The sequence below is a fragment of the uncultured Succiniclasticum sp. genome (assembly GCF_902793885.1).
Taxonomy (GTDB): Bacteria; Bacillota; Negativicutes; order Acidaminococcales; family Acidaminococcaceae; genus Succiniclasticum.
Map to the genome: position 1 here is coordinate 57,672 of NZ_CADBFF010000008.1, position 55,321 is coordinate 112,992.

Genomic DNA, 55,321 nt, shown 5'->3' on the forward strand with positions numbered 1-55,321 from the left:
GTACTGAGGCGGATACTGACCGGCCGGGCCGTAGGCGTTACCCATGGCCATTCCGCCGGCCATGTTTGCCATCCCCATGCCGATGAACGCGCCCATGGGGCCCATACCGCCGCCTTCATTAGCGGATGCGTTACGAATTCCGTCAGCAGTCGCGTCGGTCAGGACGCCCATACGCATATCCGGATTGCTCATCATAGCGCCCATCTGTACTTTCTGGAGTTTCGCTTCGTCTTCTTCGTTGGCTTTGACACTGTTCACACCGAAGGAAACGATTTCAATGCCGCGGAGGTCACGCCACTTGGAAGACAGCACGTCATTCAGGGCGTCGGCCAGTTCCATGGTGCGCATCGGCAGTTCGGTATAGTCGATACGCTGTGCGGAAATTTTACCGAATGCAGGCTGCAGCGCAGTCAGCAATTCGGATTTCAGCTGGCTGTCCCACTGGCTCCGCAGGTATTGATCGGGAGCATTGCCGGCAATCGTGGAGTAGAACAGGATCGGATCCACGATTTTATAGCTGTATTCGCCGAAGCAGCGGATGCGAACCAGCAAGCCGCGGCCGGTATTTTCTTCAATTACTTTAAAGGGAATTTCCGCCGGGGTACCGTATTTGTTGCCGATAATTTCTTTCGTGTTGAAGTAATAAACACGCTGATCCTTACCGGTATCGCCGCCGAAGGTAAAACGTTTACCCATGCGCTGGAATACCTGGATTACGCTTTCTTTCAGGTCGCCTGTGAAAACAGAAGGCTCTGTGGATTTGTCATAGGTGTATTCGCCGGGTTCAGCGCAAAGGTCAACGACTTTGCCCTGTTCCACGATCATCATACACTGGCCTACGTTAACCGCGATCACGGAGCCGTTGGAAATGATGTTGTCTTCGGCGCTGGTGTTGGAGCTGCGGCCCTGGCTGCTGATCCGTTTCTGGCCTTTGCACATCAAAACGTCCGGGGTCATGCTGTCGCAGTAAAAGTACTCTTTCCACTGGTCGGCCAGTACGCCGCCAATGGCACCCATGCCTGCTTTAATTAATCCCATGTGTTGTTCCCTCCTTAAATATTATTATTTTTACTTACTGATTTTACTTTTTATCTTTGATTGTACTACTGTATATTTTACCACAAAAAACATTTTCTTTCACTGCATTTTTTAGGTATGCGGCGACAAAATGTTTCGGATTTTGCGACATTTAAAATCGGACGCATTTTTACAAATAATTATACATAACTGCTTAAAGAAAAACAATCCCGATTTAAGAGGCCTTGAAGCCGTTTTAAACCGGGATTAATTTTTTACCAGACAATAGCGTTTACGGTTTCGTTATCTTGCGCCCCTATCACGCGTTCCTTCAGCTCTCTATATTTAATATGAAGCAAATTGCTCCGTGCGCCTACTGCAGCAATAACGCCTCTCAGAGCTTGTGCTGTCATTGTCACGTCTGAATTATCTGCGGCAGTCCATTCAATATCTGGTTTTCCGCTTGTTTCTAATGTAATTATTGCATAATTAAGGCGGTCAAGACTATCCTTATCTGCATCAAACAAATGCCCCTGATATTCTATCGGGTCTAACTCTTTTTTATTTCGCACATCTTTTAACTCATCAATTTTCTTTTGCTGTGATTCCTGCAATGTAGGTACATATGGCGGTTTGACAATGTATCCGCCATTTTTGATATCTTTAACATATATTTGTCCATCATAGTTTCCTATGATTTTATTCCAGTTCGCACACGATACAATCTCATACCCGTCATTAATTAACTTTTGCGCCTGATCCGGCGTAATATCTTTATCGTATGGAATAGTGTTCAATCGATCCCCTGTAATTTCATCAAATTTAATCAAAAAATTTTCCGGCATAATTGATTCTCCTTTACAATAATTTAGGGTGATAAAAATGAGAAAACCTAATGGTTATGGGTCAATCAAAAAATTATCTGGAAAAAGGCGGCGGCCGTTTGTTTTTGTGGTTACGAAAAACGGGAAGCAGCGGCCTGTGGAATATTTTGAAACACAGATAGAAGCAGAAATATATCAGGCAGATTACAATAAAATCCATAAGCAGCACTCCCTTCCTGGTCACAAGGTCACATTTTCTGAAGCTTTCTTCCGCTGGTTACCAGCACACGTTGCAGATAAAGAACCAGCACCGACTACTATTTCCAATTATCGCAACGCGTATCAGCATTGTTTGCCAATCCATGACACGCCTATAACTGACCTAAAATTCGCTGATTACCAGCAAATTCTTGATATTATGAAAAAGAACCGCCTTTCTTATGCATCCATGAAAAAAGTGCGTTCTCTTATATCACTGATTTCAAAATTTGCAATTGAATATGAACTTGTAAATAAAAACTATGCATCACTTCTGAAAATCGGAAAAAACAAACCGGTTCGCTCTCATAAGCCTTTTACCCGTCAACAGATAAATCGACTATGGCAATGTGATGTTTCTGGAACCGATGCCGTTTTAATATTGCTTTATACGGGAATGCGCGTCGGCGAACTGCTGGCATTGGAAAAAAGAAACATTAACTTGCGTCAACGGTTCATCAAGATTACAAGGAGCAAAACTGCTTCCGGCATAAGAATCATACCAATACATAACCGGATCCTCCCGTTGATAGAATCTCTGACGCAAACTCCAGGGGATTACCTTCTGTCGGATCCGTCGGGAAAACCGTATAATTACAGTCGGTTCTGCACTTTGTGGTACAACCTCATGTCTGCCATCCGTACAAAACACACCACCCACGACTGCCGTCACACTGTTGCAACGTTACTGGATAATGCAGGCGCCAACGAAAATGCAAAGCGCCGCATCCTTGGTCATGCATCTGGAGATGTTACTGATCGGGTCTACACCCATAAGAACCTCCGTCAGCTGCGTAAGGCCATTCAGCTGCTTAAATAGTGTTACTTATACGATACTGTTAATATTTCTAACATCCACAGAAATGCACTGTTGAGGATAAAAAAAACGTTGTTACTATTGTTTCTTGCAAAACCATAAAAAACTATTGTTATTTTGTTTTTATTTTTCCCTACTTCCTGTTTCAATAATAACCATGCAGCAGAACTATCACATTTTCTGCCATCTGTTTCCATTATCTACAGTGGGGAAAACGCGCTTCTCCCTCTGCGGATACCACAGATTATGAGATAGCTTTTCCTATCGCCTTTACAAGTGCATGTTATACTGCAGTTATTTCTTACGGAACAGAAGTAGCATATGACAACTGGCTTTCTAACCTTAATTTTGGTATAAAATCCCTCACAACAACAAAAATAATTATGAGATTAGGATTGAAAATCCTTGGTCCGTATTATTGGATAGCAATAGGTAAGTAAACAGTGGGGAACTGTAACAGCAAGTGGTAGTTATAAATTTCCTATTGCATTTCCTACTGCTTGTTATTCCTGTGTAAAACAACTTGGTGGTTCTGGACAATATTTAGATTCTACTTATGCAGACTGGTATCAAGTTATGAATTTAACCAAAACAGGCTTTAATGTTCAGGGAATGAACGATTTTGTAAAACCTCATTATTTTATAGCTATTGGAAATTAGACAGTGGGGAAAAGATGCAGAACCCAGTGCCAATAATCCGTCTAAAGCTATAAAATTTCCAATAAGTTTTTCAACGGTATATACAGCATTGGCAGCAAACAGCCATTCTGGTAGTCCGGATTATTATGGATGCGGCGTTAACAGTCTTTCAACCACTGGATTTACATATAGTGCTGGTACATATGGAGGCAATGCTATATATTGGATAGCCATTGGTAAATAATTATTTTCCTATGGCTACCCAATAACATATAGGAGAATCAGGTATGTAACCACTTACGTCCTGAAGATGTGCTATAAAGTTGCTGTTTGTATATGACTTGATTTGGAAAAAATAGTCGTACTCAGCACTAGATCCTGAAGCAGTTGTGATTACCGTATAGCATGCTGATGTAAAATTAATATTAAATGAAATGGTTTTATCGCCTTGCGATTTAGAAACCGTATGATTTCCCCACTGTATAATTAGGCCTGAGTCTAATTTTACATATCCGTTTGCGGCAATAGATGAACTTGGTGAAACAATGCTCTTCACATACTCTTTCAAAATTTTAGCTTGCCACACACGGTTTGCAGTGTCAGTGCCAGCAGTTAGCAATGCAGCGGTCCCGGCAGAATACGTTGTGTTATTATCCGGCGGAACCTGCCATGTTCCATCTTCCCGCAGATATTTCGTAGTGCCTGCTGTCGTAGGCGGTGCAGGAACCAAACCGTTTTTTGCTCCGCTGCCAGATTTTACGAAATTGCTATAAGTCGTATTATTATCCGGCGGAACCTGCCACGTTCCATCTTCTCGCAGATATTTTGTAGTACCTGCTGTCGTAGGAGGTGCGGGAACCAAACCGTTTTTTGCTCCGCTGCCAGATTTTACGAAATTACTGTAAGTAGTATTCGCTGGTGTCTGCCACGTTCCGTCCCCGCGCAGAAATTTTCCCTGGTTCCCCGCCGCCGGTGCTGGAACTAGACCCGCCTTTCCTGCTGCACTTGCTGTCGCAGCGGTCATGTTGCTGTACGTTGTGTTATTATCCGGCGGAACCTGCCATGTTCCATCTTCCCGCAGGTATTTCGTAGTGCCTGCTGTCGTAGGCGGTGCAGGAACCAAACCGTTTTTTGCTCCGCTGCCAGATTTTACGAAATTGCTGTAGGTTGCATTCGGCGGAACCTGCCACGATCCATCTTCCCGTAAATATTTTGTAGTACCTGCTGTCGTTCCCGGTGAAGGAACTAAACCATTTTTCGCATTAGATCCTGATCCAACAAAATTGCTATAAGTTGTATTTGTCGGAACCTGCCACGTTCCGTCCCCACGAAGGAATGATGCCTGTTTACCAGCAGCAGGCGCAGGTACCAGTCCTGCTTTGCCTGCTGCGCTTGCGGTCGCAGCAGCCATGTTGCTGTACGTAGTGTTATTATCCGGCGGAACCTGCCATGTCCCGTCTTCCCGCAGGTATTTCGTAGTACCTGCTGTCGTTCCTGGTGAAGGAACCAACCCAGCTTTTGCCTCACTGCCAGACTTTACGAAATTACTGTTCGGCGCAAAAATTGCTTTTAACTTATTCAAGAAATATTTTGCACCAGCTGCCGATAAAACTTTCATTAGTGTGCCCTCCGCCTTTAATTAAAAATTGCATCAATTTCAGTCTCTGTCATTTCTGAAATTTCTTGCCACGTTCCGTCCCCGCGCAAAAAGCTTCCCTGTTTTCCTGCTCCCGGCGCCGGAACCAGCCCTGCTTTACCCGCTGTGTCTTCTGTCGCAGCAGTCATGTTGCTGTACGTCCCAGCATGATCTGCACGATACCAGCCATCCTTATCAGCAAGATATGTCAATAGAATAACCGACCCGGCTCCATAATGTGTGGTCAAACGACTTGAAGCTGTATAAAAGACTGGTTTAGGTCCCGTAGTCCCACCTCCGGAAAGCGACAGTTCCAGCGTCGCATTTCCGGAACTGGCAAACGGCAGATAATACGCAATCGTCTTCCCATCGTACAGCTTATCTTCTGCTGTTACGCCCGTAAACGCCCCTGTGGCAGTGGCTTGAGTACCAGCAATAAATTCCACGCCGTTTTCCCTTGGTGCGAATTTCTGTTTAATCCGTTTGTAAAAGTACGCTAAACCCGCTTTATTCATCCCTCAGGCTCCTGTTCCGGATCCTGTACTGGATCCTGATTCGTACCCGGTTCTGATTCTGTGCCTTGTCCCTGAGTTGAACCCGGGTCTGGATCTGAACCTTGTCCCTGATCTGCTTCATCGAAAATTGTTTCAATTTCTTCATTGGTCAAGATTGGCAGTTCTTGCCAGGTTCCATCGCCTCGCAAAAATTTCTCCTGATCTCCCTGCCCCGGTGCAGGCGCTAATCCCGCTTTACCTGCGAAATCATCAGTCGCAGCTGTCATTACTTCAACATTAATCAACCCGGAATCGTTGCTGATGTTCTCCCCGGTCCGCACACCTCCCAAAGTCTCAGACGTTGCTTCCGGTAAAGAATAGTTGTTTGCGTTTTCCGCAATTCCATTCAATTTTGCTTTGTCCGTTGCACCCATCAGCCCATCTGCACTGACCGTAGCAACATCCTTGGTTGCAAATTTTTCAGTAAAAATATTTTTCATTCTCTGATAAAAATAATTAAGACCTGCTAATGTTGCGAATTTTGCCATTTTCTATTCCCCCTCGAAAATTGTAGAAATTTCACTAACGCCTAATGCTTCACAGCCATCGCCACTCGCCTGTCCCGCATCAGGCTCAACATATGTCCCTTCAAAAATAGCGTCAATCTCTGCGTTGGTTAACTCATTAACGCCAGCATGCCCTTTCACAGTTTCTTTCAACTCATCCACGTCTTCTTTCAGCCTCCTATCGTTTGAAAACAGCTGGTCAAGCGGTATGTTGAAGGTTTCTGCAATGTTCAGCATACGCCGCGTCAGCCGGTTAATCACAGTGCTGAACGGAAGGTCTGTCCTAAACTTCTCGTCCGTCATGGTGGCCACCTCCCTTAAAATTCACACTGCCAGTGAAACCGCAGCAGCACATTTTCCTGCTTGGTAATCGTCTTGAAACTCTGGATTCCCACAAAGTCGCCCTCTTCATCCACCGCGCCAAACTCAGACAGTGGTACGTCATTGTAATCCGCGCCGGTAATTTCAATAATAATATCCGCCTTATACGGCTCCGGATACTCAATTGTTTCCACGGGGATCCGGAACACTTCATGCTGCAATGCATTCGCATCAGCTTCCGGCATTATAGGATTTCCAGCTCCATCTACACCACCCGTGCCAAATGCGATATGCGTAATTTTTGGCACCCTTCCTGTCTGGGTCAGGCCACGAATTAACTTTTCCCTTACCTTATCGGTAGTTACAATATTAAATTTGGCATTGGATGCCGCAGTTTCTACCGTTCCGGTCTGAATTAAATCACCCATAACATCCTCCTTCATTCCTCAATTGTTTCCACATATGCTGACATTTGCAGCTGCAGCCCCTGCTTGGAATTCATTTTCGTTTCTATAGACGTACGGTTCAAAACGTTATCATGCCAACGCCAGTCATCGTACAATCTGGTACAGCCATCCAACAGGCTGCTGCCATCCAACGCCACACACCCGTCCAGGTACACTGCGTCAAACCAGCCTTCCCCCAAAGTGATTGACCCGTTCAGCCATACGCAGCCATCCAGCCGGTACAGTTTTTTCCATGGCAGCCATATCTTCCAGGGACAGAACACCTCGCCCACGATCTGACGGTTATGGTACAGATGGATTTCCTGCGGTTTAGATGTCAGCTCCATCACAAATTCCGGCAATGTATGCGCAGACTTCATCAGCCAGACCATAGCCCGCAGCCGCCGGTACTCTTCCGGCGTAAAGCCGTCCATAATTTCCAACGGTATCGACAGAGTGAAATGCGCCCATGTGGTCGTCCGTTCCTGGATATCCGGATTATAACCCAACATCTGCAATGATCGGATCATACCAGGGAGTGTTCCGCCATAAGCGTATATTTCATAGGCTCCCTGCACCCGGTTCCGGTAGATTTCCAGCGGTTCATCATCGTACCGGTAGATTCCCCGCTGTTCCCCTAACAGCCGGAGCGCTTTCTCCCCGGCTGTCTGGACAAGCCATTGCCGCCGCAACCGGAACAAACTTTCCTTTGTGTCGTCCAGTATAGAGCCAATAATCAGCGTATAAGCTTTTACCACCACGCTGTTGTCTTTCCTGAAAGGCCGGGTCAGCAGTTCCCACATATATTCCCTGAATGCGGTCATGTCTCCGTCGCCCTTTCTATCTTCAGATCCAGCGTGCCTCTGGATGCAAGTTCATGGACTGCTACAGTGATATCCGCAGAAGGTGATGTTAAAACCACATTAAAAACATCTTGAATCTCCATTAAATGCCGGATCAGCCGCGCCCTGACAAAGTCGTCTCCTATCTTCTGCGCATCCACATCCGTTTCCTCGTCGGTCATGGTAAAGAACTTCTGCAGTATCTGTTCCGCCTCTGTTCTGGTATCTGCCAGAGAACCGCGTTCAGGATACAGCAACAATGTTATATCCAAATCCACCGGTTTCAGCGTCGGTCCCATAACTACGACATCGCTGCACAAAGGCCGCCGCGTATCTATGTACGACTTGACTTCCCGCTTCAGTGCGTCTGTGGGCGAACCTGCAGGACTGGCAATAATTACATCCACCGTGCCCGGCCCGCGCGGATGGTTGTCATCTATGGCCACATCCATAACCCCCGGCACTTGATAGGCCCAGGACTGGTATGCCAGCGCTGTCGATCCGGTAGACAATTCATGCCAACGCAGCTTGTACCTTTTCCGCAACGCTTCATCCGATTCTACATCCACGCCTTCCTCTGCAATCCATTCCGCGACGTTTGTTATGGCATCAATGCCGGGGATATGTGTAACCAGTACGCGGATATAACCTTCCCCTACGTTGTACGCTGCGCCCTCAAATTCCGCCTGTACAGAAACATTCAGACTGGCCTCCCCTGCAGGCAGAATTACGTTTTCCGTGGTAAAGTACCGCAGTTCCTGCCCATTATCCTGCATCTCCGTTTTAACGATGCTCCCGGAAGGAATCTTCACGGCCCTGCCCAGGTTACCGGTACGGGAAAAAATGACCATGCCTTTTGCCCGTTTCGCTTGCCGCCGCACCAGCCCCACTTCCGCAACCTTCAGGTCAAGCCACCTACCGGTAGCGTGTTCTATAAAGCCCATGGGCACAACTTTTTCCATCAGGCTATATAGCTGGCTGACACACCAGCAAGCCGTTTCCACCAACGTCCGGAACACGCCGCCGATGGTCCAGTTTGTGATTTTAGAATTACTGGTTCCCAACTTCCTGCGACTTTCCGTCACCAGTTCCGAAAACGTTTTTGAGCCAATCATATCGCCCCAGTTTACACTCATGTTGTCACCTCCCCTTCCACCGAATAGGCCCCATAGCCTAATACCAAATTCAGCGGGTGCGTATCGTTGATTGGCAACGCCGAAACTTTGAACCGGATCAGCCGCAGGTTCCAGGTTAAAACCTCCACCCTAGTATGTCCTGGTTGAACACGGGGATCCGCTTCCACTGTAGTTTTCACTTCCTGGACAAATTGCAGCCGGTTAATAGCAGAATTTTCTTTTTTGACATATTTGTAAATGTCAAAACCATACTCCGGATGCCACAACAGCGAGCCTTTTGGCGTCATCAGGGCATTCAGGATATCCTGGGCAAGACAGGCGCGACCGGAAACCAGTTTTACATCCCCGGTTGCAGAGACTTTCAGGTCCTGCGCTTCCATAGCCATGTCACAGCCTAAAAATTCTTCCATCGGTTTGCCTCCCTATCCGCAAGTCGCCTTACGGCTTCCGCCGGTAATCCTTCCCGTACCATGAGGGCATTCAATCGCATCTCCTACCCGCGCAATAGCAGGTCCACCGCCGCATAACTGTATATTGCCTTCCCCGTCTACAGACATTGCCCCGCCGTTGATGCCGATGTGCTGTGCCTTCATGGCAATCGTGGGCGATTCCACGGAAATCCCGGAGCTTGTCAGCGTGATCTTGCTGGGAGAAGATTCTATTTCCACATTCCCGTTCGGCTTCATCACAACCTTCACCCCGTTGCTTTGTTGCAGAACCAGGCTGTCCAGCGGATGGGCCGGAACATTGTACCCGTCGCCCAACACGGCATCCACATAAGGCAGCGCCGCGTCCCAGTAATAGAACCCGACCCGGACGACAGCCCCGACTTTCGGCAGGCAGAACAGCCCGCGATCCGGACCGGCCCACAGCACCGGGATGGCCACATCCGGGATGACCGGTTTCGTTTTATCTTCCGTCCCGTCCCGTGCCAGCGGCTGCACGTCCACCGAGTAGCGTTTATCGTAATCGGAAACCGTCCCACCGCCTTCATGGACCTTCACCACTTTTGCGCGGATTGGATACTGGTACCCGTTATTGAGTTCCGGAAATATAGCCCGGACGATTTTGCTTAACAGTTCTTTTAACTCTCCCGTGTTTTCCATTCCATCCTCATTTCTGCTGCGCCGTTTTCGTAGATGTATTCCACCTTTGTAATCAGCGCCAGCATATCGCTGGCCCAGTACCGGACATCCCGGATCCGTATCACATTCAGCGGGCGCAGGAACGGAAGCAGGAATGTTGTCACAGTACCGGCAGTTTCTTCCGCCGGTTTCAGGTCCAGGATATTCCTTCCGTATTCCAGCAGCAGCATCGGTTCCCCGCCATCATACCGGCTGGTCTCTTCCACCGGCTGCCAAACCACTTTCCCTTCCGGTTCCCGGAAAAACATCCAGTCCAAATCCCACGCCTTGTTCAATAGCCGCTGCGCCTGTATCACGCTCTGGTTCGACAGGATAAAATTATGTTTCACCGGTTGTGACTGCCTGCTGATCAGGAAGTCAGGCACCCCGGCTTTTTGCAGCATAAACTTCATGATCACCGCAGGTTCTGCATCCGTGAAAGCCTGCACAATCTTCGTGCTGCGCAGCACTTCCATCAGGTCCTTGCACCGGATCACGATGCTGCGCCCCCAGGAAACATCTTTCACCAACCCGCTGAACACCAGCCATATACCGGTGTCGTAATACCCCATATAAATCTTTACCGGCAGATCCTTGACAATCGCGTCCACTTCCACATTCTCACAGGGAATTTCTATCGTCGCCAGGTCTATGGGGTTCTGGCAGCTGGACGTAACTGTCATCTTGTTGATTTTATTGACCTGGTAATCTCCGATATAGACCAGGAACTGCAAGTGCCTAAATTCCATCGTCATCCACTGCCGGTGATGCCGGCATCTCCACTTTCGCCGTTTCCACTGACGGGGTCGAAAGCTTATCCAGGGACTGGTCCGCCAGCTGGAACTTTGTCAGCTGTTCTTTCACCGCCGCATTTGCATCGCCACGGTCTTTAATCTTGCCGCGCACTGCCCGCTCTTCTACTTTTACGACCGCCGGTTCCCATTCCACAAAATCCAGTTCCGCCACCAGGTAATCCCACTTGTTGTCGTCTTTTACCCGGACGCCCTCGAACAAGACCTTCCCGATACCATAAGCCGCGCACAGCCGGTTGGTAATCTGGTAGATTTGCGGTTTCGCTTCCTTGTCCATGGAACGGAACAACGCCACCAGCTGCTCTAACCGGTCATAGGGCTCAGTCTCTTCATCATTCTGCAAGATTACCGTCACCCGTACTACGGAATCCTCAAACCCCTGAACCTGTTTCTTTTTCCCCGAGCTTCCGGAGACCTGCTTTTCATCGTACTTGACCTTCTGTTCCACCTCTACGCCCTGGACGATGCCGGGCAGCAGTGTATCATCCAGCTTGATCATGTTGTCTTCATCTACCAGTTCAATCCGCATCGCCGTCACCCTCCGAGTCCGCGATCACCCGCAACGCTTCCAGGAAATCTGTGGCGTTGTTCATCTGCTGGGCCTGGATATGGATATCGCCGTAGATGATAATCTTCCGGCCTTCCTTTTGGATCTGCACCGCCTGCTGCGGCTGTTGTTCACGTCGCGGCTGGATCAGTTCCAAAGGATCCTGCATATTCCAGTCCGGTTTTTCCGGCATAAAATCCGTTCCCTGCATCCACGCCGGAACCATTCCCCATTGCGCCATATCCGGCACCTTTGCCAGCAGGTCCTGCATATCCCAATCCGGTTTTTCCGGCATGAAATCAGCGCCCCGTACCTCCGTTGGGGCCATTCCCCGTTGCGTCATATCCGGCATCTTTGCCAGCGGGTCAATATACCAGTACGCTTCCATCGGTACCTTCGGGACAGAAGGCAGCTCAGCAAGGCCTTGGCCAGCATCCAGCTGTACCGGCATTATGGATTGCAATGCGTCCATATTGAGAGCCGGTTCCATCATTACGTCCGGGATAGAAGGTACGCCGTCCAGGCCCCAATCAGGTTTAACCGGCAGTTCTGGAGACAGGTCAATCCCTTCAAACCCCGTCGCTACCGCAGCCTGCAATTTCCCATAACTTCCCGGCACGCCTTCCGCGATGGTTGACAACACGGCGCGCCCGCTTCTGGTCAGCTGGGAGAGCGGACCTTCCTTCGCGTCAGAGAACGGCAACAGGTTACGGACCATCTGCAGTCCTTCCTGTACCAGTTCCGCCGGTTTGGACAAAACGGAACGGATCCCGTTACAAAACGCATCCCATAACGCCGCACCGGATGTTTCAAAGGTAGATTGCATACTGTCAATAAAACTGGCCAGGCCCGGAAATGTTTCTGCAAATGTATTCCAAAGGCTTTGACCAAACTGCACCGCAGACGCAATCATTCCGTCGATAATTCCGTTGAAAGAATTCCACGCATTCCCCGCCGCTTCCGACAGGTAATTCCATGCTGCGATACCGGCTGCCTTCAGGTCGTCCCAGTAATAGATCAGCAGAGCGACCGCCGCCACGATGGCCAGCACGATCCAGGTGACCGGGTTTGTCAGAAGGGCCACCGTCCATTGCCAGGTAGCGGCAATCAATTTCGGCAGCGCAGTAGCTGCCGCGCTCCATGCCTGCTTTGCAAAAGCCATGACGCCTTTTGCAGCGCTTTTTAATCCGGTCGCCGCTGCAATAGCTGCCTTTTTCCCGGCTTCCCAAATCTTAAGGCCGAAATCTTTGGCCGCACCGGCTGCTTTCTTCAGGTTATCCGCTAACTGTACGGCAGAATTTTTTGCCGCCTTCAGCATGTCCACCGCCAGATCCCTTGCCGCTTTTGCCGCATTCGTCAGGTGATCCCATGCTGCTCTTCCGGCATCCGCTACTTTTTTCCCGAAATCCTTGGCTGCATTACCGGCTCGGACAAAATAGTCTTTAGTCCGATTCAAAGCGTTTCCAGCAGTATCAGTTATTCGATTAAAGCTATTTCTCAATCCACCATCGGCAACATAAAGCCGAAACTCTTGCACTGCTTTAAAGGCTCTACCAAATCCGCTAACACACGTCCCAGCAAATGAGACAACTGCAGCGCTCACCATCAGAAACGGCGCAGCCAATGTCATTACGGCAGCTCCGCCCACCAACAGCACAGCAATCGTGGCAGCTATTTCCGGATGTGCATTCATAAAACCGGCTGCCATATCGGCAATTTTTTCCACCAACTGTCCCATTTTCGGGATAATTTCTTTTATAACCGCATCGGACTTCATCAGGCGTTCCGCAAAATTGATTTTAATGGCCTGCAGCCGGTTCGCAGCAATTTCCAGTTTTGCCGCTTCGCTGCTTTCCAGCGTCTTTTGCGATGTTTCGGCGGTACCCTTGGAGTTCTGGACTGCTTTCAACTTTTCTCTCATGTCTGCCGTCTTGCTGGCCAGCAGGGAAATGGTTCGCAGCCCTTCGTCACCGAAAGCCTGCTTGAATTTTTCCTGAACTTCCGGTGCCATGCTTTTAAAATCGCCGTATTTTTGATTAATATTTTCCAGCGTCCCTATAAAATCAATGCCGCCCTGTGAGTTACGCGCTAATGTTATGCCCAAATCTTTGCTGGCTTTATTCATTTGTCGCATAGCCGCTGCATATGCTGTACCAGCCACGCTACCTGTGACACCGGCATTATTCAATACGCCAATCGCTACATTGAGTTCTTCAAAACTCTGACCGAACTGAAGTGCTGAAGGAACTGCATTCTTCAAACCTTCCGACAGCTGGTTCAGATTCTTGATCTGGAACAGCTGCTGGGTCTTGGAAATTACGTCGCCAAACTTTCCAATCTCGCTGGCCGCATCCTTGGTTTTATCGCCCATATTGTTATAGGCTACCGCAATCAGCGCCGCCGCATCCGCCGAATCGCCCATGGTGGCCCGGGCCGTCCGCATAGCCGTCTCCGTGGCCGCAATCGCCTGCACATCGTTCAGACCGGCAGACGCCATCTGGTAGGCCGTCTGGATGTACTGGTTCGCGCTTTCCCGGTGCGCCTTGGACCAGGCAATCGCTTTCTGCTTTGTCATCTCCATGGACTTGTCCATGCCGCCCATGGTGGTCGTGGTAACCGTGGAAAGGGCCAGCAGGGACTCTTCCACTTCCATATACGGCTCTTTCATGCTGCTGATGAAATTATTTGCCGATACGGCCGCGCTGCCGATCACTGCAGAGGTAAGCCCCAACCTCTGGCCAAACGCCTGCATCTTCTGCCCTTTTTCAATTATCTTTTCGCATTTCATAAAGGTGTCTTGAATTTTTTTGATTTTTTCTGAGGCGTTATCCTTAGCAGAAAACTCGACGCCTACTTCATACTCTTTAGCCATTGCAATAAACCTTTCTTTGCGATATAATAATTAAAAAGAATTTGGAAAAACAGGAGGTGCGATACATGGAATTTATGGTCGGCATATGCTCAGTAGCCTTCGTTTTTGGTGCTGTCATCGGCGTTCTGTATGCCTGTATCTTTTACGGCATCCCTCTACTTTTTGAAATTTTAAAAACCATAATTGAATTGATTATGGAAATACCCGAACTTTATAAAGCAGGTGTCGCAGGTTTCAAAAGAGGATGGAACCGACATTCTTCTGAACAACAGAATTAATCTGCTCCCTTTCAATCTCGACTAACAGGCTGGCAGTGGCAGCACACCGGATGAATTCTTCATCATCCATGGCGTCCACTTCCTGCGGTCTCAAACCCAACTCCCGGATGATCAACCCTCTGGCAATCGCCAGAGGGTTTTCTTTTTGCGCCTGCCGTTCTTCTACAATTCGGTCGTGGTAAAATTTGCGGTAATACCAACAAGGTCACCGATTTCCCCGGCTAACGCCGTGGGCAGGCCGGGCTTGTCTTCGAAGATCTTCACCAGGGTATCCTGCGACGGATACAGCAGCAGGTCAAAAACAAACTGCTGGGCCGCTGCGCTAACCGACTTTTTGGAAACGCCGGACTGGAACCTTGAGATTGCCGCCCTGGTCGGTTTCTTAATGTACACCTCAAGCGTCATGTCTTCTTCATCGGCAGCAAGCTTGTACACTTTTCCGAAACAGGTCTTCCAGTCCCGGATCATTTCGTCCGTCACTTCGTTCAGTACTTCATCTTTCATAACTTCATCCATCGTTTAATCCCCCTTTACCACTGTTCTACGCCGTTCAATTTGATGCCACCCAGGATCGTAAAGTCCAGTTCAATCTTCGTGCCGCTGTCCCCCTGTTCGTGGGAATTGCTGCGTTTCGTCCAGATACACTGCTCCAACGTATCCACGATAGTCGGCTTCCCTTCGTTCGCATAGTTAAGGATGATCGGGAAGGGCTTCATCTTGTAGATACTTCCGCCAGCTGCGGACTGCATCAGCTCGTACTCTTCCCTTTCAATCGTCAACTTCCCGGATCCTTTCCGGTTGCCCCGGCCATACCCGATGGGCGTGCTGCCTTTGCCATAGATGGCTTCCGTCTCATGTTCATCTTCATAGTTGATGGACTGGATGCCCACCAGGATGCCATGATCCATGGCGACGGTCAGGCTTTCCCAGTCATACTTGATTCCGTTGATCATTTATTTTCCCTCCATCATGCCGCCAGTAAGAACGGGTTTTCCAGGCCGATATCAATCTCAATTTCCCGCATGATTGGCACCGGAACGATGCGGATCTTGACGCGCAGCCGGGATGTTGCGTACACATCCTGCCCTTCTGGAATCACAACCGTACCGGAAACGATCTCCTTGTCGCCAATCTGTACGGCCAGCGCATGTGACAAGAATGCTTCCAGCACCTTCTGCCCGTCTTCCGTTGCTTCTGCTTTTACTTTTTTCAGCGCCTGGGAACGTACCAGCTCGCAGGAATGATCCATGACGCGCCGGTTTTCTTCCTGTTCATAATCACTGCCATTTTCTGCCATCATGCGGCCATTGGTCACGTAGGTCCCGTTCATCCCGATAAATTTCCGGACAGTGGTGAAGCCTGCGTTATCCAGCGCCAGGACGTGCGCATTATTCAGCCCTTCCGGCTGGATGTTCACCACGCCGGGCAAGCTGCCCAGTTCCACAGCGCCGGGAGACTGTTGCCGCTTCAGGCCGCAGACATATCCGCGGATAATACCGCCCAGGTTCCGGACGGCCTGTTTACCTGTCAGCATGTCGGTCACTGTACCGAAAGCTGCGTGAACCTGTACACGGGTGCTGGCAAAATTGGCCCGCATGGCAATAATCCGCTGTACCCATTCGTCCACCGTTTCACCGGCGTTCATGTACGGCGCGTCACAACAACAATAACTGTAACGGAAATCTGACTCCGCCTGCTGCATCAGCACATCCATGGCGGTCCACAACGCCTGGTCGCTTTCCCCGCATACATGGACGCATTCAAAGGCCAGCGCAGAATCCAGCAGCACCTTCACCGCTGCAATGATGCTGGCCATGCTGGCTTGCGGCGCGGTCGTGGCAAACGTAAATACCGTACCCGCAACATAAGTTCCGGTAAAGGACAGGCTCAGGCCAGTATCTTCCAGCGCATACGTACCGGAAGCCGGGACCGTGATTACTCCGCTGTAATTGGAGCCGCCATCCAGCGCATACCGGAAGGTCGCTTCGTTCTTCTCGCCGCCGGATACAATTTCCGCTTTCACGTTGTAGGCATCCAGCGGCTTGCCGGTAACCGTCACGGTCCCGGTGTCGCTTTCGCTGGCAGCGGCCTTAACAACCGCTCCCACCGTCCCGTCAATATCACCGGCAGCCCGCACTGCATAAACCTGTTTGCTGCCGCCGGAAAAGCTGTCGCCCAGGCTGTCTACCAAAATGCCGGAACCGAATGTCTCAACAATCTGGTCGGAATCCGTCAACATGGCTATTTGGTTCACCCTGCCCTTGGACGATACGCCCACTTTCGCAGTGATCCCGGCGGACCCGCCCGGCAGGATGACCAGGCCAAAATCAGTAATACTGAGATACGCGTCAGGCAATCTATTTGCTGTCATCTTGTTACTCTCCTTTCATGGAGCCATGCAGCAGCCTGTCCACCGCCGCCACATACTCTTCCCGTGTCATCGCCTTGCCGGTGGCCCACCGGTTCCGTACTTTCAGCGCTGCGAACACATAATCCGGTGTTTTTTCATTCTGGGCGTGTTCTTCAATCGTCAGCAATTCTTTCATATCTTCATTCATCGTCTAACTCTCCTTGTTTTACAAACTTGCCTTCGGGCACAACCTGCTGGATCAGCGGAACCACTTTCCGGATCCAGACGCCGCCCACGGCGACCAGCCCGATCTGTACCAGGTTCTTGTCTGCCACCTCGTTGTCTTCATCCTGTGTCACGCTCTGGTCCAGGGACAGCTTGATGGCAAACCCTTGGCTGTCAGGAATGTATCTGGGAACCTGCGCCAGGAATTCGTCTGCCAGTTGCTGGCTGCGTTCCGGCGTGGCTGCCGTAATCTTTACTAAAACGGTAGCCGTCACGATGGCTTTCCGTTTTGTCCAGGTGCGCTCCGTTTCCGAATCTGTGTACGTAAATTTTTCATTACGGTGTTCGTACCGGTCCTCTTCCGGAAAGGTCACGCTGGCCCATTCCGACGGTTTTGCCACATTAGCATCCCTGGCGCTTGTCAGCACCTTTTTTGCGCCAACTTCCTGCAGCAGCCGTTCCAGGTATTTCTTCACGTCGTAGCTGATCATTTCAAGGCCTCTTCAATCGTCTTTTCACAAATTTCTTGAATATCCGCGACATCATCCTCGCCGATCCCGATGAACGGGCGAGCCGGGATTTTCACTTTCTTTTTCATGGCCCAGCGGTTCCCGACCTTGAAACGCAGCCATTTCTTCCGCTTCGGCTTAATGGTTCCGCCGTACTGGTGGATAGCCGCATAGCGAACGTTTGTCCCTACTTCCACGTGGTCGGTATGCACCTTCTTAGTGATGGAGTTGCGCAGCCGCCGGGTATCTACCAACGTCTGGCCGCGCTTCTGGCTTTTCTTCCAGCTTTTCCCGTCCGGATCCTTCCCGTCCCGGAACCGCTGCTGCGTGTTGGCAATCATCGCTTCCCCGGCCTGCTCATGCAGCTTACGGTAGTCGATGTTCGCCAGCTTGTGCAGGCATTTCCGGAATTTTTCCCAGTCCCCTGTCAGCTGCGCCATATCAGTACCCCTTCATCTTTTCCCTGCTGAATAGCCGTTCATTGGAGCGGATCCGCAGGTTCCCCGTGCCTTCCACGCCTTCGCCATACCCGCCAGCGGTGCTGTTTCCGGAAGAGACCGGAAGATCCACCTTGCCGGAAGCCACCTGCTTCAGGAAGTCAATGGCCATCTTATACCGCAGGTAGATGATATAATCCTCGGATTCTTCTGTGAACCGGAAACCCTGGCGGCTGAAGATGTGGAACAGCGCCATGTCCACGCAGTATTTTTTCAGGACTTCAGGGACGGTCGCAAAGGGAAGCGAGTACCGGCTGCAGTAGGCGTCGATCTCAGCCGATGCCTGTTCAATCCCGTAGTCGATCACGTCCGGCAGCAGGTTCCCATCTTCGTCACCGGCGACCCGTTCCAGCACATCCTGGTTGACCTGCTTCTGCAGGTCATCTACCGTGCAGTACATCATGCGCCCGTTCCGGTGCTGCCGTAGGCCAGCTGCCACAGGGTATAGCCTGCATTGCCGCGGGCGTCTACGCCATAGACGAATTTCTTCTCCATGAATACCTTGTCGTTATCCGGGTTGGTGTGCGCCACAAATTCCGGTTTACGGCGTTCCTGGAATACAAACGGTTTGACCGCTTTGCTGACATCCAGCAGGAACCAGTAGTCCGGCTTATCAGCCAGACGCGGGGAAACCAGCAGTTCCGCCGTGTCCTTGTACGGGTTGGATTCCGTAATGTAAGAGCCGTCTGCCTGTTTTACTGCAATCAGTTCGCTTTTCAGGATCCGGCGTGCAGTCTCTTCCAGTGCCGGGGAAATGATCAGCAGGTTCGGCACAAGTCCCAGAGGCTTGCCTTCGTCATCGCACACGCTCATAATGGTGGTACGGCCTTCTTTGTAGCTTTCCAGGCTCAATTTAGCCGTAGTCTTATTGCTGACTTTTTTCTTTTTACCTACCGGATGTTCTTCATCGAAGAATGCCTTCCCGTCATAGCAGTTTTTCTCGAATCCATCTTTCAGGCATTCAAAGACCAGCTCTTCCGGCCACAGAGTGGCTGCCTGCCCCATGCCCTGTACCAGCGGGGCATATACGCCGTAAGCATCATCTTCAATGTCGTCCCTGTCCACTTCCACCGTGTCTTCGTAGCTTTCGTTCTTCAGGGTGTAGCCGTTGGCCGCCAGCTGTTTCACGGCGCGTTCGCCGATCCACTTCTTCATTTTCGGCATCGCGCCCAGCCAGGCATAATTTTCATACTTGGAAGAGCTGGGCACCTTCATGGCGAACTTTTCCCATACCGGCTGCGCCAATCCCACGCCCTTGTTGAACAGCGTGTTGAAGCTTTCCTGAATGGCCGTTAAAGCCTTGCTGTTGATGATCATTCGTAAATACCTCCCATTTCAACCCATACACAACCGTCTTCAAAGCCCAGCACCCGGCCTGCTTTAGAAGACCCTTCCGCAGTCTTGCCTACCGTTTCGCTGTCCACTACATAGCAGTCGCCCAGGATATCCGGCTGTTCCAGCAGGTCGTCTTCCGCGTTCGCCAGCAGGAAGCAGCCGCGCCGCACCGTAATTTCACCGGTTTCCAGCGGACCGGTGGTCACGCTTTCTTCTGCCAGACCCGCTACTTTCAGGTTTTCCGCCTTGGATGCCTGCACTGCGCACCCGGACGCATTCACCGCCACCATGTGGCCCGCTTCGATCGTGGTATTTTTCGCCACCGGCAGCACCAGATATTTTCCAGTGCGGTATGTCTTTTTGTTTTCCATTATTTACCCGCCTTTCCGTATTTCTTCACATCTTCTGCACTCAGGCCCAGCGCCTTGTTGACCTGCAGTTCCATATCATCTTCTGCCGCCGGTTTTTCCGGTTTGCCGCCTGCCAGCTCCCCTGCCGGAACCGCTGCGCCCTTCGCCGTCATAGCGACAAACTGTTTGAAACTTTCCGGCGCGGTACGGGCGTATTCCATCGCCCATTCTTTCTGGGCCGGGGTGATCTTCCCGTCCTTCAGGGCCAGTTCCACCAGGTCGGTGGTCTCTTTGTCCGCCAGCTGCTTTTTCAGCGCTTCATAATCTTCCGCTTTCACGAAGCCCGCCGGGTTCTTCAGGGCCATGATCTTGCCCTTCACGTCATCCAGTGAGGCATCGTCCGCCGCGCCCAGCAGGGTCAGCACATCCTTGTGCGCCACCACCGTCACCGGTTTCATCAGGGCCGTGCATTTTTCCAGCACTGCGTCTTCCGTAGCATCATCGGCCAGGCCCAGCGCTTTTGCCAGTTTCTTTAAAAATTCGTTCATGTCGTCCTCCTTATTTTTATTTCCCGCCTTGTTGGCGATGGGTACCATCCCATCAATGGCCGGGTCGTTGGTCAGGGCCGCGCTGTGCAGCTCTATCGCCCGGTTGTCGCTCTTCCGCACCCGGAGCACCGGGGAAAGATAGCGATATTCTTTATTTTTTACATACTCCGCGCCCCTGGGCGTCCAGTCTACGTCCGCCCACAGTCCCTGAACCGGGTCATAGGACAGCGCCTTGATCCATCCGGCTGCCGGGGCTTCCGCGCCAGTCAGGGTCTGGTGCTCATAGTCAATCACCAGGTCGTTCTTCCGCTGGTTGAACTTTTCCACCAGCTCCTGCGCCGCTTTGTCGTCGAACACGAAGTCACCGTGTGCGCTTTTTACTTTCCCGCCCGGCGGCAGGATCTGGATCCGGCCCGGCGGCCCGGTCCCGTTCAACGTGTTCCGGATTATCAGCACGCCCGGCAGTTTTACATTTCCGTCGCCCATGTGTGTTTACCGTCCTTTCCTAAATGCGTTTAAAAGCCGTTTAATCGCGTTCAATTTTGTTTTAAATCCACAGGGCAGGGGTTTCCCCGTCCCTGACAGTTGCAAGCGCCTTACAGGCAAATTACAGGGGATCCCGGTAAGCGGCTTCCACCGCGTCCCGGACATCCGGGTCATATTTGCTCAAATCGGGCTTGAAGTCCGTGGTAGCCGGGTTCGTCCGGAAGCCTTCATCCGGCTGCCAGTACGTGCGTTCCCCGGTAGTCCTGTCCACCGTCGCTTCCACTAACCCTTCCCCGATGGTCAGCCCCCGGCGCTTCACCGCCGATTCCGACAGGCTGATCACCCCGCACCGGCAGCCGAACCCGTTGGGCGGGTACCACTGGTCCCAGAATTCATCGTCGTACCGGCGGACAACGCCGTCCATCTTCTTGTGCAATGGGCGGGTCCGGTCGTCGTCCACCGCGTCATACATCCAGTAGGGCCGCATCTCCACGGCGGCTTCCGTTGTCATCTGTACATAGCGTCCCACCTGGTAGGCTGTCTGTACGTTTTGCCGGAAGACCAGGTCGATCTTCTGGGGAAGCTTCCCTTCCCAGCCTTTGGCCTCCAGCTTTTCCGTCAGCTGCTCCTTGAACTCCTGCAGCGTGTTGCCGTTCTTCACGGCATCGTGCAGTTCGTCCAGGATCGCCTGCAGGTGCCCCATGTTGGTCACCTTGCTCACGGTGAAGGCCAGTGTCCGGAGCCGCTCTTTGATCTGCTTGAACTCTTCCGGCGTCACCAGCCGTTTTTTCTTCAGGTAATCTTCCGCCTCCAGAAACTCCAGCGGCTTCAGCATCTCCGTCTGCGTCCCCTGGACCAGCACGCTTTCCATGCCGAACACCTCGGCGCTCATGAGAAGCTTCTGCAGCAGCTTTTCCATCTGCCGCTTGTTGACGGTCCGGAATGTTTTCAGCAGCCGGTCCCGCAGGTCTTTCAGGCTTTCGGCCTTCCGGATCGCCTGGGTCACCTTTTTGAAATCATCCGCGTGCGCTTCCGCTCCGGCAGCGACCAACCCGTCAACGAATTCATCGATCACTGCCTGGGCTTTTTTTCCGGCGTTGTTCACCTGCAGCACCGCGCCGCTTTTGAACGGCAGCCCGCCAAAGCCGTCCCCTTTCGGTTCCAGGATTTCCTCCCCGTCCTGGGGGATCGGGATCCCGAACCGTTCGTACACATAGCTCCGGCTCACCGGCAGCCCCATGGACACCAGCTCTTTCAGCGTGCCCACTGCCTGCTTCGTGTCTTCCGGTTCTTCCGTCTTGAACTTCAGTTTCGGGCAGGGCACGTCCGCCCCGAAATTAAACAGCACCAGCGGACGGATCAGGTCGCGGTTCAGAGTCTTTGCCAGGTTCTTTGCGTCGGAGACCATCAGATCCCGGCGAACTTCGTTCTGGGTCTCGCCCAGCGCCCGGCTGCCACCGCCTGCACCCACTTCCGTGGTCAGCGTTTGTCCCAGGATCGCCTTGGATATTTCCGCATTGCAGAACTTTGCCAGGTTTTCGTACAGCTCGCCCTCGCCGCGGGTGGCTTCCACGAACTCCACTTCCGTCTCCTTGTTGATGACGCCCGCCGCGTCGCTCCCCATGGAAAGGATGGCCCGCATCAGGGCTTCCTTGTCTTCCTCGGAAGCAGAGGTGTCATACTTGCCCAGCCGGATCGGCATGCCGTACACTTCCGAAAACGCCAGCCAGTCCTTCACGGTGTAGTTCTTGAAGAGGGTCATCCAGGATACCACCCACATGATCCCCGCCCGGTTGGGCCTGCCGCTGCGGGCCTTGTACCGGTGCACCACGAACTTGTTGGGCGGCAGCAGGATCCCCGCTGCCATGTCGTCTTCGTTCAGGAGCCGCAGCTCCTGGTAATCTCCGAACCGGAATTTCTTCGGCTCACGCCACACCAGGTCAGGATAGGCGCGCCCGTCTTCCACGTTCCACAGGATCTCCATGACGCTGAACCCTTTTTCCAACGCGTCCAGAAGGTCCAGCATGATGTCTTCCATATCCAGACGCCCGTACAGGACGTCTTCCACAAATTCGGCCACCTCCAGGTCTTTCTTCTCCTGGCTGGCCGCCATGATCTCCCACTCCACGCCGATGACGGCGTTCTTCCTTGTCTGGAACTGGCTGAACAGGTGGGTGTCCTTTCCTTCCAGTTCCTCAAACAATTCCATCAGCCGGTAGATGTCCCCGGTATCGCTTTCCCGGAAGATCCGGGCCAGCTTCACCGGCGAAAGGTTGTTGGACGGATAGCTGCTGTACCGGTCATAGATCATGACCGGGGCGAACTCCCGGCGCTCCGGTTTGTTCTTTTTCACCACATACGGCCTGCCGTCCGGCCCCAAGATCGTCATATCAGTATCCCTCCCCGTACCGGCTTACCCGTTTCTTGCTGACGGATTCGTATTTCACCGGCCCTGCAAAATCGTGCCGCCCTGCGTGCAATCCCAGTGCGGATGCCCAGAACCGGTCCGCGTGGCCCAGTTCGTCACGGCTGGCGTCGTACCGCGTGTTCCCTGCGCTGGTGGTCAGCTTTTTCACCGCGTGCAGGTCGCTCCGGACCTTCCGGTCCGCCGGTACCCGCACCTTCCTATCCTCAAAGCACTGCTTCTGCCACAGCGCCAGGTCTTCTTTCGTGCTGTTGGTGAAGGTCACTTCCTCCACCCTGCTGCCGAACTTTTCCTTCGCCTCTTCCGCCAGCTGCGCCCCGATCCCGGTGGCGTCGATGCACGCCCGGCGGACCATGGGCAGGTATTCGTACAAAACCTTCCGCTGCTGGGAAAACTTCATCTTTTTCAGTTCCAGCACCATCCGGGTCCAGAACACATCCCCGACCTCTTCATAGATCCAGATCATGCTGCGGTCTTTTTTCCGCCCGATGTCCATGCCCAGGTACAAATTGTTAATAGTAGAAAACTTTTTCGGAAGTTCCACCGTGGCCCCGTCCGATTCGCAGGCCGCGATATCTTCATAGGTCAGCATGGCATTGGCTTCGTCCAGGAACGCGCAGTTGAATTCCTGTTCAAAATCCTCTTCCGAATCGCAGCCTTCCCGCAGCTCTTCAATGTTTACGTCCAGCCCCTCTTCCTTCGCCCGGAAGATGCTCACCTCATGGTGGGACCAGGCCTGGTTGTTCCACAGCTCATAGAACTTGCCGCTCTTCCCGTTAGGGGTGGAGATCACCCGGATCGAATACCCGCGGGTGATGGTCGGGAAAAGCGCTTTCCAAATGGCCCGGCTGTCCTGGTGGAACGCGAATTCGTCCAGGATCGTATTGGCGGAAAAACCGCGGGCCGTGTCCGGATTGGCAGGCAGGCCGATGATCCGGCTGCCATTCGGGAAGGAAACCTCCAGCAGCTTGTAGTCCCGGTCGTTCATGGTGAAGGTGGATTCCAGCACCTCTGCCGCCAGGCCGATCGCCCTGGCGTGCATCTTCACCTTTTCCATGAATTCCTTGCTCTGCCGTTCCCCGGCGCTCAGGATGACCCACTTGGTCTTATGTTCCACCGCGTCCAGCACCGCTTCCAAACTGCTGCAGAAGGAAAAGCCCGTCTGCCGTCCCTTGTTGCAGATCTTGAACCGGCTCTTGTCGTTGATCCATTCCTGCTGGTATGGCAGCAGCTGCACCGGCGCTTTACTGTAAGATGCCATAGATTTCTTCCTTTATCTTCCGGAGTGTCTCCGGGTCGATGCCCTTGCTGGCGGCCACATCTTCGATGTTCTTCACCGCCGTTTCCGCCTTTCTCCGGCTCTCCAGCTTCAGCTTCTCGCGGGCTACCGTGCTCTTTTCCAGCATGGATAGCGCCTGGATCAGCCGATCGGGTCGTACGCTTTCCAGGTCTATCTGGTTTTCCACCAGATGTTCCAGGATCAGCTGCTGCGTAAGGCTGCTGGCTGCTTCGATCAGCTCGGTGGCCGGTTTGTCCCCACCCTCTTCCACGATGGTACGGGCCTGCTCCCTGGCCAGCCGCAATTTTTCCAGCTTTGTCAGGTAATTTTTTCCGTAGCTTCCTACCGCGCTTTTGCTGATGGGATGCCCGGCGCTGGTGATCCACTCGCTGATCTCCTGGTAGGTGTACCCTTCCGTAATCTTTTTATGGATCTGTTCCCGCAGATCGTCCGGAAGGTCCGCGATCTTGGGATGCGTCCGCCGGTTAGTCATGGATCTTCACGCCCGGATCCGCCGGGATGTTTCCTTCCGTCAGGTCGATGCCCTTAGGCGTCAGCTTCACCAGCAGCCGCTGCACGCCATAGGCCTCCACCTTCTCAATCTGCACGTACCCTTTTTCTTCCATATAAGTCAGGTAGCCGCTGATCACCGCCGGGCTGACCCCGTACTGCATATCCAGCAAGATATCCGTGATCAGCTTGTCGCCGGTCTGGTACGGATAGTTCCTCTTCAGGATCTTGACGATCTCGCCCCGGATCTCTTTGGCTTCCGCGTTCACAAATTCCATCATTTCACCTCAGTCTTTGTCTCGAAAATTTTGTCCAGCTTTTTATTCACTGCGTCAAAATTGCGCTCTATTTTATTTTCCAAATTGCTCAGCGTGCGGATATAGTCATCCCGGAGCACAAACTTTTCCGGAAGTTCCGCCCGGAGTTCTTCCAGGTCGGCCCGCAGTACTTTAATTTCTTCCTGGTTGCTTTTCTGCTGTTCCCGGATACTGGACCGGATGTCTTTCAAAAAATAGCCGATGATCCCCAGGATGGCCCCGGCCCCGATGGAAAAGATCATGTCATGGTTCATGGCTGCACCCCGTCAAAAATAGAATTCTACGCCCGCGCCACAGGACCGCAGCCCCTTGCCGTGACCGGTCACATGCTTGAAAACATCGCCCTCGCCCCGCACATACACGCCCCACCGGTCACCAAACCGGTGGCGCAGGGTCAGTTCCTCTTCATGGCGGCTGTTGTAGCCGTAGCCGATGGCGTTGCGCTTCGTCTTGTCTACCGTCTGGACAGGGATCTTCAGGTTCAGGTCCACCCCGGACGTCTGTTCCACCAGTAGTTTTCCCCGCTCGAATTTGTATTTTTCGTCCGGCAGCGGGGAAAAATCATACTTCTTGTCATTTACCTTCACACGGATGGCGGGCGTCCCGGTTTTGATGTCCACGTCCGTATCTTCCTTCTGTCCGGTCCCGGGCTCGCTTTCCTTCGGCACATAACTCACAACACTCTCACGCCGTACTTCTGCCGCCACCTGCACAGGCACTTCCACCCGTTCCGTTTTTGTGACCTCCACCGTCCGGATCCGGGGGAAGCACGCCCACGTCACAAGGCAGCCCAGGAGGAACGCGGCCAGGATCGCTGCAATTTTCCGAATCTTTTCACTGAAAAACTGCATCATCCCGGATCCCGCCCTTCCGTCTCCCTGGGAGACCTGTTAAATTTTGAATTGATAAACTTGTTCCCGACCTGTCCCAGCAGGCCGCCCCCGCCCGCGATGCCGGCGAAGGTATCGTAATGCTCCCAGCTGTGCCCGGCGAACACCAGGTACAGGGTCACCACCGTAAACAGGAACACGGCGAAGACCGTCAGCACCCTGGTCAGGCTGGGGCCTTCCGCTTCCCACATGATCCCTTTCAAAAACTGCTTCACCGTCATATGCACGCTTTCCGTGTTGCGCATCTTACTCTGTCTCCTTTACAAAAAAAGTCCTGGTACGTGGCTGTGCCCCATACCAGGATTATCCCAAATCTGCTGTTAAGTTTACATAGAAAGCACTTTAAGAAACTACTTTAAGAAAACTCCTTTTCAAGCGTAATCTTCCGGGTCGAACAGCCGCATCTGCCGCTTTTTCCAGTTTTCCCGGTTGATAACCTGGCGCACCCAGTTTTCTGTGATATCGTACTTTTTCGCCAGCTCCGCATAGTTCCCGCCGTTGAACTCCCTGGCCAGCAGCCTGTCGCGGGCCGGGCTGACGATACGGTCCAGCTTGGGAATATACAGCGTGGTACCGCTCATATAAAAGCACAGCTCCACAAAATTTTCCAGGCCCGTCAGCCGCAGCACTTCCTGCAACTGTTCCGGCAGGTCCTTCAGGTCTTCCGGCTTCACCTCAAGCATCAGCTGCTTTTTCGTATCTTCCGTCACTGCGCTCACCTGCCTTAAACCCACGCGCCGCCATCTTCTTCAATGCCTCTATCACCTTGTTGGCTTCGTACTTCATCACCGGCGCGGGCTTTTTCAGCATCCGGCGGATGAAGGCTTCCTGCTTTTGCAGCTCCGGCATCCCGATCCGGCGGAACAGGGCGTCCATGTAAGACAACTGGGCGGCAGAAGGCGGCATCGTCCCGTCGTTGTTGTTGGTCCGCAGCGGAACGGGTTTCTTCGGCAGATCAAAGCCCAGCTCCTCGAACCGGGCCAGCACTCGCTTGAAACTTTCCTGCTTCAGCTCTTTGGAGGAGGCCACGCCGCCGTATGATTCCAGCAGCAGCCGGTAATCTTCCTCCTCCATCTCCAACGTCGCTTTCGCCACATGCAGCATGGCAATCTGTTTCGGGGTCACCGGGTCGTTCCGGCGTCTCTGCTGTCTCATACACCCTCCTTACTGCTCCAGCTTTTCGTAGTCCGGCTCGTACCAGAATACATCGTCCACTTTCTTCACGCAGCCCACGGCGGCAATTTTATCGTCCGAATACTGCCGCAACGCCTCCTTATTTACCGTTTCTTTCACGTTGATGCAGTCGTCCATGCCGTAGGCCCTGAGGGCTACCAGCACCGCCTTCGCCTTTTTCACGATGATGCTGGTAGACTTGCGGAAGCCCAGGCTGCCGAAAGTCAAGCTCTTCGTCTTGCCGTCCAGGTCCATGCGGTTCGTTTCCGCGTAGTCCTTGATCAGCAGCTCCAGCTGCTTCTTTTCTTCCAGGTACAGCTTCGATTTGTCGTCCGCCTTTGCCTTGGCCCTGGTAATCTCATCATTCATGTCCGCTTCGATCTTCTTCAGCTTATTGTCGATTTCGCCAATCTTCTTCAGGCAGCTGTCCACCGCTTCCCAGCTGGCCAGCATTTCGTTCTTAATGCGTGTCCTTGCCATTTCGTTTCCCTCCTTTATCTGAAAGCCAGTGCCTTCAAAACATCTTTAATCAATGCGATGCCGCTATCCATTTCCACGTTGATGATCCGTCTGCCGTGTTTAAAGGTAGCTGTCACGGTTTCAAAATTGAAGTGATCCGGATCCTCTTTCCGGTATTCCAGCGACTTCAGGCCATGCAGCGCATGGGTTTCCTGCAATGCTGTCAGCAATGCGTCACAGATTTTCTGCTTATCTTCCGTATCTTTCACAGGTCTCACACCCCCGCCAGCGCAAACCCCAGCGCACCTGCTGCCGTAATGACAGCCAGCTTCAGCGCAACTTCCAGCACCGCTTCCATGCGCTCCTTCCGCCTGCGCCGCTTCTGAAAGACCCGCAGGTATTCCGTATCCAGTTCCATGCCGACGATCATACTTTTTTCTTCCATATTTAACACCTCCCGAAACCCCGTTAAACGCGGATTAAATAGTTTTCCGCCGCTTTGATCATGTCCAGGTTCATCGCCTCGCCGGAGTTGTTGGAAATCTCCCAGCTCATGACGAACAGCTTGATGGCGCTCCTGAGTCCGCCCGCCTTATTGGCTACCCCGTGCAGGTACTGCAGGCACTCTTCCGGCAGGTCGATGTCCTGGCAGAACACCTGCCGGATGTCGTCCATGCCAATCTGGTACCGCGGCTGCACGAAGCCCCGGCAAATCCCCACCCTGCTGAACAGCTGGGCGAACGGTGCTTTCTGCTTGCCCAGCATCTTGTTGTAGACGTTCTCATTGCCCACCAGCAGCACGCCGCAGTGGCACAGGTCGTAGATGATGCCCCGTACCGCTTCCAACGTAGGCAGCTTCAGGTGCTGGGCTTCGTCGATGATGATCATGCGGTTGGTGTCCCGCAGCTCCTTCACCAGCTGGCGTTTCGCCTGGCTCCGGTTCCCCGCAGTGCTCTTGCAGCCCAGACCGGCCAGGATATCTTCCAGCAGGGTCTTCACCGTGCTGGTCACGTCCGCGGTAATCAGGACGCTCATGGGGTTCTTTTTGGCGTATTCCTCAATGGTCATGGTCTTGCCGATCCCGGCATCGCCGTAGATCACGCCGATGTCCCGGTGCGTGTGCGCGTAATCCGCCACCGTAATGATGTCGCTGGCGATGGCCGTCATGGTGAAGTCCGGCGTCCGGACCGCGATGCTCTGCTTCTGGTTCAGCTCCAGCAGGTTCCAGGCCGCCGCCGCGATCTGCTCATTATCGCCGGTATAAGTCCCTTTCAAAAACATGCTCAGCGTCGCCGCGCTGATGCCCAGGCTCTTCGCAACCTTCGCCTGGCTGTGTCCTTTGGCCTGCATCCATTTGGCCAGTTTATCCCTTACCACCTCTGTCAATTTCTGCATAACGTCAACCTTCTTTCTTATTCAGGTATTTCAAAACGTCGTCATACTTGTTCTTCTTTTTCCCGCGCACCGGCACGAGCGGCATCTCCACCTGGCCCACCGCCACCGGCAGGATTACGTCCGGGCGTTCCGGCTGCAGGGTGGTCCCCGCCGCTTTCTTCTTCGCGATGATCTCCGCGATGTCGTAGACCTTCGTCTCCTTCGCCGTCTTCAGGCGCGGGTCGCTGTACAATATCTTCCTGGCTTTCGCCTTCCGCCGCTGTTCGGCCTGCAGCGCTTCCTTGTCCGCTCCCACGCCGGGGAGGGCTTCCGGCTTCACCGCGTCGCACAGCCAGCAGTCATCCAAATCGTAAATGCTGACACGGGACAAATCATTTTCGTTATATCTCACGTACACTTTCTCACCGTACCGTTTCACCAGTTCCTGATGGTAATACGCGCTGCCGCGGAAAACCACCTGGGCGTTCCGGATTTTCAGCGGCTGGCTGTGGCGCATCAGCAGCACCCGCATCTGGTCTGCCGGGGCGATGCGCAGGGGCATCCGGTTTTTGTTGAACGTCTCATTCGGCGTCTCGCCCTTCCGGCCCTTGCCGCTGCTGACAGTTTCGTTCTTCACGTGGGTGAACCAGTCGCCGATGATGTCCGCGGCCTCTTCCAGCGTGATGTTCATACAGGGCAGGTCCTTCTTCAGCAGCTGCTGCAGATCCTCGGGCCGGTCGCCGGGTTTGCTGGCGCACCATGTCGGGAACTCCTTGCAGATCTCTTCCGCCACCGTCCGGAATTCCCGTTCGATGACCTTCGCCCTGCCGTTCTCCGGGATGGCGAAATGGACTTTTACGTCCAGGCTGTCCAGCATGGTCTTCACTTCCCGCTCATCGAGGAGCGCCTTTTTCCGGTGGCCACGCCCGGCGAACTCCTTGGAACAGTAGTCGCGCCCGTTGTCGATGTAGATCTCCAGGGGCAGGCCGATAGCCGGGTCCAGGGCGATGCGGGCAAAGCTGTCGATGATGGTGCCGGTGGACGGCGTCTTGCATACCGTCCAGCCCATGAACCGGCGGCTCCGCATATCCAGCCAGGCGGTGATCCAGGGCCGGATCCATTTGCCGTGGTCCTTCACAAAGAAGTCGCAGCGGAAGTGGTCGCCCACCCACACCTGGTTGCTCAGGATCTTGCCGGTGTCCCGGTCTGTATAGGGCAGGCACTTGTCATAGACCGTCTTGCCATGCTCCCGCGCCGCCATGCGGACCGATTCCGGCAGCTCCTTGATGATGCGCTGCACGCTCCGCAGGCTGGGGATCCGCCAGCCCTTGTCCCTGGCCGCCTCTTTCAGCAGCATGTAGCAGTAGGCCACCGTCCGCTTGCGGTTGTTCAGGTACAGGGCCAGCAGGTAATCATAGGCCTCCGGGTCCATCTTGTAGCTGCCGCGCTTGCCGTAGCGGGTCTCTGCCGGGAGCAGCCCGTTGAGGCCGTTATCCCGGAAGTCCGCCTCCCATTTGTACAGGGTGCTCCGGCTGATGCCGTACCGTTTGCAGAAGGCCGGAAGCAGGTCCTGCTTGTCCACGCCGGGCCACTGTTCCTGCTCCAGCTCCCAGGCTTTCACCACCCGCAGCCGTTCCATGGCGACCTTGCGCTCCGTCTCCGATACCTTGTGATAGCTTTCCGGCGCGGCCTGCTCCGTCTCCGTACAGCCAGCCGCGATGGCCTGCTGTGCCCGGTACACCGCCTGCAGCGTTTCCGGCAGGCAGGACAGAGCGATCTGGACGATCTTGCCGCCGCCACCCTTACCTTCAACATAACGAATTGCATTATAAAACCCATTTTCAATACGCTTATGCAATCCGCCAGATGATAATCCAGTTAAGTTTTTTATTGTCTCCGTGTTCAGCCATTGCTCAGCTGTGGCTGCCGGGGACATTTGCGCCAACCTCCGGACCAAAAGAAACGTCAATTTCAACAAACTTCATAGGTTTCCTTGGACGAATCATTTCCATTTGTGCCTTTATAAACTCTCCGAAATCTGCTTTATATTTGACAAGCTTCCCCTTCTCAATCTTTCCCACAAATATAATCCGTTTCATAACTTCCCTCCGTACAGTTTCTCATACCGGCGGCGCAGTTCCCCTTCCTGCTGGGACAGCGCCCGCTTCATCTGGCTGATCTGTCCCATGCGCAGCAGGAACGCGTCTTTGCTCTGTACCACCATGCACCCGCAGGCGAAGGCGGTCATCTCGATCAGGGTGTAGTCCCCGGTGACCTGGCAGAAGGCCGGGACCAGTTCCAGCGGAAAGCGGTGGTTCTCTTTAGACTCTGCCGTCCAGGCATTCAACATGCTTTCCGTAATCTCCACGCCGCACAGTTCACTCATGCGGCCCGCCACTTCCCAGCGCTTGCAGTCCATCCGTTTCAGCGCCTCGCTGACCACTTCCCGGACACGCTGGCTCATGGGCTTGGTGTTCAGCTGGTAGTTGGGCTGGTCTACTTTGGCGATGGTCACTTCCTCCACCATCTCGAACAGGTTCGCCATCCCTGCCCCGGTTTTGTCTATTCTTTTTGATTTTCTTGCCATTGAAACCTCCGGTTTCACTTGCTACAATGTAAACAGTTAATGTAAATACATTTACTCAGTTTTGTGATATAATAAGGTAATAGTGTACGTGTAAACCTACACTGTTAAAGGCTTTGACTGCTGTTCAACTTCTTGCCGGATGTCTCTCAGCAAATCAAGCCTTGTGGGTGGCATCCGGTCACGTGGCCGCCTGCCCCCACACTTTGTGGTACGGTTTCCCCAACGCGCGGCAGACCGCATATTCTACCTTGCTGTTGCGCTTATGGCCGTTCACCACATTGCTCACAAACTGCTTGCTGACGTTTTCTTCCCTGGCAATATCGGTCAGGTACTTGTTCTTCAACAGCAGCGCTGCCCGGATCTCCTTGCCTGTCATCTGGTTGGCCTCCTTTCTTAGCTTAACACCATTTAAAAACGTATATGCAGAGGAACACCGGCAGACAGACTAACAGAATTGCTGCTGCCGCCACTCCCAAAACGAAACCTGCCAGGATGAACGTTTCCAAAACTTTCACGCTTATCCCTCCCAGCGGTATTCGTTCGGGCTGTTGCCGTTGTCCCGTACATCCACGTGGACGAACTGCATCCCGTAATAGCGACCGATACCGTCGAAGCCATGCTTCACACAGTAGGCCGCCAGCCTGTCCACCGTAAGGCCGCGGCAATAGATGTCCGCCGCGTTCCCTTTCACGTGCTGGCTGTTGCTGACGCCGCCCACGTTATAGTTGTGGCGCGGGCAACGGTAGCCGCTGGTCACGATGATGGGCATGCCGATCTCCTCGCGCATGTCGTCCAGCTTCTGCAAGAGAACCGGGTTCATGCCGCCGGGCGGCAGCTGCCCGCAACAACGGCAGGCAAACTCGCACAGGTTAAAGTGCCGTAACGTCATGGTCTCTCCTCCTCTCTTAGTAATTTCAATTCAAAGTGATGTCGCGTTTGCAAAGCCTTAATTAGGTCATAAGATAAACCTTTGGCAATTAATCTAAAAGTATTGGCAATAGATTGAAGCAGCTTGCGCAAATTTTCAAGAAGTTTTGTTTTAAACGATGCTTTATCATCTAATTCACATCTCAAAACCTGTCTGGGCGCTCTTCGCCATTTACGTTTGCGTTTTATCATAGTTCGTCTCGCTTTCCGGAAGCTCCCACTCATCCGGTTTTGCTACGTGCAGCATGCAGTAGCCTTCCGGGCTTTTCAGGAACGGGCAGCTCCGGCATTCGCCAGTGATTTTCCATTCACAGTATAGTTTAAGGAACTGTGCCGCATGGATGGCGACCGCCCTGGACAACCGGATCTTCATATCCTTGTCCTTTGCGTACCAGAGCGGGACCGCATTGTCGATAATCTTTCGTAAAACTCGTTTCATGGTTGGCGTACCACCTTCTTTCTTTTTGCCTTCTTTTGGTTTACAGGTAATCTGCCACGGTCTAAAAAAAATCGGCAGACTGCCTTCACGTAACCAGAAGTTCCTCTGCTCCTGCCTCTCCTGTTCAGTCATCCCATAACCTGGAAGGGTTTGCGGCGGGAGGAAATCTGATTACAATAACATTATAAGTCACCCATAGGAAACTTGTCAATAATAAAAGTTTCCTTTTGGGGTCGTGGGGTGTATTATGTCTTTTGATTTTGTCAGTATCGGCAAACGTTTAAAAGAAGCCCGTTTGAAACAAAATTTAAAACAGCAACAATTAGCTGATCTTTTAGGGATCTCTGTTTCGTATGTAAAAAATGTGGAACGCGGGAAGAAACCAAGTTTATCATATTTGAAATCTGTTGTTGAGCATTGTCATGTTTCATATGATTGGTTGCTAACCGGTTGTAAGACCCCTTATAGTGACCAAAAAGACCCTTTTGCTTATGATTTTCCTATTGATAGGGCATTAGTTGCAAGCGAAGATAGTGTGGATGATGACAGAATTAAAATATTAAAAATGATAAATCAATTATTGACCGACAGTGATCCAGATATTCGCAGTTGGGCAAAAATACAAATTAAACGCGCTTTCCCTGAATATTTCAAAGACGAAAATATATAATCCCTGATTTTTTTAACCCAAACCGAAAGGAGCCGCGCCGATGAAACGCATACTCGCACTGACCGCCGTCCTGATCCTGATCTGCTCCACCGCCCTCGCCTACGTCGGAAATCGAAACACCCGCAAATTTCACCACGACTCCTGCAGCTCCGTGTCCCAGATGAAGCCAAGCAACCGCGTCTACATCGAAACACGCGACGAAGCCATCAACAGCGGCTACGTACCCTGCCAGCGCTGCAGGCCGTAAAATTTCACATATTCTTATTGTGTTTTAAGTAAAAAAGTGATATATTTTAATGTACAAAATGATTATCTCTCATCTTTTTAAGTCGTTTGATAGGAAAGGAGGCCTATTATTTATGGCAAGTAAAACCTTTAGACTCTTTAGAGCGTTACCTTGCTTTTTGTTAGGCGTTGCAACTATCATGGACATGGGTGCTACAATGAATATCTATAACTATGACGCAACGCCTTCTCAAGCTGATGCTAACGCAATAGCTTCTGATTGGGAAATGGTCGGTGCAGATATTAATGTCGCAATAAACAAACACAAGCTTCAGGTTCAGTAATATGGCAAAAAGAAGATCTTTAGTAAATAAACCAAATACTACTGTAGGCAATGTTCAAATGCCTACTCCCGGAATGCCCTCCATTCCGTCCGATACAAATGGCATTTTAGTGGCGCAACAGCAATATCGTAGCGCCCCATTGCCTGATCCCGAAGAGTTAATTCGTTATAACGACGCCGTTCCTGATGCAGCTAATCGCATCATCACAATGGCGGAAAATCAATCTGCACACAGACAATCTTTAGAAAAATCTGTTGTGGATGCGCAAAACAGAAACAGCTTTTGGGGAATAATTATAGGCGCTTTTTTAAGCTTAGTAATTGTCTTAGCCGGAGTATACTGTATTTTAAGTGGCCACGATTGGGCCGGTGCAATCTTAGTATCTGTTGATATCGTTGGACTGTGTGCCGTTTTTGTGTACGGAACCAAAATTAACAAGAAAAATTAAAAAAACTGGCTACCGTTTTGGTAACCAGTTTTTTTATGCCCGTTTTTTTCTATTTTTAAAGTGCTTTAATAAACTGCTATCTCTGTAAACTTACCCATTCAGCCTTCATAATACCGGTATAGAGCAAAGCTCTATACCGATTTTTTTATTGGAAGGAAGTGGAAAACATGTCAAAGCTGTATGAATTCATCGAACGCCGCAAGGCGGAACTGGGCCTGACCACCACCGCATTGATGGAAGCCGGTATCAGTTCCAGTACGCTGCACAACATCCGTCACGAAAAATGCTATTCCCTCAAAGAAAGCACCATGCAAAAACTGGCAATGGTACTGCAATGTTCCATGGGCGAAATCCAGGCCGCCCTGGCTGCAACGGATCAGGTCACAGAGTTCGGGGAAATCGTAAAAAAAGGACTGCCCGAAAACGAAACGGCAGCGGATGCTGTCACCGATTTGCCGGAAGAAGAGCCATCGGCAGCGATCCGGGAAGACGAACCGGCGGAACAGCCAGCCTGTGAACCTAAACAAACACCGGTCGGACAAAAATGGTATGTGGACAAACCGAAACAGGCCGAACCCACCAGCAGCAATGCGGACAAATGGGACAGAACCCAAAGCAAGCAGCTGCAGTATGTTTTCCATAAAGAAGGCCGGTTCACGATCCAGATTACTATTAACTCCACATTAACAGGTCCGGAACTGGCAGACATTGTTTACGACGCTGCCCTTGACGTTGCGGCAGACATTGATACGGCCAACAGTTGATATAACGAGGTGACTCAAATGAATGAACACAGAAAAGCTATTGAAGCATATAAGCAAATTCTACGTTACTGCAGAAAGCGTGACTGCGGCAACTGTGTCTTTAGTTCTGCAGAGAATACCGGATCATACTGCTGTCTTAATGAAGAGTATGAACTGATAGAACTTGAAGACCGCGCAAATGAACTGGAACGGGATATGCGCGGCGGATCACCTGCCCTTCGGCACAAAGGTCACGCTGCCGGACGGTCGCGTCCTGATCGTGGCGGACCGCTTCGGCGGCTGATATAAAGACCGCCTGGACATCTTCCTGGAGACAGAAGCCGAATGCTGGCAGTTTGGCCGCCAGTGGCTCAAGTGCCTGATTGAAACCCCGGATCTGAAGGCCCGTGTGATAAAGGAGATTCGTTGATGATTATATTGCCAAAAATTCTACAGCCACACACTGAAAAGGAGAACCGCTCCATTGAAGTGCAGCTGAACGAAGCGAAGAAGCTCACTATAATCTTAATATCAGTATTCTGTTCTGCAAGTATTTTAACTATAGTAGTCTTCTTACTGGCTACTTATTATGGATTAGATGTAATAAGGGAAATTTCTAATATTCTCAATTCGTTACAGATGATGATTCTTTTCATTTACCTCTTCGCAAGCCTTATCCATAGCGGCAAAAAGGCAACGGAAGACGCAATAAGCCATAAGTAACTTACTGCAAACAGCTTCAAAAATTTTAAGTTTTTCAACATCGCTTGCCACCACCATTTGAACCAGCAGGGACATAATAATTTCATTAAGAAATATTAATGTTTCAGGCTTATCAGGCATTTTTTCCCACAGCCTTAAGCGTTGTATTGGATATACTCTTTCAAACCAATCCGTTACATGATGTGGAATGTCTTGTTCAAGGATATCTGTAGCAGCTTGAACATAATTGTCAACAGCAGCTGCCCTGCTTTCATCATTATGTATTGACTCAATATCCAGTCTTGGTAACGGTATAACATCCGCAGGTTCATCTGTTACTTCAATGGATTCTGCTAAATCAGAAGCAATACGAACATGTTCCGGGTTCAAGAGTGGTTGCAGTCGCTGTAGTTTGGCAGCAAAATCCATTTGCCGTTGAGATACCGACTGGCCTAAAAGCCCAGCAAAACGGTTAACTGATGAAAAATATCTATCATGGATAAGACCTGCCATCGTGAAAGACGGGTGCACGATAACACCTGCCCGCAAAAGAGCCTTGGCTGTATTTGTTCCTGGCTGATTCAAAAGCGCATCAGCAAATTTGCTTCTAAAGTTAATATATTTATCTGGGTGATACGGATTAATTTGTGCGGGAAACCTCAAAGAATGCAGCATCGCAGAGCGGAATGAATCTTTAGGAATATTCGTCATCAGACTCATTTTATTTAAGTTTTCAATAACTCTTATAAATGGCGTATATGAATTGATAATTATAGTACTCACTCTCCCCTCGTGATGATGTTGTCGCAAACAAATTATATCACGCCAGGGGAAGTAATAAAAGTTAAGCCTGAAGCCCACACACGCCCAGGCTTACTTTTGCTGTTTAAATTATACAGCATTTATGCAGGATTTTGATAGGTTTATACAAAAAGTGAATGTAGGAGTGAATTAGTCCTGTTTTTTGCAACATTTCAAAAAAACGCATCGTTACGGCATTTTATGGTGAATAAGTAAAAAGCATAAGTGAATTAGTCCGTCCACCCCAGAAACACACCGCACTTTTCTTTCCATGTCTTTAATAAGCGTTTAACAACGAATTGAAGCACCTTTGAACGGTCTTTAATATTTTTCTTCAAAAATTTCCATTTCTCGCAATTTGTCCACGGCCTTCCCAAAAGTCCGAAATTAAATGTCGCTCACTTTCCTCGAAAAAGGAAAAAGAAAAACTCCGGAATCCTTCGTTATAAAAGGGTTTCCAGAGTTTTCCAGTCTTTTCCGGGGTTGTCCTTCAAAGTCCAGTAATAAATGTCGTGTTATATTAGGCAAACATACTGTAAGGCAAAAATGTGTCTTTTTCGTGTTTATTTGATTGTAATACGTCCTGCGCCATAGGGATTTTCGTACCCCTCTTTGACCTTGGCGTTCAGATGATTCTGAACATATTCCATAATGGCGTCCACGTCCGTCATGATGCCGTCTTTCAGCAGCTTGCACTGCTTGAACATCACCAGACCGTTGCCGCCGTCCTTCAGCACATAGGTGGTACCGCCCACCGTATACTTCGCATTCAGGTCAATCGGCTTGCCGTTAATCCGGATGTCTTTCACCCGGCGCTCGCCTTTCACGCCTGCAAAGTTGCCCTTGGCGTCCAGAATCAGCCCGGAAGGAACCTTGGGATCGATAGCGTAGGTCATGCCGGAAACCTGCATGAAGGCCCCATGCTCACCGGGATATTCGGAAACGCCCACTTCCAGGGCGTCTGCGATCTGCTGACCGGTGGCTTCAATGACTGTGCACATATTGCCGAAGGGGAATGCCTCCAGCAAATTATTATAGGTAAACACGCCCTTCTTAATGGTATTGCGGACGGAGCCGCCGTTTACCATACTAATGTCCGTATCCAGCACGCTCCGGTAAGTATCCGCTACAAAGTCTCCCAGGTTGGTTTCCCCATTGCGCACCAGGCGTTTCCCGGTCTTAGGGTCATTGGCAGTGAGCTCTACAAAGGCTTCACCTACAGGCTGGTTCAATATTTTTTCAAACCGTTTATTCTCTTTGGCCACCAGTTTAGTAACCTTGGGATCCGCTGCTTTCAGGCCTTTCACCAGTTCGGAGGTGATGGTGCCATCTTCTTTGATAACCATCTGCCCCAGGCTCTGAAGCTTGGTTCCGGTTTGGGCTACCAGCACTGTCTTCCCCGCCTTGTTAATGATCTTATGCGGGGGAATGTACTGTTCGTGGGAGTGTCCGTCAATGATAGCGTCAATATTGTAAGTGTTGGCCGCCACCGCACCGCTGGACCAGTGGGGGATGGAGCTCTCAGTGCCCAGGTGCCCTACCAGGAAAACGTAGTCCGCTCCTTCTTTGCGGACGTTGTTGACGGCACGCTGTACCGCCTGGTAGACTTTTTCGCCGGTCTGGTCTTCGCAGAAACCGTAGATGAATTTCCCATCCTTATCCTGGAAATATACAGGAGTTGATGTAATCAGGGTTTCCGGAGTGGTAACGCCTACAAACCCAATCTTTTTACCGCCCAGATTGAGAATCTTATAGGGTTTCAGAATGGGTTTCCGAGTTTTGACATCCACAAAATTGCAGGAATAGTACCCGCATTTTTGCCTGGACGCCAGCTGCAGGAAGCGCGCCATACCGTAATCGAATTCATGGTTGCCGGGAATGACGAAATCATAGCCCACGGCATTCATGATCTTTATGATGGATTCGCCGGTAGACAGCTTGCCGAGAGGCGCGCCCTGAATTGCGTCGCCGGCATCTACCAAAGCCACGGGATGTCCCTGTTTCTTCAGATCTTTTTTGTACTGGGATACTTTATCAATCCCCAGATTGTCGGTAACTCCGCAGTGAATATCATTAGTGTGCAGGATGATGATTTCCTTGCCTGCCGCTATGACAACCACCGGGATCATCAGTGTTGCCAGCGACACAAGGATTGAGACGTACAGTTTCCTGATACGGTTACCCATGTTATTTTCCTCCGTTTTTTCAATTATCTTACGCCTGATTCATTTTTATTTAATGACAATGCGCCCTGCGCCATAGGGATTTTCGTATCCCTCTTTGATCTTGGCGTTCAGGTGGTTTTGCACATATTCCATGATAGCGTCCACATCCATCATGACACCGTCTTTCAACAACCTGCTCTGTTTGAACATCACCAGGCCGTTCCCGCCGTCTTTCAGGATGTAATTGCTGCCGCAGACCGTATATTTCCCGTTCAGGTCAATGGGCTTGCCGCCGACCATAACGTCCTTCACACGGCGTTCGCCTTTCACTTCCACAAAATTGCCCTTGGCATCCACCACCACGCCGGACGGAACCCTGGAATCAATGGCATAGGTCATGCCGGAAACCTGCATGAAGGCCCCGTGCTCGCCGGGGTAATTGGAAACGCCGACTTCCAGAGCGTCTACGATTTGCTGGCCGGTAGCTTCAATGACCGTACACATATTGCCGAAGGGGAAAGACTGCAACAAATCGTTGTAAGTGAACACGCCTTTCTTAATGGTGTTGCGGATAGAACCGCCGTTTTCCATGGCAATATCCGTATCCAGCACAGACCTGTAAACATCGGAAATAAAATCGCCCAAATTGGTTTCGGAGCAGCGCACCCGGCGTTTGCCGGTTTTGGGATCGTCAATCGTCAGATCGATCATGGCTTCGCCAACCGGCTGGTTCAGGATTGCGTCAAAGCGTTTGTTTTCTTTGGCAACCAGTTTGGTGATTTTCGGATCCGCTGCTTTCAGTTCCTGTATTAAATCAGATGAAATGGAGCCGTCTTCGCGGATGGTTATCCTTCCCAGGCTTTGGAGTTTGGTCCCGGTCTGGGCTACCAGCACATCCTTGCCGGCCTTGTTGGTTACTTTATGAGGCGGAATGTACAGTTCATGGGAGTGACCGTCGATGACAGCATCAATATTGTAGGTATTGGCCGCCATGGCGCCGCTGGACCAGTAGGAAATAGATCCGTTGGTTCCAAGATGCCCTACCAGGAATACATAGTCCGCTCCTTCTTTGCGGGCATTATTGACTGCACGCTGAACTGCGCGATAAACTTTTTCACCGGTCTGGTCTTCACAGAAACCGTAAATGAATTTTCCGTCTTTATCCTGAAAATACTTGGGAGTAGAGGTCACCAGGGTTTCCGGAGTGGTGACGCCTACGAATCCAACCTTTTTCCCACCCAGGGTGAGAATCTTATAGGGTTTCAGGATGGGTTTCCGGGTTTTTACGTCAACAAAGTTGCAGGAATAATACCCGCATTTCTGCCGGGACGCTAATTTGAGGAAACGTTCCATGCCGTAATCGAATTCATGATTGCCGGGAATGACGAAATCAAACCCAACCGCATTCATGATTTTAACAATGGATTCGCCGTTAGAAAGCGTACCGATAGGAGCGCCCTGGATCGCGTCGCCGGCATCCACCAGCGCCACGGGATGTCCCTGCTTCTTCAGATCTTTTTTGTACTGGGATACTTTATCAATCCCCAGATTGTCGGCAACACCGCAGTGAATATCATTAGTGTGCAGGATGATGATCTCCTTGCCAGCCGCCAGCACCACTACCGGGAGCAGCAGCGTTACCAGCATTGCCAGCGCAGCACTGTACAGTTTACGCAGGTTTCTGGTCATTTTGCGTGTCCTTTCTTTGTTTTCTAACGTTTTATTGTTTCGGTGTAAGCGCATACACCCGGGCCGGCAGGCCGGTCGCGCCTTCGATACGCGGCCAGGATGCAAACAGTACCGCCCCGGCAGGCGCCACTTTATCCAGATTGCAAAGCACTTCGATCTGCAGCTTTCCGATGCTCAGTACGTAACGTTCGCAAGCAAGATCCCCCGCTTCCACAGCCAGATAGCTGGCGTCCGTGTCCAGGGTTTCATGGCCGTTAGCCGCCGCTTTCCGCACTTCAAAAATATATTTCAGCGCGTCCAGAGACCAGCCCGGGCAGTGCTCGTTACCGTCTGCTCCGGCGTTAGCCAGCTTTTCCATGTCAGGCCAGCGTTTATACCAGTCAGTCCGCAGGGCCACAAAAGCGCCTTCCGGAATCGGCCCGTATTTGGCTTCATAGGCTTTGATATCGTCTACGGTAACGGCGTAGTCAACATTTTCCTTCACCTTTTCACTGATGTCGATGACTGCCAGAGGGAAGACAAAGTCTTTCACGCCGTACTTTTCCGATAACGGCGCGTCCTTAACAAAGTGGCCCGGGAAATCAACATGGGTACCGAACTGCCCCGGGAATTTAAAGGTGTGGATCAGGCATTCCAGCATGGGGTTGCCCCAGTCAAAAACTACCTTGCTCAGCTCCACAGAGCCTTCCGGTATGCCGCTCCAGAACGGGCTGTCATTGTTGAGGGAATGAGAAAGTTCCACCCATTCGTACCCCTCGGATTTAAACGTCTGCAATGCATTCCACAGTTTGTTTTCCATTATGTCCCCTCCTTAAAATGTATTATGTTCCCTTTTAAAATGTTATTTTATGCGATTCAGCAAATCAGCCAGTTCCGAAGCGGAAGGATCCCCCGCGTGGCAGGCCATAATAGGCTGCTGCCCCAGCATCAGCGTGTTACCGGAAGCGTAGGCATTGGATTTGTTATGCCCGTTATGGTACGCTGCCGCCAGATTACCCAGCACGAAGTACGAGCGCTCTGCCCCGCTCTGATCTCCTGCCGCGGCCGGTTTTACCAGCGCTTTTCCATTGACTTTGACTACGCCCTTTTCGGCAGTTACGTGTTTGCCGCTGTATTCAAACAGTTTCTTCACATAATTCTCACGACGCTGCTGGTGGGTGGGATGATCGCTGGGCGAGAAAATTTCGCCGGCAAAGCTGCTCTTGGATTTTCCGTATTTTTCTTCGACGCGCTGCCAGATTGCAGCGGCAGCCCCCGGATTATAGCCGGCATTGATCACGTAGTCAAAGGCCAGGTTATCGGCTTCCCATTCGGCGCTTTTCGTGATTGCCACCGTATCGATCTGATTGACCGCGATATTCATGGCCAGGTTTGTCAGGGCCGAACCGCCCACCGCTGACCCCAGCACGCCGGCCGCTATGGCCACATTCAGCTTTTTACGCATGCCGGACGCCACATGATTCTTCTGCCCGTGCCCCATTTCATGAGCCAGCACTACGGCCACTTCGTCCGGATTATCCGTCAGGCTGTACAGCCCTTCGTTGACGCTCATGACATGGCCCATACTGCAAAACGCGTTAAAGCTTTGCTGTTTATTCACAAAATACAGGTAAGGTTTTTGATGGATGGAAGGATCCACAGCCGCAATCCCTTTGGTCAGACGGGGCATCATTTCATCCAGCTGCTGTTGGCGGTAATAGTTATCGGAAACGCCGTATTTTTCTTTATATCCTTCAAACAACTTCCGGCGTCCTTCTTCCGACTCATAATACTTAATTACCTCATTAACCTGCTGCGTTGCCGCCGCGCCCTGGATAACCGTTCCTAAAATGCCTCCGATATTAGCCGCATGAACTGCCGGAAGGGGCTGCATCGCAGTATGCAGGCAAGTTCCTATCATGCCGCATAACACTACCGATCCGATTCTTTTTTTCCAGGATTTTGTCTTCATTGCCGCACCTCGCTTTTCATTAATCCGATCCAGGTTTACGAATATCCCGGGGATGTTTCGTAACAGGATTTCTTCTATAATTTAAATTTTATACAAAATCTTACTGTTTTGCAACCGGTTTCGCCCGATTCACTTTTTCAGCCCATTCCCGGAACCGTTCCACACAATCTGCCGCACAGGCGCCAATCCCGGCAAAGCCCGCCGCGTCCTGTTTATAAACTGTGTACAGCTGAATGTCTTCATAATATATCTCGGCCTTATCATTCGACTCAAACACAATAAAATGAGACGGCTCAATTTTATCTTTTTGCCGGACCTGGTAAAGGGAGCCTGCCAGCAGTTCCGCCCGATACATGGGTTTATTGCCGCCGGCTGCCGCCGCTATGTCAAAGCTCCACACGTCTTTGGAATTGCCAAAGGTTTCTTTTACACTGGCGATACCGTCCGTTCCCAATACCGGCGACGGAGTCATCTTCATGGGATCCATCAACTTATACATATTCCGTATACGCTGCGCCGGGTCGGGGTGGCTGTCAAAAATCCCCCAGCCCGGGTTCCCGTATTCGTCGGCCAGTTCCTGCAGCTTATGCATGGTCACCAGCATAGCATAAGGGCTGTAGCCTGCTTTTACTGTATAGGCAAAGCCTTCCCGGTCTGCCGCGCTTTCGTCCGCCCTGCTGTACCCGGCAGCCAGCGCGTCGCCGACCACCATACCCATAGCCAGTACATCGCCGTTCCCGGAAGCGACCCCCGCTAGGATTGCAGCCAGCTGGGTCCACATATTTTTTTCAAGCTGGTGAACTGTGTGGCGTTTTACCACATGCCCGATCTCATGCCCCAGCACGCCTGCCAGTTCCGCATCGGAAGGCATGTAGTCCACCAGCCCCTTGAACACATAAATAAAACCGCCGGGGCAGGCCAGCGCATTCACGTCTTCCGTGTTCAGCACCTTGAATGTGTAGGTGAGATTTTTACGGCCGCAGACATCTACCAGGCTCTGTCCGATACGATTTACCCTGTCAGTGATCTGAGGATCATTGAGGACTCCGTAACGGGCTTCAATCTGTCTGGCAGTCGCCTTTCCCATTTCTATTTCCTGTTTTTCACTGATCATTCCGGCTTCTGCCGGCTGACCGGAAAAGCCAAACGTACAAAAGCACAGAATCGTAACGATGATTTTAAAAAAATGTTTCACGTGAAACTCCTTACTTTTTTCCAACACGCCTGTCAAACATATCTGTCATTATCTGTGACCGGCAAAACGAAACAACGCTCAAACGATTCCTTTGGCCTTAAATGCAGCGATTTCTTCTTCTGTGTATCCCAACGTGCATAACACTTCACGGTTATGCTCCCCTGCGTACGGCGCGCGGAACCGTATATTACCGGGGGTATCGGACATTTTCATCGCGGAATGCAGATAGGTAACGGTACCTACATCCTCCGTCCGTGTTTCCAGCATGCCCGACGCTGCAGTCATATCGCTTTCCAGTACCTCGTCCGGACTGTTGACCGGCGTGATGCAGAAAGACCCGTTTTCCGCAAGCGCCACCCATTCGTCCCGGGTTTTCGTTTTCAGTTTTTCGCTTATGATCTGCGTAATCTCCTCTTCGTGGGCAAAATCATGCTGCCGGTCCTTCAACTCCGGCAAACCGATCATATCACAGAATTTTTGCCAGAACTTTGGTTCAATGGTTCCTACGCTGACGTACTTCCCGTCTTTCGTGGCATATACATCATAATAGTGAGCACAGCGGCCAAAAGGCGTATCCCCCGTCACCCTGCATCCCATAATGCTGGACAGGGAAACAATCTGCATGCTCAGCGCCGTGTTGTACAGGCTCACGTCAATGCGCTGCCCTTTTCCCGTCCGTTCTCTCGCCAGCAGCGCCATGGAAATGGCTGCTGCGGCATTCAGGGCGCTGCCTATCGCCGACACCTGTACCTCGCTGATGGCTACCTTGCCGCAGTCGTTTAAAAAACACATGCCGGAAAGCCCGATGATGTTCAAATCGTGGGCAGGCTGCTGCTTATATTTGCTGTCCTGTCCGAAGCCGGTTATGGAACAGTAAATCAAACGGGGATTTACCTGCGTCACATCCTCGTAGCCTAATCCCTTTGACTGCAAATAACCGGGACGGAACCCTTCCAGAAACACATCCGCCTCCTTCAGCAGGCGTTTCAGTATTTCTTTCCCTTCCTCCGTTTTTAAATTGACCGTGATGCCCCGTTTATTCCGGTTCAGCGCAAGGTTCCAGCTGCTCATGCCGGGCGCCAGCCGTGGAGCAAAGTTACGGTTGGGATCCCCCGTCACGCCTTCCACCTTGATTACATCAGCGCCGTAGTCCGCCAGTACCATGCCGCAATACTGTCCCGGCAGCCACTGTGAAAAATCGACGACCTTTATCCCCTGAAGGGCTGCCCCTGCCATCGTATGCACCTGCTTTCCTTTTTTCAGTTTACATGTAAAACCATTATATAATATAATTGTAACACAACTGTGTTCCGGCACAGCAATTTTTTGAAGAATCTTTCAGAACTTCCGGAGGAATTTTCATGGAATCGGGTTTTAACGGCGCAACGTTCAGTCAAATTGTGAATACGGCGCTATATATCGTCAGCGGTTTCTTTTTCGGTATCTTTGCTTCCCGGAACAGTCTCTTTTCTGTCATACGCATCCGCAGAGCTTTTATCGAAAAAGATTTTTCACTCACATCTGTCTTTGGTATCGCTTTCAGCGTACTGTTCCTCATCCTTGCTTTTCTGCTCTTTCCATCCTGGCTGGCATCCCGGACTACAGCCGGTGCTTTCACCTATTACGCCGTGTTGCTTTTCTATTTTTCCAAAGGCTGGAAAAATCTGTCCGCAAAGTAAAAAAAGCGCGAAACCTCGCGCTTTTTTCATTGTTGTAACATTGGCAAATACAGCATGCCCGTGTCTATTTCCGGAATCCCCAGATGCCGGGACGGAACAAAGCTTCCGTGGCAGTCGCTTCCGCCGGAAATGTACAGTTTATGGCGACGGCAGAAGTGAGCCAGCAGCCGGCTGTCCTCTGCACGGTGACCGGAGTGATAACATTCAAATCCGTCCAGTTCTTCATCCACCAGCCGGGGCAGGTATTCCTGCATGCCGGCGCCGTGAAAATCACTGGCCAGATGCGCGCAGATTGCAACGCCGCCCGACTGATGGATGACCGAAACCACTTCTGCAATCGCAGGAAAATCCGGAAAGCCCAGATCGTTTTCCGCCGTAAAGATGCGCCGGAAAAAATCATTTACATCTGTACACAGGCCCTTATCCTGCAGATACGCCAGCGCCTTCCAACCGCCCCGATGCGGATCATATGAATAGGAAGCAAATTCTTCCATGGACAGCGGCCATCCTCTTTCAATCAGGTTCCGCACACTGTCAACATCCTTTTGCTCCAGCAGTCTCTGGTTATGCCGGCAAAGTTCCAGCAACGCAGTATTATGACTATCGATTCCATAACCCAGAATATGGTAATTATGCCCGTCTTTGGTAGAATTCAGTTCTACACCGGGAAGAAAGCGCAGTCCGGCCTGGGCTGCCAGCAGCTTTGTTTCCTCCACATTGGCCACACTGTCGTGATCGGATACAGCGAAAACGCCAATCCCTGCCGCGCAGACAGCCTCCACTACCTGTGACGGATCCCATGTTCCGTCAGATGCCGTCGTGTGAATATGTAAATCAGCCCGCATAGTTGATCTCCTGCCACTCTCTGTTCTCATTCTGTAACGGGAACCTCTTCGTATTCCCAGCCGACTTCCGTCAGTTCCGTCTGTCTCTGCAACGCATCCGTCAGCCAGGCTTCCGCCTGTCCTTTCAATACTTCCGGCATACGCAGCGTAAAATTCACCCGGGTTCCATAGTCGGCATCCGTCAGGGTAAACATCTGCTGCTGGTACAGCAGGTTGGTAATCTTTCCGGCCTCTCCCGGCTCACAGGAAAATACATACAGGCCCATCCTGACTTTTTGTGCAAGCCCGGCTTCCTCTACCGCCCGGGAAACACTGCCCGCATAGGCTCGCACCAGTCCTCCGGCGCCGAGCTTGATGCCGCCGAAATAGCGTGTTACAACGGCAGCTACCTGCTGCAGGTTCTGTTTGCGCAGCACGCCCAGCATCGGCATACCCGCCGTACCGGAGGGTTCCCCGTCGTCACTGGAGCGCTGGTGCTGTTCATCAATTACATACGCGCTGCAATTATGCGTTGCGTCCCAGAACTCTTTCTTCACGGCTTTAATAAATTCCTGCGCCTCGTCTTCCGTTTTTACTTTTTTCAGCGAACAGATAAACCGGCTTTTCGATATAATCTGCTCCGTCCGCGTATCTTTCGCAATTGTAAGGTTCATATCCTGCTGCTTCCGCCTTTCCCGAAGCAAAACTTCACGTGAACTTTTTTATGGAGACGCTGATTAAATGAGTTTGTGCGATGACCGAGAGCTTTTTGCGACTGACAAGGAAATGGCCCGAAGGCGCAGCCGTAGCTGCGTTGAGGGACATTGACGCAGTCAGTCACAAAAAGCACCTGCATACGAATTAATCAGCGTTTCCGTATCATTATAGCATAAACAACGTCATTTGAAAAAAGCCTGTACCCATTCCGGCATCATTTGTTATTTCATTTCCGCAGATAACCTTTCTGTTTCGGATGTATCGAAAGCAGTCCCTGTCACAAAAAAGTCACGGTTTGATTACACCATGACCTGTTTCAGCCATAATTTTTACAACAAGTGTCTCATTGAAAAATTTTACTTGCATTGCGGAACGTTTTCTGCTACTATCTCTGTGGAACGAAGCCAGGTCGGAAGGCATCCTGTTCGCAGGAGCTTTACCGGGACATCCTGAGCCGCTGTTCCGAAAATGTCATACATCGCTTGGATCTGAAATGACCGGGACGAGACGCAACAGGTATAAAGCACTGCGCATCTGTCCGGATGCGCTTTTTTATACCGTTCTCCGTCAACGCCGGGAAGAACCTGTACAAACGTCTGCAACAGCGGACCGGGTTATGGGCTTCTTCCAAAAGATCACTGGCAGAAGGAGGAAAAAAGTATGAAAAAATTATGTGAGCTGATTGGCAAGTATTTTGGTCTGGTTATCATCCTGTTCTTTATCGGAGGTATGACCTGTCCGCCGGCTTTTACCTGGGTACTGGGAAAACTGGCCGGCTTCTCGCTCCTGAGCATGATGTTGGGCATCATCATGTTCGGTATGGGTACCACGATGGAACTGAAGGATTTCAAGCTGATCCTGCAGAGACCCCGGGATGTATTGCTGGGTGCGGTAGCCCAGTATGCCATCATGCCCTTTCTCGCCTACGCCCTTTCCCGGGCTTTTAACCTGGACCCGGCCCTTACGGTCGGCGTGGTACTGGTAGGTACCTGTCCGGGAGGTACCGCTTCCAATGTAATTACCTTTATCAGCAAGGGCGACCTGGCCCTTTCGGTAACTATGACAACGGTATCCACCCTGCTTTCCCCCATTATGACCCCCCTGCTCACTTACATGATCATCGGGCAGCGCATCGACTTCAGCCCGATCGCCATGTTCTGGAGCATTGTACAAATCGTCATTATCCCCATTGGCTTCGGTGTAGCGTTGCGTCACTGTTTCCCGGACTGGTGCGAAAAGGCAAAAGCCTATCTGCCGGCTCTGTCCTGCCTTTGCATTTCCCTGTTAATCGCAGGTCTGGCCGGTGCAAGCCGGGATGCCATCCTGGCTTCTTCCGCTACCATCATGGCCGTGGTAGTGCTGCATAATCTGTTAGGCAGCGCCCTGGGCTTTGCCATTGGACGCATCTCCGGCATGAGCTGGAAAAAATGCGTGGCCCTGTCCATCGAAGTTGGCATGCAGAACTCCGGGCTGGCCGCAGGACTGGCGAAGACCCACTTCCCCGCCCTGGCAGCCGCTGCCGTTCCGGGCGCCATCTTCAGCAGCTGGCACAATATTTCCGGCAGTATCCTGGCCTGGCTGTACGTGAATTACCTGAATCCCCGCTTTGATGAGGAACTGCAGGGCAATGTGAATACAATCTCCGGAAAGCCTTCTGCCGCGCATTAAGGAACCTTTGGTCAACCGGAACCGAACCCTTTCTGAAATTTCAGCCGGTCATTCCCGGTTATGGAAAATTTTGGCTCATATCGCTTTGATATGAGCCATTTCTTATTGCCCTGTAAAACAGGAGTGGTATAATTAGTTAGATTATATATGGGCAGGTATTTCTTTTTATGCAACTGACACATTCGCAAAGCAAAAAGCAAAATTCTCCTGATGCTGCTACCCGTTCGCAAATTGTAAACACATACCGTTCGTTAAACCACTGGCACAGCTTTCAGTTTAAACTGTTCTGGGAAGGCATCATTGTCGGTATCTTTTCCGGCCTTGTCATCAGTCTGTTCCGGTTTCTGCTGACAAAAGCCGAGGAATGGCGCACGGATCTGTACGAACAGCTGACGCAGCTGCCGGATCTGTATACGGCAGGCTGGTTCGCTGCTCTGCTTGTCATCGGCGCAGTTCTCTACAAGCTGACAATCTACGAACCCATGGCGGGCGGCTCGGGTATTCCCCAGGTCAAAGGCGTTATTCTCGGTTTTATGCGCATGAACTGGTTCCGCGTTTTATGGGTCAAGCTGGCAGGGGGCGTCATCGGCCTGGGCGCCGGTCTGTCCCTGGGCCGGGAAGGCCCTTCCATCCAGCTGGGCGCAGTGACGGCGCAGGGCATAAGCCGTTTTTGGGGACGTTCACGCATGGAAGAACGTTACCTGATCACCAGCGGCGCCGGCGCAGGACTGGCCGCTGCCTTTAACGCGCCTCTGGCAGGCGTTATCTTTTCACTGGAAGAACTGCATCGCAATTTTTCCGCTGTCGTACTGCTGCCGGCAATGACGGCAGCCCTGACGGCCACTTTTGTTTCCCGTGTGTTATTCGGCCGCGGTTTTATTTTCAGCTTTTACGGACTGCCGCCCTTCCCTCATATCCATCTGCTTTACGCCGTCGCGATCGCGGTCGTCGCCGGACTCTGCGGCGTCCTTTTTAATACAGGCCTGTTAAACATAAACAAGTTCTACGGTCTCCCCGTTTTTAAAAACCTGTATTATAAAATCGCTTTTTCACTCCTTTGCGCGGGTCTGCTGGGTTTTGCCCTGCCCCAGGTGCTGGGCGGCGGCAATCTGCTGGTCAACGAACTGGCGTTAAAGACTTTCCCGGTGCAGCTTCTTGTGACCTTATTGATCGGAAAGTTTTTGTTCACCCTGATCAGCTACGGAACCGGTGTTCCCGGCGGTTTTTTCCTCCCCATGCTCGTGTTAGGCGCTTTGGTAGGCAGCATTTGCGCCCACTTCCTGTTAGCATTTCACCTGATTGCAGCCAACCACGCCGCCAATGTTATTGTAATCGCCATGGCCGCATTTTTTTCGGCTTCGGTACGGGCCCCCATCACCGGCACCGTACTAATCAGCGAAATGACCGGAAGCTTTTCCCACCTTATGATTTTAGGAATCACGTCGGCTATCGCTTATATCGTGGCACAGCTTTGCGGCAGTCAGCCTATCTATGAAGCCCTGCTTCTGAAAAACCTGCAGAGCCACAGCACGCCGGATCCGGACGTAGTTAAAGAAGAACGGGATATCGTGGAAGTGCCGGTCAGCAGCGGCAGTATCATCGAAAACAAAAAGGTGAAAGATATCCCATGGCCTGACCACACGCTGCTGGTAGATGTAAAGCGGGGGCCGGACCAGTTGGTGCCGGAAGGGAATACCATCATCCGCGCGGGAGATTTCCTCTATGTCCTGACAAAAACGGAAACAGCCGATGATGTCCGGGCGTTAGGAAGCGATCTCAGAAAATAGAAACGTTATAAAGAACAAGGCTTTCAAAAAAAGGAAGGCCGGACAAAACATCGGGAACGATTGCGTGATTCTATGAGACGAAATTCGCCGACCGTGGCGAGACTGTTTGAGGGGCGAAGCCCCGAGTTTCGAAGCCACAGGCGAATGAGTCGATAGAATAGCAATCGTGAACGGTTTTGTCCGGTCTTTCTTTTTTTATAGCCGTATTCTTTTTTAACTTAAGATGAAATGATTCGGAAAAATACCGCACTGTTCATACATGTGCTGTCCTGCGCACATACGTATGGAACCGACAGTACCTCAATAGGTTTTCAGTTCCGGAAACTCTTCGCTGAAATCAAAGGTGGCAAAATAGTCCTTCGGTTCTTCTGCCCGGCGGATCATTTTTACCTCACCATTTTCCTGCAGCAGCAGTTCCGCGCTGCGCAGCTTGCCGTTGTAGTTATAGCCCATGGAAAAACCGTGGGCGCCGGCATCGTGGATAAATAATAAATCGCCTTTTTCAATTTCCGGCAGCTTGCGGTCAATTGCAAATTTGTCATTGTTCTCGCAAAGACCGCCCACCACGTCGTAAACATGAGACAGTTCCGCATTTTCTTTTCCCAGCACTGTAATGTGGTGGTAGGAACCGTACATGGCCGGGCGCATCAGATTTGCCGCGCAGGCGTCTACGCCGATATATTCTTTATAAATATGCTTCTCGTGGATCGCGCGGGTCACCAGCGCACCGAACGGGGCCAGCATGAAGCGGCCCATTTCCGTGAACAGGCTTACGTTGCCCATGCCGGCCGGCACAAGCACCTCTTCAAACACCTTGCGTACCCCTTCGCCAATAGCCAGAATGTCATTTTCCGCCTGTTCCGGATGATAGGAGATGCCCACGCCGCCGGACAGATTAATGAACGTAATATCCGCCCCGGTTTCTTCTTTCAGTTCCACAGCCAGCGTGAACAGTTGCCGGGCCAGCTCCGGATAATACGCATTTGTCACGGTATTGGATGCAAGGAACGCATGGATGCCAAAATGCTTGGCGCCCTTCTGCATCAGCATTTTGTATGCCTGCACCATCTGCTCCCGGGTCATACCGTATTTGGAATCGCCGGGGTTATCCATAATGCTGTTGGCAATGGCAAAATGGCCGCCGGGATTAAAACGGCAGCAGATGGTTTCGGGTATGCCCGCCACCTGTTCCAGAAATTCCACATGGGTCAGGTCGTCCAGATTGATGATCGCGCCCATTTTTTTGGCCAGCTGCATATCCTCCGCAGGGGTTTCATTGGAACTGAACATCACGTCACGGCCTGTCAGTCCCGCGGCATGACTCATTTGCAACTCGGTCAGGGACGAGCAGTCCGCGCCGCAGCCTTCTTCTTTTAAAATCCGCAAAATATACGGGTTCGGCGTAGCCTTTACCGCAAAATATTCTTTAAACCCTTTATTCCAGGCAAACGCCTTGTTCACCAGACGGGCTCTTTTACGGATCCCCGCTTCATCATACAGATAAAAAGGCGTAGGATATTTTTGGGCAATTTGTTCTGCTTTTTCTTTTGTAATGTACGGTATCTTTTGGCTCATAATGATAAGTCTCCTTCTACAGTGCAACAGTAATTCGGCTGCACTCCCCTCAAAATGCGTTCAAAGCATTCCGAACCGTCATAAACGAATTGACAGTTCTTACTTATCATATTATAAACTGCCCGCAGGGTCAATGTAAAAATCGGAAATAGCAGCGAAATCCTTACAAGATTTTATTGGGTTGCCGTTCTCTTCGGTTTTCATACGATTATAAATGAAACGCGGATTGCACTTTGCCACTTTGTCTTATTTAGGATATAATAAACGAAAGATTATTTTGAAAGAAAGGCATTATCATGATCGACTTGACAAAACTGACCACAGAACAGCAGAATCCCAAAACCAAAGCCATCGACGAAGCTTCCGCGCTGGAAATTGTTAAACTGATCAATGCGGAAGACCAGACTGTACCGAAAGCAGTTAAGAAAATCCTCCCGGATATTTCCCGGGCAATAATTGTTATTGCCAACCGTCTTTCCCACGGGGGACGCTTATTTTATATCGGCTCCGGTACCTCCGGACGGCTGGGCATTTTGGATGCGTCCGAATGTCCGCCTACCTACAGCACGCCGCCGGAACTGGTACAGGGCATCATCGCCGGTGGTACGCCCGCTGTCTTTCGTGCGCAGGAAGGTGCGGAAGATTCCGAATCTGCCGGCGCGGAAGACCTGCAAAACCAAAACCTGACGAACCTGGACGTTGTCGTCGGCCTTTCCGCATCAGGCAGGACACCCTATGTAATCGGTGCGCTGAAATATGCACAGCAGACCGGCGCCTATGCAATCGCCGTAACCTGTACGGAAAACCCGGAAACCGAAGCACACGCAAACCTTTCCCTCACCGCCGTAACCGGTCCGGAAGTCATCACCGGTTCTACCCGCATGAAAGCCGGCACGGCGCAAAAGCTGATTTTAAACATGCTTTCCACCGGCAGCATGATCCTGATGGGAAAAGTGTACGGCAATTTGATGGTCGATCTGCAATGTACCAACAGCAAGCTGAAGGCACGGGCAAGGCGTATAGTAATAGAAGCTTCCGGCTGCGACGGCGAAACGGCGGACAAATTGCTGGAACAGTCCCGCGGAGAAGTTAAGCCTGCGATTCTGATGCACCTGGCCGGTATTGATTACGAAACAGCTGTGCAGAAACTGAAAGATAATCAGGGGCGCTTAAAACAGGCCCTGAAGTGAAGCTTCGATAGTAACAACATTGCGCTCATATTGGGTTGCATTTGATTCAACAGCAAAAGCAAAAACGAAAAACGCCTCGCCTATTTTAAAAAATTGAAAAACCGCAAAAGGTTCGGTCAACCATAATAGGAGTACAATATTATGAAATTAGGAATTTCCCTATATCCGGGACTTGACGCAGACAGGGCAAAAAGCCTGCTGCTGTTGCAAAAAGCGGCGGCCTTAGGTTACAGCCGCGTCTTTTCTTCCCTGCACATTCCGGAAAGCAATGCAGTTTCCCTGCGTGAAGACGCCCTGTATCTTTTTGCCTGTGCGGAGAGTCTGGGGTTGGATGTGATTGCCGATATTTCGCCTCTCACCTTGAAGATTCTGGACATCCCCGAACTGACACCGGCCAGGCTGAAACAGCTTCACATTACCACGGCCCGCTTTGACTACGGAATCGGAACCGAAACCATCGCAGCCTTCAGCCGCGAAATGAATGTCCAGTTAAACGCATCTACTGCCCGTTCCGTGGAGTTACATGCGTTATTAAAAGCGGAGGCGGATTTTTCCCGTATCGACGGCCAGCATAATTTTTATCCCCGCCCCCATACCGGCCTCAGTTCTGAAACGGTTCAGCGGCAGAATGCGTTGCTGCACCGGCACGATATTCCGGCGGGGGTTTTCGCGGCCAGCCAGACCGGCAGACGGGGACCGCTATATGCGGGCCTGCCCACCATGGAAAGCCTCCGGGGTATTGCCCCCTGCGACGCCGCTCCCATTTTGACTGCCATCGGCTGCGACAGCCTGATTATCGGGGACAGCAATCCGACGCTGGCGGAACTGGAAGCCCTGGCCGATCCGGAAACTCTGGCCAAAGCCGATGCCCGTTATTCCCGCAAGGCCCTGCCGCCCAAAAAAGAATGGCAGCCGGATGCGCCGCTGCCATTACATATTCATGTTTTATCAGAGGCTCCCTATATCAAAAGCCTTTTATCCCAGTCCTATACCAACCGCCCCGACCCTGCGGCAGATGTCATCCGTGCCACGGAAAGCCGGGACACCGCAAAAGACGTTACCATCGTACCGGAGCGGAACGAAAACAAACTCATCATCGAAATGCCGAAAGAATACGCCGCCGTATTCGCAGGCCCCCAACATCTGGCTAACGGGAAAAAATCTTCCCTGCTGCCGGTAGGAACGGTGTTATTGGACAACAACAATTACGGTCGCTATAAAGGCGAACTCCAGATTTTAACCGCGCCCCAGCCAATGGATCCCCGCAGCAATGTAATTGCCCAGGTCAAAAAAGAAGACGTACCGTTGCTGTCGTTGATCAGTGCGGAGATTCCATTCCGGTTTGAAATCGGGTAACCGGTTTAGTGTAGATGAATAAAAAAGAGTCGGGGAAGGCATAAGCAAAAACGTCAACGATTGCTATTCCGTGGACTCATTCGCCTGTGGCTGAGAAACTCGGGCTTCGCCCTCAAACAGTCTCAGCCACGGACGTCTCATTTCATCTCACGGAATTACGCAATCATTTCCTATGATTTGCTTATGATATGCTCCCTCTATGAGAGACAGTGAAAAAATAAACTGTTAATCATAGGGGGAGTTTTGTTATGTCACACAAGGTGAAGTTAGAAGCAGAGGAAAA

General features: G+C 51.4%; 65 protein-coding genes (1 of these 65 running past the window's edge). 12 read left to right on the forward strand and 53 right to left on the reverse strand.

Features of this window, described 5'->3' with window-relative positions; translation table 11 throughout:
- Positions 1–1,038 carry the 5' portion of an SPFH domain-containing protein gene (locus tag QZV31_RS05660; RefSeq protein ID WP_295358921.1) on the reverse strand. 432 nt of this gene lie to the left of the window's left edge, so only the first 1,038 of its 1,470 coding nucleotides appear in the window; it begins with the start codon at positions 1,036–1,038; the stop codon falls past the left edge of the window.
- A 254-nt stretch (positions 1,039–1,292) separates the two neighbouring features.
- Positions 1,293–1,862, reverse strand: a complete 570-nt coding sequence (locus QZV31_RS05665) for a DUF4376 domain-containing protein (protein ID WP_295358923.1) — start codon at positions 1,860–1,862, stop codon at positions 1,293–1,295.
- 37 nt (positions 1,863–1,899) lie between these two features.
- On the opposite strand from QZV31_RS05665, the gene QZV31_RS05670 reads away from it, so the two are divergent.
- Positions 1,900–2,919 carry a site-specific integrase gene (locus tag QZV31_RS05670; protein WP_295358925.1) on the forward strand — a complete coding sequence of 340 codons (1,020 nt, stop codon included), beginning with the start codon at positions 1,900–1,902 and terminating at the stop codon, positions 2,917–2,919.
- 880 nt (positions 2,920–3,799) lie between these two features.
- Here the strand turns inward: QZV31_RS05670 and QZV31_RS05675 are convergent.
- From QZV31_RS05675 to QZV31_RS05730, 12 genes are read right to left on the reverse strand one after another with little or no spacing between them, the layout of a single operon-like run.
- Complete coding sequence (locus tag QZV31_RS05675) at positions 3,800–5,173, reverse strand: hypothetical protein (RefSeq protein WP_295358926.1); 1,374 nt, start codon at positions 5,171–5,173, stop codon at positions 3,800–3,802.
- A 17-nt stretch (positions 5,174–5,190) separates the two neighbouring features.
- Complete coding sequence (locus tag QZV31_RS05680; protein WP_295358928.1) at positions 5,191–5,706, reverse strand: hypothetical protein; 516 nt, start codon at positions 5,704–5,706, stop codon at positions 5,191–5,193.
- Positions 5,703–6,233 (reverse strand): head fiber protein, encoded by a 531-nt coding sequence (locus QZV31_RS05685; RefSeq protein ID WP_295358929.1) that lies wholly within the window; start codon positions 6,231–6,233, stop codon positions 5,703–5,705. The genes QZV31_RS05680 and QZV31_RS05685 overlap by 4 nt, the downstream gene beginning before the upstream one ends.
- 3 nt (positions 6,234–6,236) lie before the next feature.
- The gene (locus QZV31_RS05690) at positions 6,237–6,554 is read right to left on the reverse strand and encodes a hypothetical protein (RefSeq protein ID WP_295358931.1); all 318 of its coding nucleotides are present in this window, start codon (positions 6,552–6,554) and stop codon (positions 6,237–6,239) included.
- A 14-nt stretch (positions 6,555–6,568) separates the two neighbouring features.
- Positions 6,569–7,000: a phage tail protein gene (locus QZV31_RS05695; RefSeq protein ID WP_295358932.1), complete on the reverse strand. Its 432-nt coding sequence runs from the start codon at positions 6,998–7,000 to the stop codon at positions 6,569–6,571.
- An 11-nt stretch (positions 7,001–7,011) separates the two neighbouring features.
- Positions 7,012–7,842, reverse strand: coding sequence for a phage tail protein (locus QZV31_RS05700; protein WP_295358933.1), 831 nt, complete (start codon positions 7,840–7,842; stop codon positions 7,012–7,014).
- Positions 7,839–8,996 carry a baseplate J/gp47 family protein gene (locus QZV31_RS05705; RefSeq protein ID WP_295358934.1) on the reverse strand — a complete coding sequence of 386 codons (1,158 nt, stop codon included), beginning with the start codon at positions 8,994–8,996 and terminating at the stop codon, positions 7,839–7,841. Before QZV31_RS05705 ends, QZV31_RS05700 begins: the two co-directional genes overlap by 4 nt.
- Positions 8,993–9,406, reverse strand: a complete 414-nt coding sequence (locus QZV31_RS05710; RefSeq protein ID WP_295358936.1) for a GPW/gp25 family protein — start codon at positions 9,404–9,406, stop codon at positions 8,993–8,995. Before QZV31_RS05710 ends, QZV31_RS05705 begins: the two co-directional genes overlap by 4 nt.
- Before the next feature lie 12 nt (positions 9,407–9,418).
- Entirely contained in the window at positions 9,419–10,102 is a 684-nt protein-coding gene (locus QZV31_RS05715) for a hypothetical protein (protein WP_295358938.1), read from the reverse strand.
- Positions 10,081–10,869 (reverse strand): hypothetical protein, encoded by a 789-nt coding sequence (locus tag QZV31_RS05720; protein ID WP_295358940.1) that lies wholly within the window; start codon positions 10,867–10,869, stop codon positions 10,081–10,083. Before QZV31_RS05720 ends, QZV31_RS05715 begins: the two co-directional genes overlap by 22 nt.
- Positions 10,859–11,461, reverse strand: a complete 603-nt coding sequence (locus QZV31_RS05725) for a hypothetical protein (protein WP_295358942.1) — start codon at positions 11,459–11,461, stop codon at positions 10,859–10,861. The genes QZV31_RS05720 and QZV31_RS05725 overlap by 11 nt, the downstream gene beginning before the upstream one ends.
- A complete protein-coding gene (locus QZV31_RS05730; protein ID WP_295358944.1) occupies positions 11,451–14,351 on the reverse strand; it encodes a phage tail tape measure protein in 2,901 nt (966 codons plus the stop codon). The genes QZV31_RS05725 and QZV31_RS05730 overlap by 11 nt, the downstream gene beginning before the upstream one ends.
- A gap of 65 nt (positions 14,352–14,416) precedes the next feature.
- Here QZV31_RS05730 and QZV31_RS05735 point away from each other — a divergent pair, with 65 nt between their 5' ends.
- Complete coding sequence (locus QZV31_RS05735; protein ID WP_295358946.1) at positions 14,417–14,629, forward strand: hypothetical protein; 213 nt, start codon at positions 14,417–14,419, stop codon at positions 14,627–14,629.
- Positions 14,630–14,791: 162 nt separating this feature from the next.
- Here QZV31_RS05735 and QZV31_RS05740 read toward each other — a convergent pair whose 3' ends face one another.
- The 29 genes from QZV31_RS05740 to QZV31_RS05880 form a co-directional block, all read right to left on the reverse strand.
- Positions 14,792–15,145: a hypothetical protein gene (locus QZV31_RS05740; protein ID WP_295358948.1), complete on the reverse strand. Its 354-nt coding sequence runs from the start codon at positions 15,143–15,145 to the stop codon at positions 14,792–14,794.
- Positions 15,146–15,159: 14 nt separating this feature from the next.
- Positions 15,160–15,582, reverse strand: a complete 423-nt coding sequence (locus tag QZV31_RS05745) for a hypothetical protein (protein WP_295358950.1) — start codon at positions 15,580–15,582, stop codon at positions 15,160–15,162.
- A gap of 14 nt (positions 15,583–15,596) precedes the next feature.
- Positions 15,597–17,000 (reverse strand): DUF2586 family protein, encoded by a 1,404-nt coding sequence (locus tag QZV31_RS05750; RefSeq protein WP_295358952.1) that lies wholly within the window; start codon positions 16,998–17,000, stop codon positions 15,597–15,599.
- A 4-nt stretch (positions 17,001–17,004) separates the two neighbouring features.
- Positions 17,005–17,187 (reverse strand): hypothetical protein, encoded by a 183-nt coding sequence (locus QZV31_RS05755; protein ID WP_295358954.1) that lies wholly within the window; start codon positions 17,185–17,187, stop codon positions 17,005–17,007.
- Positions 17,180–17,695, reverse strand: a complete 516-nt coding sequence (locus QZV31_RS05760; protein WP_295358956.1) for a hypothetical protein — start codon at positions 17,693–17,695, stop codon at positions 17,180–17,182. Before QZV31_RS05760 ends, QZV31_RS05755 begins: the two co-directional genes overlap by 8 nt.
- Positions 17,692–18,153 (reverse strand): phage virion morphogenesis protein, encoded by a 462-nt coding sequence (locus QZV31_RS05765; protein WP_295358958.1) that lies wholly within the window; start codon positions 18,151–18,153, stop codon positions 17,692–17,694. The genes QZV31_RS05760 and QZV31_RS05765 overlap by 4 nt, the downstream gene beginning before the upstream one ends.
- A 1-nt stretch (position 18,154) precedes the next feature.
- Positions 18,155–18,649: a DUF1320 domain-containing protein gene (locus QZV31_RS05770; RefSeq protein WP_295358960.1), complete on the reverse strand. Its 495-nt coding sequence runs from the start codon at positions 18,647–18,649 to the stop codon at positions 18,155–18,157.
- Positions 18,610–19,527, reverse strand: coding sequence for a Mu-like prophage major head subunit gpT family protein (locus tag QZV31_RS05775; protein WP_295358961.1), 918 nt, complete (start codon positions 19,525–19,527; stop codon positions 18,610–18,612). The genes QZV31_RS05770 and QZV31_RS05775 overlap by 40 nt, the downstream gene beginning before the upstream one ends.
- On the reverse strand, positions 19,524–19,916 hold the full coding sequence (locus tag QZV31_RS05780; RefSeq protein ID WP_295358963.1) for a hypothetical protein: 393 nt from the start codon (positions 19,914–19,916) through the stop codon (positions 19,524–19,526). Before QZV31_RS05780 ends, QZV31_RS05775 begins: the two co-directional genes overlap by 4 nt.
- The gene (locus tag QZV31_RS05785) at positions 19,916–20,929 is read right to left on the reverse strand and encodes a phage protease (RefSeq protein ID WP_295358965.1); all 1,014 of its coding nucleotides are present in this window, start codon (positions 20,927–20,929) and stop codon (positions 19,916–19,918) included. Before QZV31_RS05785 ends, QZV31_RS05780 begins: the two co-directional genes overlap by 1 nt.
- A gap of 121 nt (positions 20,930–21,050) precedes the next feature.
- Positions 21,051–23,318, reverse strand: coding sequence for a DUF935 family protein (locus QZV31_RS05790; RefSeq protein ID WP_295358967.1), 2,268 nt, complete (start codon positions 23,316–23,318; stop codon positions 21,051–21,053).
- A gap of 1 nt (position 23,319) precedes the next feature.
- The gene (locus QZV31_RS05795; protein WP_295358969.1) at positions 23,320–24,615 is read right to left on the reverse strand and encodes a terminase family protein; all 1,296 of its coding nucleotides are present in this window, start codon (positions 24,613–24,615) and stop codon (positions 23,320–23,322) included.
- Positions 24,599–25,126, reverse strand: a complete 528-nt coding sequence (locus QZV31_RS05800) for a phage protein Gp27 family protein (RefSeq protein WP_295358971.1) — start codon at positions 25,124–25,126, stop codon at positions 24,599–24,601. Before QZV31_RS05800 ends, QZV31_RS05795 begins: the two co-directional genes overlap by 17 nt.
- Complete coding sequence (locus QZV31_RS05805; protein ID WP_295358973.1) at positions 25,119–25,424, reverse strand: hypothetical protein; 306 nt, start codon at positions 25,422–25,424, stop codon at positions 25,119–25,121. The genes QZV31_RS05800 and QZV31_RS05805 overlap by 8 nt, the downstream gene beginning before the upstream one ends.
- Complete coding sequence (locus QZV31_RS05810) at positions 25,421–25,714, reverse strand: hypothetical protein (RefSeq protein ID WP_295358974.1); 294 nt, start codon at positions 25,712–25,714, stop codon at positions 25,421–25,423. The genes QZV31_RS05805 and QZV31_RS05810 overlap by 4 nt, the downstream gene beginning before the upstream one ends.
- Positions 25,715–25,726: 12 nt before the next feature.
- Positions 25,727–26,314 carry a hypothetical protein gene (locus QZV31_RS05815; RefSeq protein ID WP_295358975.1) on the reverse strand — a complete coding sequence of 196 codons (588 nt, stop codon included), beginning with the start codon at positions 26,312–26,314 and terminating at the stop codon, positions 25,727–25,729.
- The gene (locus QZV31_RS05820; RefSeq protein ID WP_295358977.1) at positions 26,311–26,595 is read right to left on the reverse strand and encodes a hypothetical protein; all 285 of its coding nucleotides are present in this window, start codon (positions 26,593–26,595) and stop codon (positions 26,311–26,313) included. The genes QZV31_RS05815 and QZV31_RS05820 overlap by 4 nt, the downstream gene beginning before the upstream one ends.
- Positions 26,596–26,721: 126 nt before the next feature.
- A complete protein-coding gene (locus QZV31_RS05825; RefSeq protein WP_295358979.1) occupies positions 26,722–27,060 on the reverse strand; it encodes a Mor transcription activator family protein in 339 nt (112 codons plus the stop codon).
- On the reverse strand, positions 27,026–27,505 hold the full coding sequence (locus QZV31_RS05830) for a regulatory protein GemA (RefSeq protein WP_295358981.1): 480 nt from the start codon (positions 27,503–27,505) through the stop codon (positions 27,026–27,028). The genes QZV31_RS05825 and QZV31_RS05830 overlap by 35 nt, the downstream gene beginning before the upstream one ends.
- A 9-nt stretch (positions 27,506–27,514) precedes the next feature.
- Positions 27,515–28,003, reverse strand: a complete 489-nt coding sequence (locus QZV31_RS05835) for a host-nuclease inhibitor Gam family protein (protein ID WP_295358983.1) — start codon at positions 28,001–28,003, stop codon at positions 27,515–27,517.
- 14 nt (positions 28,004–28,017) lie between these two features.
- Positions 28,018–28,251: a hypothetical protein gene (locus tag QZV31_RS05840; protein WP_295358985.1), complete on the reverse strand. Its 234-nt coding sequence runs from the start codon at positions 28,249–28,251 to the stop codon at positions 28,018–28,020.
- 5 nt (positions 28,252–28,256) lie between these two features.
- Positions 28,257–28,427, reverse strand: a complete 171-nt coding sequence (locus tag QZV31_RS05845) for a hypothetical protein (RefSeq protein WP_295358986.1) — start codon at positions 28,425–28,427, stop codon at positions 28,257–28,259.
- A gap of 23 nt (positions 28,428–28,450) precedes the next feature.
- Positions 28,451–29,377, reverse strand: a complete 927-nt coding sequence (locus QZV31_RS05850; RefSeq protein ID WP_295358988.1) for an AAA family ATPase — start codon at positions 29,375–29,377, stop codon at positions 28,451–28,453.
- A 4-nt stretch (positions 29,378–29,381) separates the two neighbouring features.
- Positions 29,382–31,214: a DNA-binding domain-containing protein gene (locus tag QZV31_RS05855; RefSeq protein WP_295358990.1), complete on the reverse strand. Its 1,833-nt coding sequence runs from the start codon at positions 31,212–31,214 to the stop codon at positions 29,382–29,384.
- A 55-nt stretch (positions 31,215–31,269) separates the two neighbouring features.
- Entirely contained in the window at positions 31,270–31,455 is a 186-nt protein-coding gene (locus QZV31_RS05860; protein ID WP_295358992.1) for a hypothetical protein, read from the reverse strand.
- Positions 31,452–31,943, reverse strand: a complete 492-nt coding sequence (locus QZV31_RS05865) for a hypothetical protein (protein ID WP_295358993.1) — start codon at positions 31,941–31,943, stop codon at positions 31,452–31,454. Before QZV31_RS05865 ends, QZV31_RS05860 begins: the two co-directional genes overlap by 4 nt.
- A gap of 178 nt (positions 31,944–32,121) precedes the next feature.
- A complete protein-coding gene (locus QZV31_RS05870; protein ID WP_295358995.1) occupies positions 32,122–32,319 on the reverse strand; it encodes a helix-turn-helix domain-containing protein in 198 nt (65 codons plus the stop codon).
- A 141-nt stretch (positions 32,320–32,460) separates the two neighbouring features.
- Positions 32,461–32,832 (reverse strand): D-Ala-D-Ala carboxypeptidase family metallohydrolase, encoded by a 372-nt coding sequence (locus QZV31_RS05875; protein ID WP_295358997.1) that lies wholly within the window; start codon positions 32,830–32,832, stop codon positions 32,461–32,463.
- A gap of 210 nt (positions 32,833–33,042) precedes the next feature.
- The gene (locus tag QZV31_RS05880; protein ID WP_295358998.1) at positions 33,043–33,309 is read right to left on the reverse strand and encodes a hypothetical protein; all 267 of its coding nucleotides are present in this window, start codon (positions 33,307–33,309) and stop codon (positions 33,043–33,045) included.
- 247 nt (positions 33,310–33,556) lie between these two features.
- Between QZV31_RS05880 and QZV31_RS05885 the strand changes: the two genes are divergently transcribed.
- The 5 genes from QZV31_RS05885 (at position 33,557) to QZV31_RS05905 (ending at position 35,760) form a co-directional block, all read left to right on the forward strand.
- Positions 33,557–33,979, forward strand: a complete 423-nt coding sequence (locus QZV31_RS05885; protein WP_295359001.1) for a helix-turn-helix transcriptional regulator — start codon at positions 33,557–33,559, stop codon at positions 33,977–33,979.
- Positions 33,980–34,019: 40 nt separating this feature from the next.
- Positions 34,020–34,226: an Ada metal-binding domain-containing protein gene (locus tag QZV31_RS05890; RefSeq protein WP_295359003.1), complete on the forward strand. Its 207-nt coding sequence runs from the start codon at positions 34,020–34,022 to the stop codon at positions 34,224–34,226.
- A gap of 112 nt (positions 34,227–34,338) precedes the next feature.
- Entirely contained in the window at positions 34,339–34,548 is a 210-nt protein-coding gene (locus QZV31_RS05895) for a hypothetical protein (protein WP_295359005.1), read from the forward strand.
- A gap of 1 nt (position 34,549) precedes the next feature.
- The gene (locus tag QZV31_RS05900; protein WP_295359007.1) at positions 34,550–34,996 is read left to right on the forward strand and encodes a DUF2335 domain-containing protein; all 447 of its coding nucleotides are present in this window, start codon (positions 34,550–34,552) and stop codon (positions 34,994–34,996) included.
- Positions 34,997–35,163: 167 nt separating this feature from the next.
- Positions 35,164–35,760 (forward strand): helix-turn-helix transcriptional regulator, encoded by a 597-nt coding sequence (locus QZV31_RS05905; RefSeq protein WP_295359009.1) that lies wholly within the window; start codon positions 35,164–35,166, stop codon positions 35,758–35,760.
- A gap of 612 nt (positions 35,761–36,372) precedes the next feature.
- Here QZV31_RS05905 and QZV31_RS05910 read toward each other — a convergent pair.
- The 7 genes from QZV31_RS05910 to QZV31_RS05940 all read right to left on the reverse strand — a co-directional run bounded on the left by QZV31_RS05910 (position 36,373) and on the right by QZV31_RS05940 (position 45,478).
- Positions 36,373–37,224: a hypothetical protein gene (locus QZV31_RS05910; RefSeq protein WP_295359012.1), complete on the reverse strand. Its 852-nt coding sequence runs from the start codon at positions 37,222–37,224 to the stop codon at positions 36,373–36,375.
- 581 nt (positions 37,225–37,805) lie between these two features.
- Positions 37,806–39,428, reverse strand: coding sequence for a bifunctional UDP-sugar hydrolase/5'-nucleotidase (locus tag QZV31_RS05915; RefSeq protein ID WP_295359014.1), 1,623 nt, complete (start codon positions 39,426–39,428; stop codon positions 37,806–37,808).
- Positions 39,429–39,473: 45 nt separating this feature from the next.
- A complete protein-coding gene (locus tag QZV31_RS05920; protein ID WP_093729791.1) occupies positions 39,474–41,096 on the reverse strand; it encodes a bifunctional UDP-sugar hydrolase/5'-nucleotidase in 1,623 nt (540 codons plus the stop codon).
- A 31-nt stretch (positions 41,097–41,127) separates the two neighbouring features.
- Entirely contained in the window at positions 41,128–41,895 is a 768-nt protein-coding gene (locus QZV31_RS05925) for a cyclase family protein (RefSeq protein ID WP_295359017.1), read from the reverse strand.
- A 42-nt stretch (positions 41,896–41,937) separates the two neighbouring features.
- Positions 41,938–43,047: a M48 family metallopeptidase gene (locus QZV31_RS05930; RefSeq protein ID WP_295359019.1), complete on the reverse strand. Its 1,110-nt coding sequence runs from the start codon at positions 43,045–43,047 to the stop codon at positions 41,938–41,940.
- 100 nt (positions 43,048–43,147) lie between these two features.
- The gene (locus QZV31_RS05935) at positions 43,148–44,242 is read right to left on the reverse strand and encodes a M48 family metallopeptidase (RefSeq protein WP_295359020.1); all 1,095 of its coding nucleotides are present in this window, start codon (positions 44,240–44,242) and stop codon (positions 43,148–43,150) included.
- Between the two features lie 78 nt (positions 44,243–44,320).
- Entirely contained in the window at positions 44,321–45,478 is a 1,158-nt protein-coding gene (locus QZV31_RS05940; RefSeq protein WP_295359022.1) for a CoA transferase, read from the reverse strand.
- A 125-nt stretch (positions 45,479–45,603) separates the two neighbouring features.
- Here QZV31_RS05940 and QZV31_RS05945 point away from each other — a divergent pair, with 125 nt between their 5' ends.
- Positions 45,604–45,921: a hypothetical protein gene (locus QZV31_RS05945; protein ID WP_295359023.1), complete on the forward strand. Its 318-nt coding sequence runs from the start codon at positions 45,604–45,606 to the stop codon at positions 45,919–45,921.
- Between the two features lie 26 nt (positions 45,922–45,947).
- On the opposite strand, the gene QZV31_RS05950 is transcribed toward QZV31_RS05945, so the two are convergent.
- Entirely contained in the window at positions 45,948–46,766 is an 819-nt protein-coding gene (locus QZV31_RS05950; protein ID WP_295359024.1) for a PHP domain-containing protein, read from the reverse strand.
- A 26-nt stretch (positions 46,767–46,792) separates the two neighbouring features.
- A complete protein-coding gene (locus QZV31_RS05955; RefSeq protein ID WP_295359026.1) occupies positions 46,793–47,419 on the reverse strand; it encodes a YigZ family protein in 627 nt (208 codons plus the stop codon).
- A gap of 703 nt (positions 47,420–48,122) precedes the next feature.
- Here QZV31_RS05955 and QZV31_RS05960 point away from each other — a divergent pair.
- Positions 48,123–49,130 carry a bile acid:sodium symporter family protein gene (locus QZV31_RS05960; RefSeq protein ID WP_295359028.1) on the forward strand — a complete coding sequence of 336 codons (1,008 nt, stop codon included), beginning with the start codon at positions 48,123–48,125 and terminating at the stop codon, positions 49,128–49,130.
- Between the two features lie 167 nt (positions 49,131–49,297).
- Positions 49,298–50,917: a ClC family H(+)/Cl(-) exchange transporter gene (locus QZV31_RS05965; protein ID WP_295359030.1), complete on the forward strand. Its 1,620-nt coding sequence runs from the start codon at positions 49,298–49,300 to the stop codon at positions 50,915–50,917.
- 300 nt (positions 50,918–51,217) lie between these two features.
- On the opposite strand, the gene lysA is transcribed toward QZV31_RS05965, so the two are convergent.
- Positions 51,218–52,492, reverse strand: coding sequence for a diaminopimelate decarboxylase (gene lysA, locus QZV31_RS05970; RefSeq protein WP_295359032.1), 1,275 nt, complete (start codon positions 52,490–52,492; stop codon positions 51,218–51,220).
- Positions 52,493–52,788: 296 nt separating this feature from the next.
- On the opposite strand from lysA, the gene murQ reads away from it, so the two are divergent.
- Both murQ and QZV31_RS05980 read left to right on the forward strand, forming a co-directional pair.
- Positions 52,789–53,682, forward strand: coding sequence for an N-acetylmuramic acid 6-phosphate etherase (gene murQ, locus QZV31_RS05975; protein ID WP_295359033.1), 894 nt, complete (start codon positions 52,789–52,791; stop codon positions 53,680–53,682).
- A gap of 141 nt (positions 53,683–53,823) precedes the next feature.
- On the forward strand, positions 53,824–55,038 hold the full coding sequence (locus QZV31_RS05980; protein ID WP_295359034.1) for a MupG family TIM beta-alpha barrel fold protein: 1,215 nt from the start codon (positions 53,824–53,826) through the stop codon (positions 55,036–55,038).
- Positions 55,039–55,321 lie beyond the last annotated feature (283 nt).

Excerpts from the sequence above, each read along its gene's own strand:
- QZV31_RS05860 (WP_295358992.1), bottom strand. The coding sequence starts at position 31,455 with ATGAAACGGATTATATTTGTGGGAAAGATTGAGAAGGGGAAGCTTGTC.
- QZV31_RS05740 (WP_295358948.1), bottom strand. The coding sequence starts at position 15,145 with ATGGATGAAGTTATGAAAGATGAAGTACTGAACGAAGTGACGGACGAA.
- lysA (WP_295359032.1), bottom strand. The coding sequence starts at position 52,492 with ATGAGCCAAAAGATACCGTACATTACAAAAGAAAAAGCAGAACAAATT.
- QZV31_RS05765 (WP_295358958.1), bottom strand. The coding sequence starts at position 18,153 with ATGGCGCAGCTGACAGGGGACTGGGAAAAATTCCGGAAATGCCTGCAC.
- QZV31_RS05980 (WP_295359034.1), top strand. The coding sequence starts at position 53,824 with ATGAAATTAGGAATTTCCCTATATCCGGGACTTGACGCAGACAGGGCA.
- QZV31_RS05850 (WP_295358988.1), bottom strand. The coding sequence starts at position 29,377 with ATGCAGAAATTGACAGAGGTGGTAAGGGATAAACTGGCCAAATGGATG.
- QZV31_RS05880 (WP_295358998.1), bottom strand. The coding sequence starts at position 33,309 with ATGAAACGAGTTTTACGAAAGATTATCGACAATGCGGTCCCGCTCTGG.
- QZV31_RS05725 (WP_295358942.1), bottom strand. The coding sequence starts at position 11,461 with ATGCGGATTGAACTGGTAGATGAAGACAACATGATCAAGCTGGATGAT.
- QZV31_RS05785 (WP_295358965.1), bottom strand. The coding sequence starts at position 20,929 with ATGGGCGACGGAAATGTAAAACTGCCGGGCGTGCTGATAATCCGGAAC.
- QZV31_RS05795 (WP_295358969.1), bottom strand. The coding sequence starts at position 24,615 with ATGGCATCTTACAGTAAAGCGCCGGTGCAGCTGCTGCCATACCAGCAG.
- QZV31_RS05710 (WP_295358936.1), bottom strand. The coding sequence starts at position 9,406 with ATGGAAGAATTTTTAGGCTGTGACATGGCTATGGAAGCGCAGGACCTG.
- QZV31_RS05875 (WP_295358997.1), bottom strand. The coding sequence starts at position 32,832 with ATGACGTTACGGCACTTTAACCTGTGCGAGTTTGCCTGCCGTTGTTGC.
- QZV31_RS05890 (WP_295359003.1), top strand. The coding sequence starts at position 34,020 with ATGAAACGCATACTCGCACTGACCGCCGTCCTGATCCTGATCTGCTCC.
- QZV31_RS05845 (WP_295358986.1), bottom strand. The coding sequence starts at position 28,427 with ATGGAAGAAAAAAGTATGATCGTCGGCATGGAACTGGATACGGAATAC.
- QZV31_RS05665 (WP_295358923.1), bottom strand. The coding sequence starts at position 1,862 with ATGCCGGAAAATTTTTTGATTAAATTTGATGAAATTACAGGGGATCGA.
- QZV31_RS05950 (WP_295359024.1), bottom strand. The coding sequence starts at position 46,766 with ATGCGGGCTGATTTACATATTCACACGACGGCATCTGACGGAACATGG.
- QZV31_RS05960 (WP_295359028.1), top strand. The coding sequence starts at position 48,123 with ATGAAAAAATTATGTGAGCTGATTGGCAAGTATTTTGGTCTGGTTATC.
- QZV31_RS05705 (WP_295358934.1), bottom strand. The coding sequence starts at position 8,996 with ATGAGTGTAAACTGGGGCGATATGATTGGCTCAAAAACGTTTTCGGAA.
- QZV31_RS05670 (WP_295358925.1), top strand. The coding sequence starts at position 1,900 with ATGAGAAAACCTAATGGTTATGGGTCAATCAAAAAATTATCTGGAAAA.
- QZV31_RS05775 (WP_295358961.1), bottom strand. The coding sequence starts at position 19,527 with ATGATCATCAACAGCAAGGCTTTAACGGCCATTCAGGAAAGCTTCAAC.
- QZV31_RS05835 (WP_295358983.1), bottom strand. The coding sequence starts at position 28,003 with ATGGCAAGGACACGCATTAAGAACGAAATGCTGGCCAGCTGGGAAGCG.
- QZV31_RS05830 (WP_295358981.1), bottom strand. The coding sequence starts at position 27,505 with ATGAGACAGCAGAGACGCCGGAACGACCCGGTGACCCCGAAACAGATT.
- QZV31_RS05945 (WP_295359023.1), top strand. The coding sequence starts at position 45,604 with ATGGAATCGGGTTTTAACGGCGCAACGTTCAGTCAAATTGTGAATACG.
- QZV31_RS05760 (WP_295358956.1), bottom strand. The coding sequence starts at position 17,695 with ATGATCAGCTACGACGTGAAGAAATACCTGGAACGGCTGCTGCAGGAA.
- QZV31_RS05780 (WP_295358963.1), bottom strand. The coding sequence starts at position 19,916 with ATGGAAAACAAAAAGACATACCGCACTGGAAAATATCTGGTGCTGCCG.
- QZV31_RS05745 (WP_295358950.1), bottom strand. The coding sequence starts at position 15,582 with ATGATCAACGGAATCAAGTATGACTGGGAAAGCCTGACCGTCGCCATG.
- QZV31_RS05790 (WP_295358967.1), bottom strand. The coding sequence starts at position 23,318 with ATGACGATCTTGGGGCCGGACGGCAGGCCGTATGTGGTGAAAAAGAAC.
- QZV31_RS05700 (WP_295358933.1), bottom strand. The coding sequence starts at position 7,842 with ATGACCGCATTCAGGGAATATATGTGGGAACTGCTGACCCGGCCTTTC.
- QZV31_RS05715 (WP_295358938.1), bottom strand. The coding sequence starts at position 10,102 with ATGGAAAACACGGGAGAGTTAAAAGAACTGTTAAGCAAAATCGTCCGG.
- QZV31_RS05900 (WP_295359007.1), top strand. The coding sequence starts at position 34,550 with ATGGCAAAAAGAAGATCTTTAGTAAATAAACCAAATACTACTGTAGGC.
- QZV31_RS05925 (WP_295359017.1), bottom strand. The coding sequence starts at position 41,895 with ATGGAAAACAAACTGTGGAATGCATTGCAGACGTTTAAATCCGAGGGG.
- QZV31_RS05870 (WP_295358995.1), bottom strand. The coding sequence starts at position 32,319 with ATGACAGGCAAGGAGATCCGGGCAGCGCTGCTGTTGAAGAACAAGTAC.
- QZV31_RS05955 (WP_295359026.1), bottom strand. The coding sequence starts at position 47,419 with ATGAACCTTACAATTGCGAAAGATACGCGGACGGAGCAGATTATATCG.
- QZV31_RS05755 (WP_295358954.1), bottom strand. The coding sequence starts at position 17,187 with ATGAATGAAGATATGAAAGAATTGCTGACGATTGAAGAACACGCCCAG.
- QZV31_RS05680 (WP_295358928.1), bottom strand. The coding sequence starts at position 5,706 with ATGAATAAAGCGGGTTTAGCGTACTTTTACAAACGGATTAAACAGAAA.
- QZV31_RS05895 (WP_295359005.1), top strand. The coding sequence starts at position 34,339 with ATGGCAAGTAAAACCTTTAGACTCTTTAGAGCGTTACCTTGCTTTTTG.
- QZV31_RS05750 (WP_295358952.1), bottom strand. The coding sequence starts at position 17,000 with ATGACAGCAAATAGATTGCCTGACGCGTATCTCAGTATTACTGATTTT.
- QZV31_RS05735 (WP_295358946.1), top strand. The coding sequence starts at position 14,417 with ATGGAATTTATGGTCGGCATATGCTCAGTAGCCTTCGTTTTTGGTGCT.
- QZV31_RS05820 (WP_295358977.1), bottom strand. The coding sequence starts at position 26,595 with ATGCGCAACACGGAAAGCGTGCATATGACGGTGAAGCAGTTTTTGAAA.
- QZV31_RS05810 (WP_295358974.1), bottom strand. The coding sequence starts at position 25,714 with ATGAACCATGACATGATCTTTTCCATCGGGGCCGGGGCCATCCTGGGG.
- QZV31_RS05685 (WP_295358929.1), bottom strand. The coding sequence starts at position 6,233 with ATGGCAAAATTCGCAACATTAGCAGGTCTTAATTATTTTTATCAGAGA.
- QZV31_RS05695 (WP_295358932.1), bottom strand. The coding sequence starts at position 7,000 with ATGGGTGATTTAATTCAGACCGGAACGGTAGAAACTGCGGCATCCAAT.
- QZV31_RS05730 (WP_295358944.1), bottom strand. The coding sequence starts at position 14,351 with ATGGCTAAAGAGTATGAAGTAGGCGTCGAGTTTTCTGCTAAGGATAAC.
- QZV31_RS05805 (WP_295358973.1), bottom strand. The coding sequence starts at position 25,424 with ATGATGGAATTTGTGAACGCGGAAGCCAAAGAGATCCGGGGCGAGATC.
- QZV31_RS05915 (WP_295359014.1), bottom strand. The coding sequence starts at position 39,428 with ATGGGTAACCGTATCAGGAAACTGTACGTCTCAATCCTTGTGTCGCTG.
- QZV31_RS05865 (WP_295358993.1), bottom strand. The coding sequence starts at position 31,943 with ATGGCAAGAAAATCAAAAAGAATAGACAAAACCGGGGCAGGGATGGCG.
- QZV31_RS05690 (WP_295358931.1), bottom strand. The coding sequence starts at position 6,554 with ATGACGGACGAGAAGTTTAGGACAGACCTTCCGTTCAGCACTGTGATT.
- QZV31_RS05940 (WP_295359022.1), bottom strand. The coding sequence starts at position 45,478 with ATGGCAGGGGCAGCCCTTCAGGGGATAAAGGTCGTCGATTTTTCACAG.
- QZV31_RS05965 (WP_295359030.1), top strand. The coding sequence starts at position 49,298 with ATGCAACTGACACATTCGCAAAGCAAAAAGCAAAATTCTCCTGATGCT.
- QZV31_RS05920 (WP_093729791.1), bottom strand. The coding sequence starts at position 41,096 with ATGACCAGAAACCTGCGTAAACTGTACAGTGCTGCGCTGGCAATGCTG.
- murQ (WP_295359033.1), top strand. The coding sequence starts at position 52,789 with ATGATCGACTTGACAAAACTGACCACAGAACAGCAGAATCCCAAAACC.
- QZV31_RS05720 (WP_295358940.1), bottom strand. The coding sequence starts at position 10,869 with ATGGAATTTAGGCACTTGCAGTTCCTGGTCTATATCGGAGATTACCAG.
- QZV31_RS05675 (WP_295358926.1), bottom strand. The coding sequence starts at position 5,173 with ATGAAAGTTTTATCGGCAGCTGGTGCAAAATATTTCTTGAATAAGTTA.
- QZV31_RS05905 (WP_295359009.1), top strand. The coding sequence starts at position 35,164 with ATGTCAAAGCTGTATGAATTCATCGAACGCCGCAAGGCGGAACTGGGC.
- QZV31_RS05930 (WP_295359019.1), bottom strand. The coding sequence starts at position 43,047 with ATGAAGACAAAATCCTGGAAAAAAAGAATCGGATCGGTAGTGTTATGC.
- QZV31_RS05815 (WP_295358975.1), bottom strand. The coding sequence starts at position 26,314 with ATGATGCAGTTTTTCAGTGAAAAGATTCGGAAAATTGCAGCGATCCTG.
- QZV31_RS05885 (WP_295359001.1), top strand. The coding sequence starts at position 33,557 with ATGTCTTTTGATTTTGTCAGTATCGGCAAACGTTTAAAAGAAGCCCGT.
- QZV31_RS05800 (WP_295358971.1), bottom strand. The coding sequence starts at position 25,126 with ATGACTAACCGGCGGACGCATCCCAAGATCGCGGACCTTCCGGACGAT.